Source organism: Christensenella tenuis (assembly GCF_014287795.1).
Taxonomy (GTDB): domain Bacteria; phylum Bacillota; class Clostridia; order Christensenellales; family Christensenellaceae; genus Christensenella; species Christensenella tenuis.
Genome location: NZ_JACOON010000004.1, coordinates 170,389 through 226,799, shown reverse-complemented (window position 1 = coordinate 226,799; position 56,411 = coordinate 170,389). Strand labels below are relative to the sequence as shown.

At 53.5% G+C, this 56,411-nt stretch carries 61 protein-coding genes (1 of these 61 running past the window's edge); 41 read left to right on the top strand and 20 right to left on the bottom strand.

Annotated features, from left to right (window positions below; translation table 11 throughout):
- The 6 genes from gyrB to dnaA form a co-directional block, all read right to left on the bottom strand.
- On the bottom strand, positions 1 to 1,449 hold the 5' portion of the coding sequence (gene gyrB / locus H8S18_RS08795; protein WP_186857939.1) for a DNA topoisomerase (ATP-hydrolyzing) subunit B. 468 nt of this gene lie to the left of the window's left edge; only the first 1,449 of its 1,917 coding nucleotides appear in the window; it begins with the start codon at positions 1,447 to 1,449; its stop codon lies off the left edge, out of view.
- A gap of 29 nt (positions 1,450 to 1,478) precedes the next feature.
- Complete coding sequence (gene remB, locus H8S18_RS08790) at positions 1,479 to 1,748, bottom strand: extracellular matrix regulator RemB (protein WP_186857938.1); 270 nt, start codon at positions 1,746 to 1,748, stop codon at positions 1,479 to 1,481.
- 229 nt (positions 1,749 to 1,977) lie between these two features.
- Positions 1,978 to 3,054, bottom strand: a complete 1,077-nt coding sequence (recF, locus tag H8S18_RS08785) for a DNA replication/repair protein RecF (RefSeq protein WP_186857937.1) — start codon at positions 3,052 to 3,054, stop codon at positions 1,978 to 1,980.
- Between the two features lie 201 nt (positions 3,055 to 3,255).
- Entirely contained in the window at positions 3,256 to 4,500 is a 1,245-nt protein-coding gene (locus H8S18_RS08780; protein WP_186857936.1) for a uroporphyrinogen decarboxylase family protein, read from the bottom strand.
- 295 nt (positions 4,501 to 4,795) lie between these two features.
- The gene (gene dnaN / locus H8S18_RS08775) at positions 4,796 to 5,896 is read right to left on the bottom strand and encodes a DNA polymerase III subunit beta (RefSeq protein ID WP_186857935.1); all 1,101 of its coding nucleotides are present in this window, start codon (positions 5,894 to 5,896) and stop codon (positions 4,796 to 4,798) included.
- Positions 5,897 to 6,118: 222 nt separating this feature from the next.
- Positions 6,119 to 7,519 (bottom strand): chromosomal replication initiator protein DnaA, encoded by a 1,401-nt coding sequence (gene dnaA / locus H8S18_RS08770; RefSeq protein WP_186857934.1) that lies wholly within the window; start codon positions 7,517 to 7,519, stop codon positions 6,119 to 6,121.
- A gap of 186 nt (positions 7,520 to 7,705) precedes the next feature.
- Between dnaA and H8S18_RS08765 the strand changes: the two genes are divergently transcribed.
- From H8S18_RS08765 to H8S18_RS08650, 24 genes are all read left to right on the top strand, one after another.
- Positions 7,706 to 7,882, top strand: coding sequence for a hypothetical protein (locus H8S18_RS08765; RefSeq protein ID WP_186857933.1), 177 nt, complete (start codon positions 7,706 to 7,708; stop codon positions 7,880 to 7,882).
- Positions 7,883 to 8,004: 122 nt separating this feature from the next.
- The gene (rpmH, locus tag H8S18_RS08760; protein WP_046443427.1) at positions 8,005 to 8,139 is read left to right on the top strand and encodes a 50S ribosomal protein L34; all 135 of its coding nucleotides are present in this window, start codon (positions 8,005 to 8,007) and stop codon (positions 8,137 to 8,139) included.
- A 6-nt stretch (positions 8,140 to 8,145) separates the two neighbouring features.
- Positions 8,146 to 8,481: a ribonuclease P protein component gene (gene rnpA, locus H8S18_RS08755; RefSeq protein ID WP_186857932.1), complete on the top strand. Its 336-nt coding sequence runs from the start codon at positions 8,146 to 8,148 to the stop codon at positions 8,479 to 8,481.
- Between the two features lie 46 nt (positions 8,482 to 8,527).
- Complete coding sequence (gene yidD / locus H8S18_RS08750) at positions 8,528 to 8,737, top strand: membrane protein insertion efficiency factor YidD (protein ID WP_186857931.1); 210 nt, start codon at positions 8,528 to 8,530, stop codon at positions 8,735 to 8,737.
- 235 nt (positions 8,738 to 8,972) lie between these two features.
- Positions 8,973 to 9,974, top strand: coding sequence for a YidC/Oxa1 family membrane protein insertase (locus H8S18_RS08745; RefSeq protein ID WP_186857930.1), 1,002 nt, complete (start codon positions 8,973 to 8,975; stop codon positions 9,972 to 9,974).
- 17 nt (positions 9,975 to 9,991) lie between these two features.
- The gene (jag, locus tag H8S18_RS08740) at positions 9,992 to 10,627 is read left to right on the top strand and encodes an RNA-binding cell elongation regulator Jag/EloR (protein ID WP_186857929.1); all 636 of its coding nucleotides are present in this window, start codon (positions 9,992 to 9,994) and stop codon (positions 10,625 to 10,627) included.
- A gap of 179 nt (positions 10,628 to 10,806) precedes the next feature.
- Positions 10,807 to 12,162, top strand: a complete 1,356-nt coding sequence (gene mnmE / locus H8S18_RS08735; RefSeq protein WP_186857928.1) for a tRNA uridine-5-carboxymethylaminomethyl(34) synthesis GTPase MnmE — start codon at positions 10,807 to 10,809, stop codon at positions 12,160 to 12,162.
- 484 nt (positions 12,163 to 12,646) lie between these two features.
- Complete coding sequence (mnmG, locus tag H8S18_RS08730) at positions 12,647 to 14,533, top strand: tRNA uridine-5-carboxymethylaminomethyl(34) synthesis enzyme MnmG (RefSeq protein WP_186857927.1); 1,887 nt, start codon at positions 12,647 to 12,649, stop codon at positions 14,531 to 14,533.
- 87 nt (positions 14,534 to 14,620) lie between these two features.
- A complete protein-coding gene (locus H8S18_RS08725; RefSeq protein ID WP_186857926.1) occupies positions 14,621 to 15,301 on the top strand; it encodes a hypothetical protein in 681 nt (226 codons plus the stop codon).
- Positions 15,302 to 15,892: 591 nt separating this feature from the next.
- Positions 15,893 to 16,429 (top strand): GNAT family N-acetyltransferase, encoded by a 537-nt coding sequence (locus tag H8S18_RS08720; protein ID WP_186857925.1) that lies wholly within the window; start codon positions 15,893 to 15,895, stop codon positions 16,427 to 16,429.
- An 85-nt stretch (positions 16,430 to 16,514) separates the two neighbouring features.
- The gene (locus H8S18_RS08715; RefSeq protein ID WP_186857924.1) at positions 16,515 to 17,105 is read left to right on the top strand and encodes a DUF1349 domain-containing protein; all 591 of its coding nucleotides are present in this window, start codon (positions 16,515 to 16,517) and stop codon (positions 17,103 to 17,105) included.
- An 8-nt stretch (positions 17,106 to 17,113) separates the two neighbouring features.
- Entirely contained in the window at positions 17,114 to 17,812 is a 699-nt protein-coding gene (gene rsmG / locus H8S18_RS08710; protein WP_186857923.1) for a 16S rRNA (guanine(527)-N(7))-methyltransferase RsmG, read from the top strand.
- An 83-nt stretch (positions 17,813 to 17,895) separates the two neighbouring features.
- Positions 17,896 to 18,540 (top strand): MmcQ/YjbR family DNA-binding protein, encoded by a 645-nt coding sequence (locus tag H8S18_RS08705; protein WP_207721719.1) that lies wholly within the window; start codon positions 17,896 to 17,898, stop codon positions 18,538 to 18,540.
- A 131-nt stretch (positions 18,541 to 18,671) separates the two neighbouring features.
- Positions 18,672 to 19,064 carry a hypothetical protein gene (locus H8S18_RS08700; protein WP_186857921.1) on the top strand — a complete coding sequence of 131 codons (393 nt, stop codon included), beginning with the start codon at positions 18,672 to 18,674 and terminating at the stop codon, positions 19,062 to 19,064.
- 318 nt (positions 19,065 to 19,382) lie between these two features.
- Positions 19,383 to 20,150 (top strand): ParA family protein, encoded by a 768-nt coding sequence (locus H8S18_RS08695; RefSeq protein ID WP_186857920.1) that lies wholly within the window; start codon positions 19,383 to 19,385, stop codon positions 20,148 to 20,150.
- 13 nt (positions 20,151 to 20,163) lie between these two features.
- Complete coding sequence (locus H8S18_RS08690) at positions 20,164 to 21,024, top strand: ParB/RepB/Spo0J family partition protein (RefSeq protein WP_186857919.1); 861 nt, start codon at positions 20,164 to 20,166, stop codon at positions 21,022 to 21,024.
- Positions 21,025 to 21,059: 35 nt separating this feature from the next.
- The gene (locus H8S18_RS08685) at positions 21,060 to 21,959 is read left to right on the top strand and encodes a DUF2971 domain-containing protein (protein ID WP_186857918.1); all 900 of its coding nucleotides are present in this window, start codon (positions 21,060 to 21,062) and stop codon (positions 21,957 to 21,959) included.
- 321 nt (positions 21,960 to 22,280) lie between these two features.
- The gene (locus tag H8S18_RS08680) at positions 22,281 to 22,658 is read left to right on the top strand and encodes a BlaI/MecI/CopY family transcriptional regulator (protein WP_186857917.1); all 378 of its coding nucleotides are present in this window, start codon (positions 22,281 to 22,283) and stop codon (positions 22,656 to 22,658) included.
- 1 nt (position 22,659) lies between these two features.
- On the top strand, positions 22,660 to 25,452 hold the full coding sequence (locus H8S18_RS08675; RefSeq protein WP_186857916.1) for a DUF6034 family protein: 2,793 nt from the start codon (positions 22,660 to 22,662) through the stop codon (positions 25,450 to 25,452).
- A 151-nt stretch (positions 25,453 to 25,603) separates the two neighbouring features.
- On the top strand, positions 25,604 to 26,236 hold the full coding sequence (locus H8S18_RS08670; RefSeq protein WP_186857915.1) for a methyltransferase domain-containing protein: 633 nt from the start codon (positions 25,604 to 25,606) through the stop codon (positions 26,234 to 26,236).
- A 237-nt stretch (positions 26,237 to 26,473) separates the two neighbouring features.
- Positions 26,474 to 26,896: an N-acetyltransferase gene (locus H8S18_RS08665; protein ID WP_186857914.1), complete on the top strand. Its 423-nt coding sequence runs from the start codon at positions 26,474 to 26,476 to the stop codon at positions 26,894 to 26,896.
- A gap of 296 nt (positions 26,897 to 27,192) precedes the next feature.
- Positions 27,193 to 27,564, top strand: a complete 372-nt coding sequence (locus H8S18_RS08660) for a GntR family transcriptional regulator (protein ID WP_186857913.1) — start codon at positions 27,193 to 27,195, stop codon at positions 27,562 to 27,564.
- A 32-nt stretch (positions 27,565 to 27,596) separates the two neighbouring features.
- Positions 27,597 to 28,454 (top strand): ABC transporter ATP-binding protein, encoded by an 858-nt coding sequence (locus tag H8S18_RS08655; protein ID WP_186857912.1) that lies wholly within the window; start codon positions 27,597 to 27,599, stop codon positions 28,452 to 28,454.
- A complete protein-coding gene (locus tag H8S18_RS08650; RefSeq protein ID WP_186857911.1) occupies positions 28,451 to 29,092 on the top strand; it encodes an ABC-2 transporter permease in 642 nt (213 codons plus the stop codon). Before H8S18_RS08655 ends, H8S18_RS08650 begins: the two co-directional genes overlap by 4 nt.
- A gap of 71 nt (positions 29,093 to 29,163) precedes the next feature.
- On the opposite strand, the gene H8S18_RS08645 is transcribed toward H8S18_RS08650, so the two are convergent.
- The 5 genes from H8S18_RS08645 to H8S18_RS08625 form a co-directional block, all read right to left on the bottom strand.
- Complete coding sequence (locus H8S18_RS08645) at positions 29,164 to 29,841, bottom strand: DNA alkylation repair protein (RefSeq protein ID WP_186857910.1); 678 nt, start codon at positions 29,839 to 29,841, stop codon at positions 29,164 to 29,166.
- Between the two features lie 10 nt (positions 29,842 to 29,851).
- Positions 29,852 to 31,255 (bottom strand): MATE family efflux transporter, encoded by a 1,404-nt coding sequence (locus H8S18_RS08640; RefSeq protein ID WP_186857909.1) that lies wholly within the window; start codon positions 31,253 to 31,255, stop codon positions 29,852 to 29,854.
- A 10-nt stretch (positions 31,256 to 31,265) separates the two neighbouring features.
- Positions 31,266 to 31,709: a MarR family winged helix-turn-helix transcriptional regulator gene (locus tag H8S18_RS08635; RefSeq protein WP_186857908.1), complete on the bottom strand. Its 444-nt coding sequence runs from the start codon at positions 31,707 to 31,709 to the stop codon at positions 31,266 to 31,268.
- Positions 31,710 to 31,877: 168 nt separating this feature from the next.
- Positions 31,878 to 32,582 (bottom strand): CvpA family protein, encoded by a 705-nt coding sequence (locus tag H8S18_RS08630; RefSeq protein ID WP_186857907.1) that lies wholly within the window; start codon positions 32,580 to 32,582, stop codon positions 31,878 to 31,880.
- Positions 32,583 to 32,594: 12 nt separating this feature from the next.
- Positions 32,595 to 33,707, bottom strand: coding sequence for a hypothetical protein (locus H8S18_RS08625; protein WP_186857906.1), 1,113 nt, complete (start codon positions 33,705 to 33,707; stop codon positions 32,595 to 32,597).
- Between the two features lie 367 nt (positions 33,708 to 34,074).
- Between H8S18_RS08625 and dapF the strand changes: the two genes are divergently transcribed.
- The 6 genes from dapF (at position 34,075) to H8S18_RS08595 (ending at position 40,386) form a co-directional block, all read left to right on the top strand.
- Positions 34,075 to 34,875, top strand: a complete 801-nt coding sequence (dapF, locus tag H8S18_RS08620; RefSeq protein WP_186857905.1) for a diaminopimelate epimerase — start codon at positions 34,075 to 34,077, stop codon at positions 34,873 to 34,875.
- A 77-nt stretch (positions 34,876 to 34,952) separates the two neighbouring features.
- Positions 34,953 to 36,323: a CCA tRNA nucleotidyltransferase gene (locus tag H8S18_RS08615; RefSeq protein WP_186857904.1), complete on the top strand. Its 1,371-nt coding sequence runs from the start codon at positions 34,953 to 34,955 to the stop codon at positions 36,321 to 36,323.
- A gap of 40 nt (positions 36,324 to 36,363) precedes the next feature.
- Entirely contained in the window at positions 36,364 to 37,278 is a 915-nt protein-coding gene (locus H8S18_RS08610; RefSeq protein ID WP_186857903.1) for an alpha/beta fold hydrolase, read from the top strand.
- Between the two features lie 3 nt (positions 37,279 to 37,281).
- Positions 37,282 to 38,721, top strand: coding sequence for a DnaD domain-containing protein (locus H8S18_RS08605; protein WP_186857902.1), 1,440 nt, complete (start codon positions 37,282 to 37,284; stop codon positions 38,719 to 38,721).
- Complete coding sequence (locus tag H8S18_RS08600) at positions 38,711 to 39,625, top strand: ATP-binding protein (RefSeq protein WP_186857901.1); 915 nt, start codon at positions 38,711 to 38,713, stop codon at positions 39,623 to 39,625. Before H8S18_RS08605 ends, H8S18_RS08600 begins: the two co-directional genes overlap by 11 nt.
- 113 nt (positions 39,626 to 39,738) lie before the next feature.
- On the top strand, positions 39,739 to 40,386 hold the full coding sequence (locus tag H8S18_RS08595) for a CDGSH iron-sulfur domain-containing protein (protein ID WP_243165111.1): 648 nt from the start codon (positions 39,739 to 39,741) through the stop codon (positions 40,384 to 40,386).
- 194 nt (positions 40,387 to 40,580) lie between these two features.
- On the opposite strand, the gene H8S18_RS08590 is transcribed toward H8S18_RS08595, so the two are convergent.
- Positions 40,581 to 40,883 (bottom strand): LPS biosynthesis protein, encoded by a 303-nt coding sequence (locus tag H8S18_RS08590; protein ID WP_186857899.1) that lies wholly within the window; start codon positions 40,881 to 40,883, stop codon positions 40,581 to 40,583.
- Between the two features lie 166 nt (positions 40,884 to 41,049).
- Here H8S18_RS08590 and H8S18_RS08585 point away from each other — a divergent pair, with 166 nt between their 5' ends.
- Both H8S18_RS08585 and rbr read left to right on the top strand, forming a co-directional pair.
- Entirely contained in the window at positions 41,050 to 41,442 is a 393-nt protein-coding gene (locus H8S18_RS08585) for a Fur family transcriptional regulator (protein ID WP_186857898.1), read from the top strand.
- 5 nt (positions 41,443 to 41,447) lie between these two features.
- The gene (gene rbr / locus H8S18_RS08580; protein ID WP_186857897.1) at positions 41,448 to 41,990 is read left to right on the top strand and encodes a rubrerythrin; all 543 of its coding nucleotides are present in this window, start codon (positions 41,448 to 41,450) and stop codon (positions 41,988 to 41,990) included.
- Positions 41,991 to 42,351: 361 nt separating this feature from the next.
- Here rbr and H8S18_RS15080 read toward each other — a convergent pair whose 3' ends face one another.
- On the bottom strand, positions 42,352 to 42,486 hold the full coding sequence (locus tag H8S18_RS15080) for a TfoX/Sxy family DNA transformation protein (protein WP_407926963.1): 135 nt from the start codon (positions 42,484 to 42,486) through the stop codon (positions 42,352 to 42,354).
- A gap of 244 nt (positions 42,487 to 42,730) precedes the next feature.
- On the opposite strand from H8S18_RS15080, the gene H8S18_RS08570 reads away from it, so the two are divergent.
- Complete coding sequence (locus H8S18_RS08570; protein ID WP_186857896.1) at positions 42,731 to 43,123, top strand: hypothetical protein; 393 nt, start codon at positions 42,731 to 42,733, stop codon at positions 43,121 to 43,123.
- A 186-nt stretch (positions 43,124 to 43,309) separates the two neighbouring features.
- On the opposite strand, the gene H8S18_RS08565 is transcribed toward H8S18_RS08570, so the two are convergent.
- The 6 genes from H8S18_RS08565 to ychF form a co-directional block, all read right to left on the bottom strand.
- Positions 43,310 to 43,546: a putative signal transducing protein gene (locus H8S18_RS08565; RefSeq protein ID WP_186857895.1), complete on the bottom strand. Its 237-nt coding sequence runs from the start codon at positions 43,544 to 43,546 to the stop codon at positions 43,310 to 43,312.
- Positions 43,547 to 43,569: 23 nt separating this feature from the next.
- Positions 43,570 to 44,034, bottom strand: a complete 465-nt coding sequence (locus H8S18_RS08560; protein ID WP_186857894.1) for a hypothetical protein — start codon at positions 44,032 to 44,034, stop codon at positions 43,570 to 43,572.
- A gap of 21 nt (positions 44,035 to 44,055) precedes the next feature.
- Positions 44,056 to 44,526, bottom strand: coding sequence for a putative signal transducing protein (locus H8S18_RS08555; RefSeq protein ID WP_186857893.1), 471 nt, complete (start codon positions 44,524 to 44,526; stop codon positions 44,056 to 44,058).
- 145 nt (positions 44,527 to 44,671) lie between these two features.
- Positions 44,672 to 46,033, bottom strand: coding sequence for an MATE family efflux transporter (locus H8S18_RS08550; protein WP_186857892.1), 1,362 nt, complete (start codon positions 46,031 to 46,033; stop codon positions 44,672 to 44,674).
- A 145-nt stretch (positions 46,034 to 46,178) separates the two neighbouring features.
- Positions 46,179 to 47,186 (bottom strand): hypothetical protein, encoded by a 1,008-nt coding sequence (locus H8S18_RS08545; protein WP_186857891.1) that lies wholly within the window; start codon positions 47,184 to 47,186, stop codon positions 46,179 to 46,181.
- Between the two features lie 435 nt (positions 47,187 to 47,621).
- A complete protein-coding gene (gene ychF, locus H8S18_RS08540; RefSeq protein ID WP_186857890.1) occupies positions 47,622 to 48,719 on the bottom strand; it encodes a redox-regulated ATPase YchF in 1,098 nt (365 codons plus the stop codon).
- Positions 48,720 to 49,218: 499 nt separating this feature from the next.
- Between ychF and H8S18_RS08535 the strand changes: the two genes are divergently transcribed.
- From H8S18_RS08535 to H8S18_RS08500, 8 genes are all read left to right on the top strand, one after another.
- Complete coding sequence (locus H8S18_RS08535; protein WP_186857889.1) at positions 49,219 to 50,028, top strand: undecaprenyl-diphosphate phosphatase; 810 nt, start codon at positions 49,219 to 49,221, stop codon at positions 50,026 to 50,028.
- Positions 50,029 to 50,444: 416 nt separating this feature from the next.
- The gene (locus H8S18_RS08530; protein ID WP_186857888.1) at positions 50,445 to 51,407 is read left to right on the top strand and encodes a DUF1848 domain-containing protein; all 963 of its coding nucleotides are present in this window, start codon (positions 50,445 to 50,447) and stop codon (positions 51,405 to 51,407) included.
- The gene (locus H8S18_RS08525; protein WP_186857887.1) at positions 51,398 to 52,243 is read left to right on the top strand and encodes a prenyltransferase; all 846 of its coding nucleotides are present in this window, start codon (positions 51,398 to 51,400) and stop codon (positions 52,241 to 52,243) included. Before H8S18_RS08530 ends, H8S18_RS08525 begins: the two co-directional genes overlap by 10 nt.
- A gap of 105 nt (positions 52,244 to 52,348) precedes the next feature.
- Positions 52,349 to 52,720 (top strand): DUF488 domain-containing protein, encoded by a 372-nt coding sequence (locus H8S18_RS08520; RefSeq protein WP_186857886.1) that lies wholly within the window; start codon positions 52,349 to 52,351, stop codon positions 52,718 to 52,720.
- Positions 52,720 to 53,070 (top strand): DsrE family protein, encoded by a 351-nt coding sequence (locus tag H8S18_RS08515; RefSeq protein WP_243165110.1) that lies wholly within the window; start codon positions 52,720 to 52,722, stop codon positions 53,068 to 53,070. Before H8S18_RS08520 ends, H8S18_RS08515 begins: the two co-directional genes overlap by 1 nt.
- A gap of 441 nt (positions 53,071 to 53,511) precedes the next feature.
- Positions 53,512 to 53,892, top strand: coding sequence for a hypothetical protein (locus H8S18_RS08510; RefSeq protein WP_186857884.1), 381 nt, complete (start codon positions 53,512 to 53,514; stop codon positions 53,890 to 53,892).
- Between the two features lie 43 nt (positions 53,893 to 53,935).
- Positions 53,936 to 54,841 (top strand): N-acetylmuramoyl-L-alanine amidase, encoded by a 906-nt coding sequence (locus H8S18_RS08505; RefSeq protein WP_186857883.1) that lies wholly within the window; start codon positions 53,936 to 53,938, stop codon positions 54,839 to 54,841.
- Positions 54,842 to 54,857: 16 nt separating this feature from the next.
- Complete coding sequence (locus H8S18_RS08500) at positions 54,858 to 55,142, top strand: phage holin (protein WP_186857882.1); 285 nt, start codon at positions 54,858 to 54,860, stop codon at positions 55,140 to 55,142.
- Between the two features lie 375 nt (positions 55,143 to 55,517).
- Here H8S18_RS08500 and H8S18_RS08495 read toward each other — a convergent pair whose 3' ends face one another.
- Positions 55,518 to 56,336 carry a hypothetical protein gene (locus H8S18_RS08495; protein ID WP_186857881.1) on the bottom strand — a complete coding sequence of 273 codons (819 nt, stop codon included), beginning with the start codon at positions 56,334 to 56,336 and terminating at the stop codon, positions 55,518 to 55,520.
- Between the last annotated feature and the right edge of the window lie 75 nt (positions 56,337 to 56,411).

The following is a 56,411-nucleotide window of genomic DNA, read 5'->3' as shown; positions in this document are numbered from 1 at the left end:
CATGCCCGCGCCGAAGGCGGTAATCATGGCTTTGATTTCCGCGTTTGCCAGTGCGCGGTCGTGGCGCGCCTTTTCCACATTCAATATTTTCCCGCGCAGCGGCAGGATCGCCTGAAATTTCCTGTCGCGCCCCTGCTTTGCGCTGCCGCCCGCGCTGTCTCCCTCTACGATGAAAATTTCACATTTGCTCGCGTCTTTTTCCGAACAGTCCGCCAGCTTGCCGGGCAGGGAAGCGGATTCAAGCGCCGTTTTCCGGCGGGTCAGCTCCCGCGCCTTTTTCGCCGCTTCGCGCGCGCGTTTCGCCGTCAGGCATTTATCCACAATGACCTTTGCGGTCGACGGGTTCTCCTCGAGGAACGTGTTAAGCCCCTCCGCGACGGTGCTGTCCGTCAGCGCCCGCATTTCGCTGTTCCCAAGCTTGGTTTTGGTTTGCCCTTCAAACTGCGGCTCCGTGAGTTTGACGCTGATAATGGCCGTCAATCCCTCGCGGATATCTTCGCCCGAAAGGGAAGGCTCGTTTTCCTTTACCAGCTTCATCCGCTTTGCATAGTCGTTTACCACGCGGGTCAGCGCGTTTTTAAATCCGTTCAGGTGCGTGCCGCCCTCATGCGTGGAAATGTTGTTTGCAAACGAGAATATATTTTCCGCGTACCCTTCGTTGTACTGCATGGCGACTTCCACGATCGACGTGCCTTTTTCCGCGCAGAAATAGACCGGTTCTTCAAAGATCGGGTTTTTGTTTTTATTGAGGTATTGCACAAACGATTTGATGCCGCCTTCATAGCAATACACGTGCTTTACGGGTTTTTCGCCGCGCAAATCCTCGAGCGTAATGGAAATGCCCTTATTGAGGAACGCCATTTCGCGCAGGCGTATGCGCAGCGTATCATAGACAAAGTTCACATCCTCAAAGATTTCAGGATCCGGCCAGAAACGGATTTCCGTGCCCGTTTCCTCTTCCGGGCAGGAACCCACAACTTCGAGGTCCGACATGCGCTCCCCACGCGAAAATTCCTGGCGGTGCACCTTGCCTTCGCGGCGGACCGTCGCCACCAATTTTTTGGAAAGCGCGTTGACGACGGAAACGCCCACGCCGTGCAGGCCGCCCGAAACCTTATAGCCGTCGCCGCCGAACTTACCGCCCGCGTGCAGCATGGTCAGCGCCACCTCGAGCGTGGAAACGCCCGCCTGCGGATGCAGCCCCACCGGGATGCCGCGTCCGTTGTCGCGCACGTAAACGCTGCCGTCTTCCTCGATGCCCACGTAAATATCCGTACAGAAACCGGCCATCGCTTCGTCGATGGAGTTATCCACAATTTCATACACCAAGTGGTGCAGCCCGCGCAGGTCGGTAGAGCCGATATACATGCCCGGCCGTTTGCGGACAGGCTCAAGCCCTTCTAAAATCTGTATCTGGCTTTCGTCATAATGTTCGTTTTCGTGATTCAAATTTATCCCTCTTTTTTCTGTCTAAACTTTTATTTCTGTGAAATATTTCGCAGAAAAGCGTCCTTATCCCCGCTGCCCCGCCTCATCAGCGTACGCGGAGAAATCGGCGATAAGTATGCTTTGTGTGTTCCCTGTTCTTCCGTGATGACCACGGCCCGGGGCTTTCCGGCAAGCGCCGTGGTTTCCATATCCTTTAAAAAGAGGCTTGTATCTTTATTACACGCAGCCTCTTCATAATCCAGAATCATCAGGATTTCTTTTGTTTTTACAAAGTAATCACTGCCCAAATGCAAAATCATAAAACACCTCATAAAATACATCTTTATTATACCACAAAAGGATGTGTTTTGAAAGGGTTTTTTCGGTTTTTCCGCGATTCTGCGGCAGGGTCAATGGGGGGAATGGAATGCGGACTTAAAAACGGTTTCAGAAGGCGTGAGCACATTAAAAAACGAAATCAATGGTTATACTATGATTTTTAGCCTGAAAACCCAGCCGGAGTTCGTCCTCCCCTTTGTTTCAGGAAAATTATTTTTGCTCCCGTTCCCGCACCGTTCCGTTTTCCACATAATAAAGGTGCGCGCGCGAAAGGAGCTTTGCATCTGCGTCGTCCGCTGTGGTAATAAAGACCTGTATCCCTTTCAGGGTTCTTAGAAGGTTTTTCTTGCGCGTCTGGTCGAGTTCGGAAAAAACGTCGTCTAAAAGCAGCACCGGCGTTTCCCCCGTGCTTTCTTCGAGAATTTTAAGGCAAGCCGTTTTGATGGCGAGCATCAGCGTGCGCAGCTGCCCCTGCGACGCAAAAACGCGGATATCCTTTCCATTGATCAGGATTTCCATATCGTCCCTATGTGGCCCTGCTCCGCACGTTCCCTCAACAAGTTCCTTTTCACGCAGCTTTTTCAGCGTTTGTGCGATTTCTGTTTCCGGAATCGTCTCCTTATAGACGATGGAAATTTCTTCCGTGCCGCCGGAAATAGCGCGGTGCGTCTCCCGCACATATTCGCCCAGTTTATTCACATAGGCTTTCCTGTTTTTGAGGATGATGCGAATATAGCCTGTAAGCTGCGCGTTGTATGCGTCGAGCACCACGCCCGTGTTCTTATTTTCCCGCCGCAGCGCCGCATTTTTCTGGGCGACGATCTTCGTATAATTTTTCAGCGCATCCACGTAAGAAGGCCTGATCTTTGAAATTTCCCCATCCAGAAAACCGCGCCGCAGGGAGGGCGCTTCTTTGGCCATTTTCATATCTTCCGGGGAAAAGACCACCACAAAAAGGTTTCCCAGAAGCTCTTTCAGGTTTTTGGCGGGAATTCCATCTATTTTAAGGCTTTTTTTCCTGTCCTTGCCAATCAGCACTTCGACGGAACGGTCTATATTTTCCGCGTATTCCGCAAAAAGGTATGCTCCCTCCTTGCCTTCCATCACGGCTTTGCTGTCCGCGTTTACGCGAAAAGATTTCCCATTTCCACAGATATGGATAGCTTCGAGTATATTCGTTTTTCCCTGCGCGTTCCTGCCATAAAGCACATTCACCCCAGGATAAAAAGATTGGTTCAGTTGTTCATAATTCCTGAAATGAATCAGCTTCAGCCTCGTCAGATACATGGGAATCCTTTCAAAAAAAGCGCTTGCGTGTTCTTTATTCCCATTATACCACAGCCCTCCACTTTTTTGCAGGAAGCGGCATTTTCCACGCCGCTGTGCTATTCTGGAAAAGTAAACTATTCCAGGAGGCGCTATGATTGTTCTGATTGCGGGATGGCGTCACATTTTGACGGCTTCAGCAGCCGCGTTTCTTTTGTCTTTTTACCGTTTGCCATAGATAAGCGTCGTCTCGAACATCGCTTCGATATTCTCCGGCTTCGCGTCGTCCACCATCGTCCCCGTGTCCATGATATAGCCGCCTCCCGGCGCGCATGTATCGATGAGCCATTTACAGTAATCTTTGACTTCATCCGGCGTGCCGTAGGTCAGCATGACGGCCGGCACGTTTCCCATGATGCACGAGTGTCCGCCCAGCGCCTTTTTTGCCGCTTCCATATCGGTATACTCAAAATTATAAATGACCTTGCCCGGCGGCACCTCTTTCAGATATTCAAGGCGCGTATTATAGGCCCCCTCCACATATACCATCGGCGTGAGCCCGGCCTCCGCCACCTCCGTCAAATACCGCCGCAGGGACGGCCAATAGAACTTTCTGAACTGCTCGTCAGACATAAACTCATCCACGCCCTTATGCAGCCAGTACCACACATAAGGCACTTCCTTGCCCGAGCAGCCTGCGATCGTATCCTTGATTGCAAAATCTGTCATCACATCGATGAGACGCAGCAGTTCCTCCTCATGGTCATACATATCCATCATGATGTCTACCGTGCCGCGCATGCTGTCTCCGATCATATCAAAGGGCGCGTATGCAAAGCCCGCATAGATCGGCGGAATCCCATATTTTTCTTTCATGTGAACCTGATACTCCGCAAGATAACCAAACCAATCCGCCAGCATTTTGCCCGATTCCACGAGCGCCTCCAGCGAGGAAATGACCTCCGGGTCTGAAAACGCGGCGAACGCGCCCATGTGTCCGAACCACATCGTGTTGCGGAAATCTATTTTGGAAAGGCCGGAAAGTTTTGAGAAACTGCGCGGAATCCATTTGTTCATCATAAATTTCGTAATATCAAAGACCGCTTCCCCATATTCGTCTCCCTTCATGTATTCCCCTTCGATGAACTGATACATTGTATTCGGGTCATTGATCTGGTTGCCCGGCCAGCGGAACCAGTTGATCCCCGAGCGCTCCATATAGTTGATAGGATAAAAAAGGATCGGATCCCAGCCGAGATCAGGCTGAAAATGGTCATAGAGATAGTCGTATACATCGGTCGCTTTTGTATAGTCTTCCATGATGTCCTGTATCGTCCATTTGTTCGCATAATAGACCGGAAACGCCTGAAATACAGGAACGAGCGGTATGCGGTCCGGTTCAATAAGTTTGACGGCATCCTCCACTCTTTTTTTTCGTGCGTTGTACAGTCCGTGCATTGTTTCCATAAAATCTCCCCCTTTTATGATTTCTATTTTAAAATAATGAGACTCCCCGTTATATTTAATATAGTCTTTCCTAAAAGCCTGTACAATACCAAAAAAACCCGCTCAAAATACCAGATTTTTTCTGGTATTCCTGGCGAGTTTCTTATTTAACCTATGTTTTGTTTTTTAATTCTCTTTCTTGCGCCTAATGCGGCGCTTGATCCTTTTTCCGGTACAACTGAAAAATTCACAACAACAGCGCTTGCACGGCACGCTGCTTGCCTCCAGCACAGTTCTTTTTATAGCGGGAACACCCTTATTCCTCCCGCAGCTGTACGGGCAGGATCAGGTATTCATACGCATCCGAATTCTCCTGCTTCACGACACACGGGCTGACTCCGGTATTGTACTGCATGAGCACCTCCGGTTCTTCCACGTTTTTCAACACATCCAGCACGTATTTGGCATTGAATGCAATTTTAAGGTCTTTTCCTTCCGTGAGCACTGGAATCTGTTCGTCAATGTTGCCCATTTCCGAATTAGACGTAATTTCCAGGTTTTTCTCTCTGATTTCAAATTTAACGACGTTGTTGTTGCCTTCGCGCGCAAGGATAGACGCGCGTTCAAGGCTTTCTTTGAGCATATTTGTTTCCACTTTCACGCTGGTTGCGCAGTCCGCCGGCAAAAGATTCCGGTAGTTGATATATTCCCCTTCGAGCAGCCTCGTATAAATTTCCGTATTGCCCGCTTCAAAGAGCGCCATATTGCCGCTGATGGAAATTTTTATATTTTCTTCCGAATCGGAGATAATGCGGGAAACCTCCCGCAGCGTACGCGCGGGAATCACGCATTTCTTTTCAATATCCGAAATAGCAGTTTGCTTTCGCACCGCCATACGGTATCCATCCAGCGCCACAACCGTAAGGCTGTCTTTTTCAATATCAAACAGCAATCCCGTAAGGATTGGTTTGTCTTCATTCACTGCGGCGGCAAACAGCGTCTGGTTAATCATAGTGCGCAAAGCACATTGCGGAATTTTAATCTGCTCCTTATCTTCAAGTTCCGGGAAAACCGGAAATTCATCCGCATTCATTTGCTGGAGCACCACCTTCGAATTAAGGCAGCTGATCTCCATTGAAGTTTCCCCTACGCTTTTAAAGGTCACGTCGCTTTCCGGAAAACGGCTGATGATTTCATATAAAAGTTTTGCCGGAATGGCCGCTTCCCCCGTTTGTTCAATTTGCGCGTTCATTTCCGTTTTGATGGAAAGCGCGATATCTGTCGCGCGCAGGGTAATGACCTCTTCCGCGCAGGAAAACAGAATACATTCCAGTATGGTCTTTTGCATCTTAGAAGCCGCACGGTTTACCGTCCCGATGGCTGTGAGCAGGTCTTCTTTCGCACAAGTAAATTGCATGCCTTTTTCCTCCATGTTTTTATTCTATTAGATAGGCAGTAATGGCTGTATTAGGGGGTGTGGATTGTGTGGAAAACATTTTTTTTCCCTAAAGCAAAGCCATTTTATATTTTTTTAAGGGAGGATAACTCTGGTGTAAACCGGAAAAAACGGTTGATGGATTGTGCCCTCTTTGTGCATGAAGCAGTCCGGCCGTTTTCGCCTGTTTTTTTTATCCACAGGTTATCCTTTTATTTTCGCCTCGATATCCTCCACTACTTTTTTCAGTTCAGGATCTTCCTTCATTTGCTTTTTGATTTTTTCTTCCGCGTGCATAATGGTGGAATGGTCCCGTCCGAAAAATTCAGCAATTTTGGAATAGGAGTTATCCGTCAGGTCACGCAGCACAAACATAGAAATCTGCCGGGGAAATACGTATTCGCGGTTCCGTTTCTGGCCGCGGATATCCTCTTCACGGATATCAAAATATTCGCACACCACATCAATAACGCCCTTTGGCGTAATGGCCCGCACGGAAGGGGATGCAAAAAAGTCTTCCAGTGCACGCTGGGCGACGGAAGCGTCAATTTCCCCTGAAGGAAGGGAGTCTTTGTGCAGCTCTGCGTACATAATTACCTTTTGCAGAGCGCCTTCAAGCGTACGGATATTTGAATTTTTTTGCTGTGCTATATAATGTAGGGTATCATCCCGGATGGGAAGCGCGGAGGGATTCACCGACCGCAGCGCCTGCACCTTCTTCAAAAGAATGGCCACCCGCGTTTCATAATCCGGCATTTTGATGTCCGCAATGAGGCCCCATTCAAACCGGCAGCGCATTCGTTCTTCCAGCTTTTCCATTTCCTTGGGAGGCCGGTCGGATGAAATGACGATTTGTTTATTCATATCCCGCAGCGCGTTGAACGTGTGGAAAAATTCGTCCTGCGCTACGTCTTTGCCCGCGATAAACTGGATATCGTCAATCAGCAGCACGTCAATATTGCGGTATTTCCTGCGGAACTGTTCGCGCAGGTCGATATTGGCCCTGTTGTTTGTCAGCTGAATCATGCGGATCAGCTCGTTCATGAACGTTTCGCTTGTGACATAAACGATTTCCGCTTCCGGGTTCTCCTGCAGGATGTGGTTGCCCACCGCGTGCATGAGGTGCGTCTTTCCAAGCCCAACGCCGCCGTATAAAAACAGCGGATTATAGGCGCGCCCCGGGGCCTGCGCCACGGCAAGGGCCGCGGCATTGGCGAATTTATTGGCTTCGCCCACTACAAACGTATCAAACGTATAGTTCGGATTTAAATTTGTTTTTACTTCGCGGGCTGGCTGGGGTTCTTCTTTTTTCCGGCTGATATTCAGTTTGGAAGAATCCTGGGGCGTAATAAATTCCGGGCGGATGTCCGCGCCCGGAACGCCGTAAAGCTCCTCATAGGCGAGCTGCATGGTAAGGCGGATTTTCTCCGCATATTTTTCTTCCATCAGGTTTTTGTGCATCGGGCTCGATACTTCAAAGAAATAAGCGCCGTTTTCTTCATGCACGGGCTTTAGTTCCTTGATCCACACATTAAACTGAAACATTGGAAGGTCTTCTTCCAGGTAATTCAGCGTTTTTTCCCATAAAATATTAAAGACACTCATGTACCGTTTAACTCCAGCTCCATATTTGATCTCTGTGGATAACTTTTTGCACAGGCGGGAAGCCTATGTCAAAACCTTTTTAAAAAATAAGTCCGGAATTATCCACAAAGTTATCCACAATTTGCGCGAAAATGTGCATAAAATAAGGCTTTCCGCGAGGTTTATTATACCACAGGAAGCGCCGGAATGGTAGATGAAAAAAGTATTTTTGTTTTTAGAAAGCGCGGAAAAAAAGGGAAAATACTAGATATAGTTATTAAAATGTGGAAAAAGGGCACAGGAAAGAAGGAGACCCCAATATCTATGGCACGGGGTCAAAGAGAACCGTTTTGGGGACGGGCCTTAAAGCGGCTTTTACCTTGACACTTGACAGCAAAAATTATATAATAATAATCGTCTTTTTATCGGAAAAAACATGGCTGTCCGAGTCTTCCGGCCGGCGCGGCCAACAATATATTATATGTAGAAAATGGAGAGATGTAGCTATGAAAATGACGTATCAACCGAAAAAACAGAAACGCAGCCGCGTTCACGGCTTTATGAAGAGAATGAAAACGAAAGCCGGCAGGAATGTCCTCAAAAGAAGACGTGCAAAAGGCAGGAAAGTTCTGTCTGCGTAAAAAGCGTTGGATGTACGCACGTTAAAAAAGAACAAAGAATTTAACTTTGTTTACAGGCGGGGAAAACCCGCAGGATCCCGCGATATGACCCTTATTTGCGCAAAAAGCAGGTATGGCGGCGTACGCGTCGGTTTTTCCGTCAGCAAAAAGGTGGGAAACAGCGTCGTACGGAACCGCGCGCGGCGGCGCATGAAGGAAGCATACCGCACCGTTTTGCCGGAATTAAGCGGCCATTACAGCCTTGTTTTCGTGGCAAGGGAAAGCATTGCGCGTGCAGAGTTCCAAGAAATCTGCGCGCAAATGCGTAAATTAATGCAGCGTGCGGGGATCCTTTCAAGATGACCCGGAAACCGGGCCTTCCAGAGGAAAACTGTGGGAGGAAGCAGAGATGAAAAAAGTCATTCTGGCGATGATCCGCTTTTACCAAAAAGCGATTTCGCCTTATACGAGACCGTGCTGCAGGTTTACGCCAACCTGTTCGCAATATGCGGTAGAAGCGGTGACAAAATACGGAGCGCTGAAAGGGTCTTTTCTGGCGGTCAAGCGTATTTTGCGGTGTAATCCGCTTTTTAAGGGCGGATACGACCCGGTGCCGTAATAAGCACGGAAAAAGGCGTGTTTTTCCGTTGCCGGGCGCGTGGCTGCGCGCTGGGCGGCAGATGGCTGTATAAAACAGGCGCGCCATATGCAAAAAAATAGATGGAAGCGCAAAGGCAGGCCGAAACAGGCGGCGTGGGCTTTGCGGACAGGCGGAGGAAAGCGGCGCAGGGATATTTGCTTTAAGCCGGAAAGATACGAACCAGCCGTGTTCCGACGACAGGAGGATGTAAAATTTGGATTTTCTATACAATAACTTTTTATCGGATTTCTTTGTAATCTGCATGAAGGGAATGCACAGTATTTTCGCGGATTATGCGCTGGGAATCGTGGTTCTTACCATTTTGATCCGCCTTTGCCTGCTGCCGCTCGACTTGAAACAGCGCGGCAACCAGGCAAAAATGTCGGCGCTCGGGCCGGAAATCCAGTCTTTGCAGAAGCGTTATGCGAATAATCCGGGGCAGCTGCAAAGAAAGCAGCAGGAGCTCTACCGCAAGATGCATATCCATCCGATGCTCGGATGCCTGCCAATGCTGATTCAGCTCCCGATCCTGTTTGCATTCTTTGGCGCAATGCGCGTTATCGCCAGTGAACAGACAATCGCCCTGATGCTCAATGCGGCGCAAAACGGGGCCGAAACAGTGCAGCTTACCCCATTTTTCTGGGTACACAATTTCTGGCAGCCGGATTCTTTTATCGGTGGAAATGCAAGCATCCTGCCGTCGGCGGAAAGCTTCCTTTCCTATGTACAGTCAAACCAAACGTTTATTCAGCCGCAGACGCTTGCGCTTTTGCACAACCAGGGGCTGCTTGATTTTTCATCGGGCGTTATGCAGGTGCCGGCCGATACCTATAACGCGCTGGCCACGGAGATATTGAAAGCGAACGGTTATTGGAACACCGCGACAAATTCCGTGACGAATATGAACGGTTATTTGATTCTTCCGGCGCTTGCGGGTGTGGCGCTGTTCCTGCAGCAAAAATTTAACCCCGCGGCCGCACAAAACGCGATGACCGCGGCGACGGCCCAAACGAAGGAACAGCAGGAAGCACAGGGCTGCACCAACAAAATGATGCTGTGGATGATGCCGATTTTCTCGGTGTTTATCTGCGCGACGTCCAATACGGCATTTGCGCTTTATTGGTTCGTATCGAGCCTGTATGCATTCAGCCAAATGAAGATTGTGGATTTGGTTAAGAAGGCCAAGGCGAAAAAGCAGAACGTTACTGTTTCTTAAAGCAGGAGGAAATAAAAGTGGATTTTGTGGAAGCAAAAGGAAAGACCGTTGACGAGGCGATTTTCAAAGGCCTCGAGCAAATGGGGCTTTCTCTTGACGAAGTAGAGATCGACATTGTACACGAAGGCGGAAAAGGGATTTTTGGCCTTGGGAAAAGTGCTGTCGTCCACCTGACGAAAAAACAGGAGGAGCAGAAAGCAAAAAGCGAACCGGAAGCATTTTTGGAGGGTTTGTTCACGCGTATGGGCGTGGAAGCGGAATGCACGGTGAAGGAAGAAGACGAAAGAGCGCTGAAAATTGAAATTACAGGCAAGGATACCGCAGTGCTGATCGGGCGCCGCGGCGATACGCTGGATGCCCTGCAATACCTTACGGGGCTTGCGGTAAACAAAGGGCGAGAAGATTATAAAAAAATCATGCTGGATGCGGAAAATTACCGCGAAAAGAGGGAGCGAACGCTGGAAAAATTGGCGAAGAGGCTGGCCAATACGGTTGCGAAAACGGGCAAGCCGATTACGCTTGAGCCGATGAACCCGTATGAGCGCAGGATCCTGCACGCGACACTGCAAAATAATCCCCGGGTGGAGACGGTTTCCGAAGGAGAAGAACCGTACCGCCGCGTAGTAATCAGGAGAAAAAGGCGCGAACCATAAGTAAGAAGGAAGAACGAAAATACCCGGTGGGAACCCCGTCGGGTTTTTTTGAACCCCCGCCGCAATGTATTTGCCGGGAGGGAAAAAAGGGCGCTGCCGCAAACCCGCGGCAGCGTATAAGGATTGGCCGGGGTGCATCCCCGGCAGGCTTGCGGGCATATCCCCGGGAAAGCATAGGAATGACGAATGATACGATAGCCGCGATTGCGACGCCGCCGGGAACGGGGGGCGTCGCGGTAATCCGCATCAGCGGGCCGGACGCGGAAGCTGTTTTGAAAAAGGTATTTCCCCGCGACTCGTTTACACATGGGCAACTGGTCTATGGGAGTATCAGGCGGGAAGGAGAACTGCTCGATATGGCGATGGCGGTGCTGTTTTACGCGCCCAAATCCTATACGGGGGAACACACGGCGGAGCTTCACTGCCACGGAAGCGCGGTGGGCGTGAGGCGCGTGCTCGATTATGTGCTGGAGTGCGGCGCCCGTCCGGCGCAGCCGGGAGAGTTTACCCGGCGGGCCTTCCTGAATGGGAAGATGGATCTTTCGCAGGCCGAGGCGGTATGCGATTTTATTTCCGCTTCTTCGCGCGCGGGGGCAAAGGCTTCGCTTGGCCAGCTTGCAGGGACGCTGAAAAAACGTGTGCTCTCTTTCCAGGATATGCTCACGGATGCGCTCGCCCGGGTAGAAGCCGTGGTGGAATATCCGGAAGAAGATTTGGAGGAAGAGACTGCGGAGGAGTTGCTGCCCATTTTGGAAAAAATGCAGGCTGGGCTTCTCGGGCTGGCGGATACTTACCGCGCGGGCCGGATTGCAAAGGAAGGCCTGCGGGTTGTGCTCGCGGGAAAACCGAACGTGGGAAAATCTTCCCTCCTGAATGCGCTCACGGGTATGGACCGGGCGATTGTGACCAACGTTCCGGGCACGACGCGGGACACCATCGAACAGGAATTTGACCTTGGCGGAATTGCGGTATATTTGACGGATACCGCTGGAATCAGGAGTACAGACGATGAAATCGAGGCACAAGGTGTAAAACGGTCTGAAAATGCAATAAATGAGAGTAAATTGGCAATTTTTATGCTCGATGGAAGCGGTGAAATTACCGAAGAAGACCATTTGGCGATGAGAGCGCTTAAAAAAAGCAAAGCTGACCTTCTGGTCGTTTTGAACAAATTAGATGCGTGTGAGCGGCTCTCAGAAGAAGACGTAAAAAGGGAATTTGGCGTATTTCCGCTGCGAATTTCGGCAAAAACCGGAGCGGGGATCGATACATTGAAGCAGAAACTGCTCGAGTATGCAGAGCAGGATAAGACAGCGGCAGAGGTTTTGATTACAAATGAGCGGCACGTATTTGCGCTCCGGCGCGCGGCAGATGAAATAGGAGAGGCAATCGCCGCAATGAAACAGGGAATCGATATGGATTGTGTCACCATTGATCTCAATGCGGCGTGGGCGAGTCTGGGCGAGATTACGGGAAAAACGGTAAGCGAAGAAATTATCGACAGGATTTTTACAAAATTTTGTTTGGGAAAATGACGACGGAATGCGCCATGTGTTCTTTGTGGCAGGATGACGCAAGGCCCCTGTTCCCCGGAAAAGCCGCAGTGCCTGGGGTCCGCATGGCCATAAGGGCTTTGCTGCCTGCTTTCCCGTTTGGCGGCTTCATCCGGCAGCAGAGCGAATGGCTGTATTCCTTGCGCGGTATGTTTTCAGGCGCACACTTGCGAAGCGGGTTGTTTTGAGAGTGTCGGGATATTCCACTGCCCTGCCATTGGCGCCGGGCAGGCATCCTGAAGAGGATCCTTCCGCTTTATCCGGATCCTGCGGATAGCCGGGAATAGCAGGTGTGCGGTATTGTTTTTCCGTGGCATATGCCAGAAGAACGCTGGAATGATGCAGCCGAAGGGGCAGACAATGCGTGGGGAACAGCGGGAATCAAAGAAGCGGGCGAATGGAACGAATCCCCGCTGCGGCAGGAAAAAAGAGAAGAAAAAGCCTCTATAGGAGAAAAAAGAGAAATATGACGGATTATTCTGGCGGAACATATGACATCATTGTCGTGGGCGCAGGCCATGCGGGCGTGGAGGCGGCGCTTGCCTGCGCGCGGCTGGGGAAAAAAACGCTGCTGACGACAATTAACATGGATGGGATCGCCCTGATGGCGTGCAATCCGGCCATCGGCGGCACGGCGAAGGGGCATCTCGTGCGTGAGATCGATGCGCTTGGGGGGCAAATGGGCCTTGCGGCGGACGCTACGTTTATCCAGATCAAGATGTTGAACACAAAAAAGGGCCCGGCGGTTCATTCCCTGCGTGCGCAGCAGGATAAAAAGCTGTACCAGCGGTATATGAAGGAAATCCTGGAAAATACGGACAATTTGCTTCTTGTGCAGGACGAAGTGACAGATCTTTTGACGGACGATAAAGGGGTGGCCGGTGTGCGCGGCGCGATGGGCGCGCGCTATTTCGCCCGGGCGGTAATCCTTGCGACGGGCGTCTACCTCAAAGGCAAGGTAATTGTGGGAGAATACACCAAAAGCGCCGGACCGAGCGGCCTTTTCCCCGCCGACTATTTGAGCGCGAGCCTGCGGGGCCTCGGTTTTTCCCTGCAACGGTTTAAAACGGGAACGCCCGCGCGCGTGGATGCGCGCAGCATCGATTTTTCCAAAACAGAGCCGCAGTATGGGGATAAAAAAATTGTGCCTTTTTCTTTTATAAGCGGAATGATAGAGCGGGAGCAGGTTCCCTGCTTTCTTACCTATACAAATGAAAAGACGCATGAAATCATCCGGGAGAATATCCACCGCAGTCCGCTTTACAGCGGCATGATCGAAGGAATCGGGCCGCGCTATTGCCCGTCCATCGAAGACAAAGTGGTGAAATTTCCAGACAAGGGGCGGCACCAGCTCTTTTTAGAGCCGGAAGGCCTGCATACAAACGAAGTTTATGTTCAGGGTATGTCGTCAAGCCTTCCGGTGGAGGTACAGGTTGCCCTTTACCGCACGGTTCCGGGCCTTGAAAACGTACATTTCGTGCGCCCGGCCTACGCCATCGAATACGACTGCATCGACCCGACCCGCCTTCGGCCCTCCCTCGAGACAAAAGAAGTGGCGGGGCTCTTCACCGCCGGACAGATCAACGGCACTTCCGGTTATGAGGAAGCGGGCGCGCAGGGCCTCATTGCGGGAGTCAACGCCTGCCGGTTCCTGGACGGGGAGCCGCCCATCGTTTTGGGACGGGATCAAGCCTACGCGGGCGTATTGATCGACGACCTCGTGACCAAGGGAACAAAAGAACCCTACCGCATGATGACCTCGCGGGCAGAATACCGCCTGCTGCTGCGGCAGGATAATGCGGATACGCGCTTGACGCAGATCGGGCGGGATGTGGGGCTTGTTTCCGACGAACGGTATGACCGTTATATGTATAAAATGGAACATGTTTCACGTGAAACAAAGAGGCTCGGGACGGTGACGGTGAAAAAAGCCGATGTGGATGCATTTTTTGCAAAACACGGTATGGAACAGCCGGAACGAGGCATGAAACTGGCTGAAATACTTTCGCGGCCGGGGATCGGCTACCGCGACCTTGCAGAGGTAGACGGCGGAATACTGGAGGAGGACGACGACATCACGCTCCAGATCGAGACGAATATCAAATACGCAGGGTACATCGAAAAACAGCAAAAACAGGTGGAAGCCGCTGCCGGGCTGGAAAAGAAACGGATTCCGGAAAATATCGATTACCAGCAGATCAGCGGCCTGCGCCTTGAGGCGCGCGCGAAGCTGAACGATATCCGGCCCCAAACCGTCGGCCAAGCCGGAAGAATATCGGGAGTCTCGCCGGCAGATATTTCCGTGTTGCTGGTGTATCTGGCGGGACAGGGAAAAGCAGGAAATAAGGAATAGAGACGAAGCGGGAAACGGAACAGAGCCAACTTTGCTCCGGCGATAGGAGTGCGGCGCGCAGATCGGTTTGCCAAAAATACGGGAAAGATGCGAGAGGAAAAAAGGACGGGAAGAAAATTTGTACTGTGGGCGGTCATTTTCGCGGTGGCGGCCGCGGCAATCCTCGCCGCCGTTTTAGCGGGGGGAAGCAAACCGCAGGAGGAAGCGCCCACAAGTGCCGAAGCAACGGCAACGGCGTCCGCCGAAGCCCGGCCTTTCACGACGGTAAGCAAGCCGCAGGCAAGCCCCACGCCCACGCAAACAACCGGGCCTGTCCCGCCGGTGCAGAATGGAGAGACGGCAGAAGAAGGGGAGGAAGCGGGCAGAACGGGATCGGTCGGTTCCGGTTCGGGAAGCCCGGACAGCGGAACTGAAAAGACAGTTTCAAATCCGAACACGCTTGCGGGCGGCGGTGGTGGAAGTACCGGAGAGGCGGCGCACACGCACGACTGGGTAGAGCAGACGCAGACCGTACATCATGAGGCGGAATACGAGATGGTGCATCACGACGCGGTGATGGAGAATATTGTGGTTTGTTTAGATTGCGGAGAGGAGAATCCGGGACGCGATCATCTTAAACAACATGTTGCAAATGGGGAAAATGGAGGAACGGCCGTAAAAAGCGCGGTCGTTCGGGCGGCTTACGACGAACAGGTGCTTGTAAAGGACGCGTGGAACGAAACGGTGGTAACAGGCTACCGGTGTTCCGGTTGCGGCGCGGTGAAATGACAGGGGATAAAGAATGGATAATAAGGAATAAGTAATCGTGAATAGAGAAGGAGCGCGGCGAAGCGCGCGAAAAAGACCGCAAAATCACGCAGGGTAAATTTCATCGCGGGCGGAAGAGAAGGCCCCTTGGGAGAATGAGCAAAGCGATGCCTGACGTTCCAGGAGCCGTAGGCGATTGACAAACGGAAGGTATGCAGAGCTATGAGTTTTGTGGGGCAAAGAAGCGGCCGTCCGAAAGGCTATTTTTGCCGCTTGCGGTAAAACGGGCGAAAAGGGTAGAGCGCCGTCCGAAAGATACGCAAGAAGCAGAACAGGACGACGCGGGAAACGGAACAGAGCCGACTTTGCTCATGATAAACTGGGGTCCCTGAACGACTTGAGCGAAGCGAGTCGTTTGGGGTAAAGGAGGAGCCGCCCAAGGAGCAAGCTTTCGCCGCAAGGCGGAAGCGAAGCAAAAGGGCGTGCTCCGACGTGTTTCACGTGAAACACTTCCCTTTTTAATTTGATTTTGCCGCGCGATATGGATATACTGATTTTGACAGATATTGTGCGGCGGCTTCTTATAAAAGCAGATGCGGAAAGGAAGAACAGATGAACGAAGCGATCCTTTTTGAAACGGAGCGGATGGCTTTTCGCCGGTTTACAATGGAAGACAGGGAAACAGTGAATGTATTCCTCCGCGACCCGGAGGTTATGTACGCGTGGGAGCACGGGTTTTCGGAGGACGAAGTAACGGAATGGCTGGAAAAAAACCTTGGGCGCTATGCGCAATACGGATATAGCTGGCTTTGTGCGGACGACAGGAAGACAGGGGAAAACATAGGCGCGATCGGCCTGATTTATAATGAAGACATCAACGGAGAAGCGTGCTGGGAGATCGGCTATATTGTAAATAAAAAATTCTGGGGAATGGGTTACGCGGCGGAGGGCGCCCGCGGGTGTGTACGCCATGCGTTTGACGTAATCGGCACAGGACGGGTAATTTCGCAAATGCGCACAAATAATGCAAGTTCGCGCGCTGTCGCCCAGAAAATCGGTATGAAGTATGTGGCGACATACGACCGGATTCACCACGGGAAAAAGGAGCCGCATGATATTTATGTGATAGAAAAAAGGCAGGGCGGCTGAACCACCCCTGCACATAGGCAAGGAAAACCGCCGCTTCCGCGGAGAAACGGCGCAATAGGCAGAGAAAACAGGAGGAGACATTAACATGCATCTGGCAGGAAGAACAGCAAAGTGGCTTAATATGCCCCATCAGGCAACGGTAACGGACAAGAGGATCGTAATCCACGCGGAACCGGGGACAGACTTCTGGCAAAATACCTATTATAATTTCGCGAGGAATACCGGGCACGCGCTTACGGTGGAAGCGGACGAAGAATGCTCGTTTTCAGTACGGGCGGTACGCGACGGAAGCAGCCTGTACGACCAGTGCGGAATCCTTGTTTACCTGGATGAGAAAAACTGGGCGAAGGTCTGCATGGAATATGAAAACGAGACGGGCCAAAAACTGGGAAGCGTCGTTACTACGGGTGGTTATTCCGATTGGGCGACGATGGATATCCCGGGGGACGTCAACGCGATGCATTACCGCGTAAGCAAGCTGAAAGACAGCTTTTTATTCGAGGCGTCGCGGGATGGGAAGGAATACAGGCAGATGCGTATTTTCCACCTACGCTGCAAAAACGCGGCGGTACGCATCGGCGTATTTGCCTGCTGCCCGACGGGCGACGGAATGAAAGCGGAGTTTGAACAAGCGGCCTTCACGCCCCCGGCATGGAAGCCGTATAAGGGAGAATGAGAGAACATATGTCGGAATTTACGCAGGAACTAACGGCGCTGTTTACAGAAAATGGACTGGAGCCGGCAAAGCGCCGGCTCTCGCAGATGGAAGCGTATTACGAGGAACTTGTAGCCGTAAACCGAATGCATAACCTGACCGCAATCACAGCGCCAAAAGACGCGGCGCTCCGGCATTTTTTCGACAGCGTTGCGCCGCAGGCCGTAATTCCCGAAGGGGCGGCGGTGGCCGATGTTGGAAGCGGCGCGGGCTTTCCCATCGTGCCGCTGAAAATTATGCGTGGGGATATCCGTGCAACGGCGGTGGAATCTGCCGGAAAAAAATGCGCGTTTATCGAGCGCGGCAGCAAAGCCGCGGAAATCGATGTGGAGGTATTGTGCACCCGCGCGGAAGAGCTTGCCCGCGGACCGCGGCGGGAAAGTTTTGACGTGTGCGTTTCCCGCGCCGTTGCACAGTTGCGCGTCCTTGCGGAATTGTGCGCGCCCCTTGTGCGGCAGGGCGGCCTGTTCCTGGCCTACAAAGGCGAATATGAAAGGGAGCTTGCGGAAGCGCAAAATGCGGCGGAAACGCTCAACCTCGAGCTTGCGGATATAATAAAACTGCCGTGCGAAGGGTATGCCCATCATGTGCTGGTGTTCCGGAAAACGGGCATGCTTTCTCCGAAATATCCGCGCCGGTATGCGCAGATTGTAAAAACCCCGCTGTAAGCGTGCCGCACGGCCGGGGAACGCCCAAACTGTTTTTGCCGGACTGCGGCGGAAGGAGAACTATGCAGGAAGCGCCGTTTGCCATGAAAAAACCAAATATTGCGAAGCTGCGGGAATTCGGGTTTGCCGAAAACGGCGGCACATATACCTACGGGGCCCGCATTGCCGAAGGACAGCTGCAAATGACCGTAACCATTACGGGCGGCGGGGATATCCGCGCGCGGGTGATTGACCCGGCGACCGGCGAAGAATACGTGCTGCACCGTACATCCGGGGCAGCCGGGGCGTTTGTGGGCATGGTACGGACGGAGTATGAAGCGCTCCTCACGGAAATCGCGGAAAGGTGCTTTGACCCGGATGTATTCAAAAGCGCCTGCGCGCGGGAAGTGATTTCCTATGTGCGGGCGGCTTACGGCGGCGAGCTGGAATTTCTGTGGAAACGCTTCCCGGGAAACGCCGTGTGGCGCAGGGAAGATACCCGGAAGTGGTACGGCGCCCTGCTCACCGTTCCCGAACGGAAGCTGGGCCTTGCCTCAGGCGAAACGGCGGAGATTATCGACCTGCGGGCGGATCCGGAGGAGCTTGCAGCCCTCGTGGACGGCGAACGGTATTTTCCCGGCTACCATATGAACAAAAAGCATTGGCTCACGATCCGGCTCAACGGCATGGTTCCCGCGGAAGAAATTTTCCGCCGGATCGACGAGAGCTACCGGCTGGCTGCGAAATAGTGCAGGCGGCGTTTCCAAAGGAAAAGAAAATTTATTCAATAAGGGGCGCAAAACAGCCTGTTTTTGGTTACAATGAGTTCATATTACGGTGGTAAACTAGACGAAAATCCAGAAAAAAGAAGGCATATGAAATGAATGGCTTTAGAAAATTTATGATGGGGCGGTATGGGGGCGACCAGTTTGGAATGTTCCTGATTATCCTGTCCATTATTTTATGCGTGGTGTTCCTGTTCGTCCCCGTTCCGTATATCAGCCTGCTGAGCTGGGTGCCGCTGGTCTTTGCGGTCTACCGCATGTTTTCCCGGCAGGTTGAAAAGCGGCAGGCCGAAAACTATGCGTGGCTGCGCAAATGGGGCGCGGTGCGCACATGGTGGTGGAACCTTAAAAACCGCGTGAAGGACAGCAAGACCCACCGCTACTATACATGTACGAAATGCGGGAAGAAGCTGCGCGTTCCCAGGGGAAAAGGAAAAATCAGCATTACCTGCCCGCAATGTGGAAATAAATTTATCAAAAAGACATAAAGCCAAGATTTAGACAGAAAAGAGTCTGGAAACCGCGCAGCGGTACAACATGTTGTACCGCTGTGTTTTCTCATATACAAGCAGGCGCAAACAAAACTTTTCAACCGCGCCTTTTTCCGATATAATATTACGGGGACAGGTAAACCTGCCGCAAGGAGGTTTGCCCGGGCGAACGGCAGCGCGCATCCGCAAGGGTCCGCCCCTTCGCCAAAAGAAAAGAAACGTTGGTAAACGGCGGGAATGCACACGTTCCACAGCCGCCGGAGCAGGCCGGCGCATCCGTAGCTGCGCTGTTTTCCAAACAGGGAGTGAACTATTTTGGGCAAAACCATTGCGATTGCAAATCAAAAGGGCGGCGTCGGCAAGACGACGACGGCCATCAATTTAAGCGCATGTATTGCGAATAAGGGAAAACGCGTGCTGCTCATTGACATTGACCCGCAGGGCAACAGCACAAGCGGCCTTGGCGTGGAACGCACGGGGTTAAAAAAATCGTCGTACGACGTGCTGGTAGGCGGCGTATCGGCGGTGGAGGCGATCCGCCCGACGATGATGCAAACGCTGGACCTGATGCCCGCGAATATCGACCTTGTCGGCGCGGAGGTGGAGCTTGTCTCCATGATGGCGCGCGAAACGATCTTAAAACGCGCGCTCGAGGACATAAAAGGTTTGTACGATTATATTTTTATGGATTGCCCGCCTTCCCTTGGGCTGATTACGCTCAACGCGCTGACGGCGGCGGATAAAATCCTCGTGCCCATCCAGTGCGAATATTACGCGCTGGAAGGGCTTACTCAACTGATGAGCACGGTGAAGCTCGTGCGCCAAAGCCTCAACCCTGCGCTCGAGGTGGAGGGCGTGGTGCTGACGATGTTCGATGGACGCACCAACCTCTCGCTGCAAGTGGTGGAGGAAGTGCGAAAATTCTTTAAAAACAAGGTATATGAAACGGTGATCCCGCGCAATGTGCGCCTGGGGGAAGCGCCGAGCTACGGCCTGCCCATCCTTTTATACGATGGCAAGTGCCTCGGTACGGAGGCGTATAACGAGCTGGCGGTGGAATTTTTAACCAACGATATGAAGTAGGAAAGGCACGGAAATGAAAAGAGGACTCGGAAAAGGCCTAGGGGCGCTGATGGCGGATGCACAAGCCGGGGCGGCGGAAAAAGAAGGGGTCAATGAAATTGATATTTTCCTGCTGGACAATGACACAAACCAGCCGAGGAAAAAGTTTGACGAGGCGAAGCTGAAGGAGCTGGCACAGTCCATTAAGGTGCATGGCATCATGCAGCCGATCATTGTCTATAAAAACGAGGGGCGCTACACCATCATCGCGGGGGAACGGCGGTTCCGCGCGGCCAGGATGGCGGGGCTTTCCAAGGTTCCGGTAATCGTAAAGCAGCTTGAAAAACGCGAGATTCTCGAACTTTCACTGATCGAGAACATCCAGCGCGAAGACCTTAACCCCCTGGAACAGGCCGCCGCGCTTCAACAATTGATGACGGATTACAGCTTAACGCAGGATGAAGTTTCAAAGCGCGTGGGCAAAAGCCGCAGCGCAATCGCCAACCTTTTGCGCCTGCTGGCCCTGCCGGAGCCGGTTAAAAAACTGGTGACGGGGGGGAAACTGTCCGCCGGGCACGCGCGCTGCCTGCTGCCGCTCGAAGATAGCAAGAAGATCGGCGAAGCCGCAAACTATATCGTGGAAGGCGACCTTTCGGTGCGCGAGGCGGAAGCGATGGTGAAGGAATGGCTTAAGCCCGCCGCGCCCGTGAAAAAGGTACAGAAAACGAAAAAAGCCGTGCCGGTGGAGCTTGCCGAAGCGCAGGACGAGCTTTCCCGCGCACTTGCGACCAAAGTGCAAATCAAGGGCTCGCTGGCAAAAGGGCGGATTTCCATCGAATATTATACCGCGCAGCAGCTCGAAGAGCTGTACGAGTTCCTGAAGAAGATGGAATAGAAAACCGGTTTCCGGCTTTGGAAAGAAATCCCGCCATGAACACAAACCGAATTGAAACTGTATACCATTATTGCAGCGTGGAGAGCTTTTACAGCATTCTTTCCAATAAAACGCTGCGCCTTTCGGATATCGGCAAAAGCAACGATTATATGGAACGCCGGTGGCTCCAGCAATTTATCCTCGAAACGGCGATGGAGGAATACGACAAGGAGCCGTTCTCCATTTGGTTTGAATATGGGGGAAAGGAGTACCGGAACCATGAGGCAGTGGAAGAGCTCATGCGCTATGAGCTCAAAACGATGGGGCAGCACTGGTATGACGATTATATCACCTATGCGATCTGTTTTTCCGAACGGGGCGTGTGCATCGGCTTTCGCGCGGACCGTATCAGCGGTATGCTGGGCAAAAACCGCGAATCGAAGGAGCCGGGACACACCTTTGAATTCGCACGCATCCGGTATACTCCGGCGGCGCAAAAGGCGCTGATACGCCCGCATATCCGCAAAATTTTCCGGCACCTGCATACGCTGGTAGATGAAAAACAGCAGCCGTCCGGCGAGATCGTCAAGCTGCTGCGCGCGGTCAACGGGGAAAGCGCGTTTTGTAAAAATCCGGCGTTCAGCGAGGAGCACGAATGGCGGCTGGCCGTCAACTTTCCCATCCCCACAACAGACGCATACGCAAAATTTATGGAACGCCAGGGGCATGTTTCCCAGAACGACCTGTTCAGCAAGCTCAAAACAGCGGTGGTGGGCAAAACCATCAAATCTTATGTGGAGCTGAACCTCAAAACGATCGGTATGGATGCGCTTACGAGCGTGCGCCTCGGCCCCAAATGCCAGCTCAGCAAAAACGATATGAAGCTGTTTCTGTTCAGCGAAGGCGTGGGCCTTGCGGATGAAAATATCCTGTCCTCCTCCGCGACATACCGGTAAAAGAGGATGGCCCGGCGCTGTGTGCATAGGGGCGCTGCCCGGCGGTCTTGGCTGGGCAGCCTTTCGGGAAACGGGCGGGCACAGTACGGGGCCGTAAAACCGCCCTGTACGCAGGCTGGCGGGTTCACCCGCTAAAGGAGCGCTTCCGGGCGTTTTTTCGTTTTTTGAGAGAAGTTGACGCCCACAGGGCGTTTTTTTTATGTCCTGAACACTGTGCAGAAAAAAGCGTTGACAAACGGAACACTTATTACTATAATCATAGTAATAAAACGGTATATATAGTAACGACTCGCATCCAGAAGCAATACAGGAGGAAAAAAGATGAAAACAACGCTTACCAATCCGGAATGGGCGGTGATGTCCGCACTGTGGGGAAAAGAGCCGCAGACGCTTTCCGGGGTCATTCGCTTGATGGGCGATGCGGTTTCGTGGAGCTATACCACCTACGCGACCTATCTTTCCAAACTGTGCAAGAAAGGTTTCGTTGGGTTTGAGCTCAAGGGGCGGGACAAATTTTATTATCCACTGGTGGAAATGGATGAGTGTATCCGCGCGGAAAGCAGGAATATTTTTGATAAAATGAGCGAGGCGGGAGCCAAACAGCTTCTCGTGTGCATGATCCGAGAGGGCAAACTCTCAAAGGAGGATCAAAAGGAACTCCGGGAACTGATCGACGAGCTTTCGGAAGGGAGTGAGTGAGATGGCTGCGGTTCCCGCAACTTTGCTGAGCATTTCACTTTATGCCGCGGTCATCTTCTGCGGCATCATGATTTTCAAAAAATGCACCCAAAACAAACTGTCGCCTGTGCTGCACTTCGCACTTTGGTTTCTCTTGATTGTGCGTCTCGCACTTCCGTTTACTGCGGAAACAGGATTTCACTTCGTAACACTGCCCCGGCAGGGAACGGTTGAAATGGACGCCGCTTCGGCGGAGACGGGCGGGGAACCGCTTGCCGCCCTGTCCGGCGGAACCACCGCGCCGGGAGCGGCCGCACAAGCGGCGGAAAAAGGCGAAGGAGCGGTCCTAAACCAAGCGCCGCCGCAGGCCGCACAGCAAGGGAGCAGGCAAGGGCAGGAGGCGCCGCCCGCCGTTTCTTCAGGCAGCCTGCCGCCCGCCGTCATACTGACGGCGGCCTGGCTTGCGGGAGCGGGCGTGGTGGCGCTCTGTATGGCAGGCTGCTGCCTGCGGATGCGCCGGAGGATACGGCGAAGCACAGTGCTCCCGGACGCACGGATCAACAAAATCTTCGAGGCCTGCAAAAAAGAACTTGGCATACGGGGCGGGATCAGGCTGCGCCTGTGTTCCGCGCTTACCACGCCCGCGCTCACGGTGTCTCCGCGGCCGATGCTCCTTCTTCCCCTCGACTTGTTTTCGAAGGACGAAGAGGTGCTGCGCTACGCGCTGCTGCACGAGCTCACGCACTACCGGCGCGGCGACCATGCGGTACGCCTTACGGTGAACATACTCAAAGCGGTGTGGTGGTTCCATCCCGTCGTTTGGCTGGCGGACAGGCAGATCGTTATGGATATGGAGACCGCATGCGACAACATGGTGGTGCGGCGGATGGAGAAAGAAGAAAAAAGGCGGTATGCGGCTACGGTGCTCGCGATGTTTTCGGAGGACCGGGAAGCCCGGTATGTCCTTGGGATGGCTCTTGGCAACTCGAAACAGGTTGCCGAAAAACGGATCAGGGGGATGTATATGAACAGGAAAACGAAACGCGGCGTAAGGCTCGCGGCGCTTATTTTAACGGGAATGCTGGGGATCGCATGCTTCACGACGGCCTGTGCCCCGGCGCGGGCGGCGGAAACAGGACAGGCGGCGCAACCCGCCGAAGCAGAAACGCCCGCAAACGAACTGACGGCGCAGGAAGCGGAAACCGGGACGAAGCAGGCGGCACAGGACATACCGCGTGTCGGCGGGTACCGGAAAACAGACACATGGCAGGAGACATTTGAAACGGGAAATATTACGGTCGTCGCGGACGCGGATGTGCTGGAATTCGCCTCCGGCGGCATCCCGGACTATGAATCGCACCCCACGCTTTTTACGCAGGAAATGGCAGACCGCGTAATCAAATATTTCATGGGGGATGCGCAGCTCTATGAACATGGGTCGCGCGGCACTTCCGAAGAAGAAGGCGTTCTGGACGATGGAAAGTTCCGGGAAATGCCGCCGCCGGATCCGTCCGTCGCGGACGCGGGCCAATGTGAACAGATCAATGTGGAAGCAACGCTTGCGGACGGGTCGCAAGCCAGCGCGCTTGTCTATAATATTGAACTCACGCACGAAAGCTTTCTCAATTTCACAAAGGAATCGAAGCAGGAAACAGGGCTTTCCATCTCCCGGGAGGAAGCGGCCGCGCTTGCGGTCGAAACGGCAGATGCGCTCGGCATCAGTCCGGCCTATGTATTTGGGATCACGGCGTCCGACGAACAGTCCGGCGAGGCCCCGCGCTATGATGTGGTTCTCTCGCGCTGCCCGCAGCCTGCGGTATGGTATTCGCACACCAACGGTTCGGACACTGCGTATCAGGCGCAAAACGGCGGTGTGACGGAATTTGAGGGCATTTCGCCCATGTATGGCCCGGAGGTAATCCTGGTGAGCGTGGACGACAGCGGCGTCGTCGGTTTCCAGTGGAGCGCGCCGGACGCACCGGATATAACGGCAGGCGGGAATGCACAGACAGCGCCCTTTGAAGACATATTGCAGGCCTTCCGCGACAATATCGGCAGTAAAACATGGGCCGAACCGGAACTTTCCGCAACCCTGTATGTCGATCAGGTCGTACTGACGATGCAGCGGGTGCTGAAAAAGGACGGAAGCTACCGTACCCAGCCCGTATGGGAATTTGTGGGCGGATGGAACTTTGGGGAATACGGCTCCCCGGAGGAAAAACAGATGCGGAAAAGCCGGGAAAACGCGCCCGATTATGGAATAACGAGCTTGCTTACGGTCAACGCAACAGACGGCACAGTCGTCGACACGGTGACCCACTTCATGAGTCCCGGGCTGGTTCCGCAGAATTTCGGCGGATGGGACGCTGCCGGAGAAGCGGAAGTGCAGGCGGAGACAGGCATAACGGAACCGGAGGTGCAGGTAGAACCGGCAAAGGGCACGGCCGAAGTTGGAAGCGCGCGCGCAGCAGCGCAGGCGGAACCTGCGGAAAGCGAAACGAATGTGCGCATAACCGCGGCGGCGGAAACAGTGCAGGCCGAAACGGGCGAACGGGCCAAATTTACTTTTCGCATTCAAAACAATATGGACGCCACGCTCGAAAACGGCGTCCTGAAAGTACCGCCTTTGAACGGCGGGGAGCAACTGGGCAAAACGTTCAGCCTTGAACCGGGTGAAACGAGAATCATGACATGGGAGACTCCCCTTACAGAAAACATGACCGTTCATGCTGCCGTCTATTTTATGGCAGACGGCCGGGAAACCTATGCGGAGGCTCCGCCGGTTGGGGTGGACTTCCCGGCGGAGGACGCATAAAAGGCACTGCGGCAGGCACATAAAAAGCGTAAGCGGGCGCCATGCGGGGGAAGATTCCCCCGCCAGCCATTCGAAAACAAAGAGAAAGCGTCCCGGGGAAAATGCCTTTTTCGCGGCTGTGGTTCCCGTACGCTTTTGGAAAGGAAGCGTCATGAAACGAGTGTGGGCGTACCGCATGGCAGGCAGGCTATGGCAGTGGTGCGCAGCCCGTATAGAAAGGCTGCGCGGGGTGGATTTTTCCGGATGGGAAACCATGGAATCGCTCGGGTTCGACGCACAGCGGGGTAACCAATACCAGCCGTCCGCAAGGGGAATTGAGGCGCTGCTGAAAAAACTGCCCATTACGCCCGGAGATGCAGTGATCGATATCGGCTGCGGCAAAGGAAAGGCAATGTACCTGCTCGGCAGGCTGCCTTTCAGAACCGTCGCGGGGATCGAGATCTCGCCCGTGCTGTGCAAAACTGCGCGCAAAAACTTAAAGCGCCTGGGGATGGAAAACAGCTATGTGTTCTGCGGAGACGCGGCAGAGTTTGAGGGATACGATGAATATAACTATTTCTATATGTTCAATGCGCTGCCCGCTCCGGTTTTTGCACGGGCGTTGGGGAAAATCGAAAAAAGCCTTTCGCGTCGTCCGCGAAAGGCGTGGTTTATCTACCTGAACCCGGAATGCCACGACCTGTTGGCGCGCGGCGGAGGATTCCGCCTGATAAAGACGCGGCGGCACCCCATCCGGTGGTTTCGGTGCAATTGTTACGTACACGAGCCGGAAAAAAATGTTTAAGCAGGCGGACGGAGGGTGCCGGCAGGATAACAGCAACTCATCTGAATCTATAGTACCGGAAAAAGGGAGCCATGGCTCCCTTTTTCCGTCTGCGGCGTGTTTGCCGCCGTCCGGGAGGGCGGAAAGCAAGTGTGCCCCAGCCCGGGGGCAGGCCGAACGGCTGATAGCAGCCCCTTGCTATGACTGCGCCTTTACGCCATAATTTGGGCAGTTCGATAAACCGCGGGAGGGTCGCTCATGGTACGCCGGATTTCTGTTTCCGAACTTGAGATTGTTATGGATATATGGCTGAAAGCAAATCTTTCCGCCCATAGTTTTATAGAGGCGGACTATTGGGAACACAAGTATGGCGTTGTGAAAAATGCCATTCAAAACGCGGAAGTGTATGCCTACGATGAGAACGGCACAATAAAAGGCTTCATTGGCATGATAGACAACTATATTGCGGGGCTGTTTGTCGCGCCGGGATTCCAGCATGCAGGTACCGGCTCGGCATTATTGTCTTATGTCAAGGAACGAAAACCAGTATTGACGCTCCATGTGTACGCGGAAAACCGTAAAGCCGTTAGGTTTTATCAAAAACATGGATTTAAGATATGCGCGGAACAAACAGATGAAAACACAAAACACATTGAATATGAGATGAAATGGGCGCAATAAAATTCCTGCCCCAGGCTGCTTTTTCCTGCCGCAAATCGCCGGCCCGTATGCTTTCGGATAATGGAAACACCCCTTATACAGCACATCCTAGATCAACCCAGCAACGGAACCCGTTTATGGTAACGCGAAGAGAAATGACGCCCGGTCAAACCTGAAAAGCGTTTGATTTTTTTTGCCTGTTGATTTGGAAAAAGCCGGACACATGCAAAAAATTATTCATGGGTTGACAAAAAGAAAGCACAATGTTATATTGTGCATAGTGTATATATACAATTTTAAACCGGGAGGGTTGATGAGTGGATATCATCATCAGCAATTCCAGCGGAAAGCCGATTTATGAACAGATCACCTCGCAGGTCAAGAACATGATTATCAGCGGGGAGCTCAAAGAAGGGGACGCCCTTCCGTCCATGCGGCTGCTGGCAAAGGAATTACGAATCAGCGTCATCACGACAAAACGCGCGTACGACGACCTCGAGCGCGACGGATTTATCGAGAGCTTCACGGGGCGGGGGAGCTTTGTGGCGCAGAAGAATGTGGAGTTCATTCGGGAAGAACAGCTCAGGATCGCCGAGGAACACCTGAAAAACGCGGTTTCCGTGGCAAAGAGCAGCGATATTTCCCTTGAAGAACTGGAGGGAATTTTGCGCGTCCTGTATGAAGAATAGCTCCTGCGGGCTTCCACGTGAAAGGATAAGACATGGACAGCATCATTTTTAAGAACATAAGCAAGGAATACGGGGACTTCGCCCTCCGGGACGTGAGCTTTTCCGTGCCGCGGGGCAGCATCATGGGCCTGATCGGCGAAAATGGCGCGGGCAAGACCACCGCTATCAGGCTGCTTTTGAACATGATCCGCGCAGACAGCGGAACCATCGAGGTTTTTGGCCTCGACCATGCGGAAAACGAGCGGGAAATCAAAGAACAGATTGGCGTGGTGATGGAGGAAGACTGCTTTTATGAATCGCTGAAATGCAAAGACGTGGCGGCCATCCTGCGTCATATATTCAAAACATGGGACGATGCGCTGTTTCGCTCATTCGTGAAAAATTTCGGCCTGCCGGAAAACAAAAGGCTCAAAGAGTTTTCCCGCGGGATGAAGATGAAGCTTTCAATCGCGGCGGCACTCTCCCACCGGCCGAGGCTTTTGGTCCTTGACGAAGCCACGAGCGGGCTTGACCCCATTGTGCGCAGCGAAATCCTGGACGTCTTTCTCGATTTCATACAGGATGAGGAGCACTCTATCCTCATTTCCTCGCATATCACCAGCGACCTTGAGAAGGTAGCGGATTATATCACCTTTCTTCACGGGGGGCGGGTTGTCCTTTCCGAAAATAAGGACAAGATGCTGTATGAATACGGCATCCTGAAGTGCGGGGCAGGGGATTTTGCCAAAATCGATGCGGCGGATATCGTTCGTTACCGTAAATCCGCCTTTGGTTATGAAGCGCTGACCGCGGACAAAAACGCCGCGGCGCGCAAATATCCGGATATCACGCTGGACAGTGCCGGCCTCGAGGACGTCATGCTGCTTATGATCAAGGGGGAAACGAAATGAGGGGGCTTTTATTAAAAGAATTCCTGGGAATCAGGAGCTTTTTCAAGATGTATGCGTTTATTATCGCCATTTGCATCATTCCGGTCGCGGTGGCGCAGGACGGCACTTTTTCGGCAGGCTTCGCCGTCGGGATCTGTACGTTCGTCGGTATCATGATGTGCTTTATCTCATTCAATTATGATACGGGCAGCAAATGGGACAAATTTGTCCTCACCCTGCCGTTCACACGGGAGCAGATCGTCCGCTCGAAATACCTGTTTTCCCTTATCATGGTGGGCGTTGGCATGGGGCTTGGCCTTGCGCTTTCCGCCGTGCTCGCGGCGGCGGGACAGACGGAGCTGGATGCGGGGATGCTGCTTACCGCAGGGTTCCTGGCGGCGTGCGCCCTGCTGTCCGTCAGCCTCATTATCCCTCTGGTCTTTAGGTTCGGCGTAGAGAAGAGCCGCATCATTGTGATTGTGATTTTCCTTGTGCCGTTCATGACGTTTATTGCGCTGGCCGGAAACGGGGCTGTGGACGGCGCGGCGGTGGAAGGGGCCCTTCCCGCCCTTGCGCGGGTTCTGCCCGTGTGCGGCGCCGCGGCGCTGGTGGTTTCCTACCTCATTTCCGTGCATATTTACCGGAAAAAAGAGGTATAAGAAAAACAAGAAAAGAGGCAAAAGGCCGCGGGCACAGGCAAATGCGCCGCGGCCTTTTTACGGCCTGCTTTTTATGGCTCCGTTTTCAGATATTTGCTTGCCTCCCGAATGCTCAGCGGAGACATTTTGCTTTGATATTTTCTCAAAAACTCCCGCACCCAGCCGGGATCGCTTTTGGAATAATCCCGCAGGCTCCAGCCGATGGCCTTGTTGATAAAGAATTCAGAGCTTCCGAAGTTGCGTATTAATATGCTTTCCAGCAGCGCCGTATTGGTTTTCTCTTTTCTGCAAAGCTGATGGTCGATGGCGAGCCTGCGCACCCAAAGGTCCCCGTCGGCTGCCCATTCCAGCATCAAATCATCGATCCTGCCGTCAGTAAAGGCGATATTGCCGATGATCCTGTCGAGACCGTCGATCGTATCCCACCACTGTTTTGTTTTTACGTAGGTAAAGAGGCGGGACGATACGTCCTCATAGGTGAGGCAGCCCTGCATCGCCGCAAGATAGTCGATGACGAGGTATTGAAATTCCCGGTGCGCGTCGGCCCAGCATTGGTCCAGAAAAGCCCAGTCCACCGCGGCCTTTTTCTTTTCGGCCCTTAAAAGCTCCCGATAGACGGCTTTCCGTTTCGGGGCCGGCAAACCGTAAAAGGGGAACAGGCCTTTCATATATGCCGCCATTTTCGCGGCGTTTTTCTCATCCCTGCCTGCCTCAAACTGTTTTTTGACCGAAAGATAACGGTTCTCCATCCGGATACCCTCAGCTTTCTGCCGCAAGCGCGGCCGCTTCTTCGTCGAGCTGCTTCATAGAGCGGCGGAACTGGACGGCGAACACGGTGGCAGTCGTTGCGACGGCAATGGCATCCGCCACGGGCTCCGCGAGATAGACTGCGAACACCTTGTCGGGAATCAGCGCGGGCAGGAGGTAGATGAGCGGGATGAGCAGCAAAATTTTACGGAAAACGGCGAGGAACAGGGACGTTTTTGCGTTGCCGAGGGCAATGAACGTCTGCTGGCAGGCGATCTGTACGCCGAACACCACCGTTGAGGCCATATAGATGCGCAGCGCGTAGACGGTCATATCCATCAGGGCGGGGTCTTTGGTAAAAATGGAAGCCAAGACCTGCGGCGCGAACATGGCGAGCGCCCACAGGGCCGCCGAATAGAGAACGCTTGCGGTGAGCAAAAGGCGGAACGCCTGCTTCACCCGTCCGGAATTGCGCGCGCCGTAGTTGAAGCTCACGATGGGCTGCGCGCCCTGTGAAAGCCCCATGAGGGGCAGGAGGGAGAACTGCATCACCGTGGTAAGGATGGTCATCGCGCCCACGGCGATATCGCCGCCGTATTGCTGGAGAGAGGCGTTGAAGCATACCGCGATCACGCTTTCGGTGAACTGCATGATGAACGGCGAAAGCCCGAGCGCCACGCACGGCAGCAGCACGGAGGCCTCGGGCCGGAGGTTTACCGGGCGCAGGCGCACGATGGCGCGTTTCCCGGCGAGAAAACAAAACACCCAAATACAGGATACGGCCTGCGAGAGGATGGTCGCAAGAGCCGCGCCCGCAACGCCAAGATCAAAGGTGAAGATGAAGATGGGGTCTAAAACGATGTTGAGGGCCGCGCCGATGAGCACGGTCAGCATGCCCGTTTTGGCAAAGCCCTGCGCCGTGATGAACGGATTGAGGCCGAGGGCGATCTGCACGAACACCGTTCCTGCGGCATAGATGGGCATATACTGCATGGCATAGCCGATGGTGTCCGCGCTCGCGCCGAACAGCATCAGCATGGGCCGCCCGAATACGAGGAACACAGCGGTGAGCACGCCGGCGAGAATCAGGAGCAGAGTGGTGCAGTTGCCGAGTATCTTTTCCGCGGCGGGATAGTCGCCCCGCCCCATCATGATGGACGCGCGGGGCGCGCCGCCCATGCCCGCGAGCGCCGCGAACGCGGAGATGATCATGATGAGCGGCATACACACGCCCACCCCGGTAAGCGCCTGCGCGCCGATCACGTCGATATGGCCGATATACATACGGTCCACCATATTATAAAGCACGTTGACAACCTGTGCGGCCACGGTGGGTATGGCGAGACGGAACAAAAGCCTGCCTACCTTGCCCGTGCCGAGGTCTGTTTTTGTGTTCTGATTTGCAGTAGTATCCATTTGCTTCACCTTATACCGTTTCCAGTTTTTCGCACAGCCGCTCGAACACAGCCGAGATCACGGCGCGTTCCTCCGGCGTTGTTTCGCTTTTCAGCAGATCTACAAATGCCGCCTGCGCGCCCAGCACGGCGCGCAGGGCGGGGGCTGCCGCCTCCGTCAAAACAAGATGCGTATACCGGCGGTCCCTCCGGTCGGTGTGCAGCGTAAGATAACCGCGTGCGGAAAGAGACTCCACCGCCTTGGAAACGAGCGCCTTGGAGACGGAGCGGTATTTCACGACGTCCATCGCCGTATCGAACCCCGGATTGTTGGAAAGGAACAAAAGCACGTCCGCCTCCCCCTGCGACAGGCCGAACGGCGCCGCAGCCTTCGCGCATTCCCTTTCATACAGCTTTTTCAGCTTGCGGCTTAAATAAAGCAGCGGCCGCAGATGCTTTTCATCATACCCGGTCATAGCTCCTCCAAATAGTTTCAATAGAAACGGTTCACTGATGAACTATTTTAGTAAAAAAGGATACGCCTGTCAAGTCCTTCGCGGGGCAGGCCCCGCGCGGCATGGAAAATGCGGTAAAAAAAGGCTCCGCAAGGCCTGCGGAGCCAGGAAAAAGGCATAAAAACCAGCCTAAATAATCCCGGAAATTCCCTTCAACAGGAAATTTGATTCATAGAAAAACGTTGCCATCGAGGAATCGTTCAGGATGGGGGTGACAAAATCCGCAGGCAGGGAAATCATGATTACGGGTACGATCATAAACAACGCGAACATGCCGAGAAACCCGCGCAGCACACCGACCGCGCCGCCCGCAAGGGAATCGCACCTGCGCAACACGGGAAGCGGGGAGGCGTAATTCACCGCGTTGACCAGCAGGGAAATGACGATCCGCGCGATCAGGTAAATCACCAAAAACGAAAAAATATTGACCACCACGTTGGTAATGGTATAGCCGAAATATTCCGAGACGGTATGGAAGCCCTGTGCCTCGAACACCTGGTTCGTCATGTTTTCCGTCACCAGTTGGTCAAACGGGAACGGAAGCCCCGCGTTCGTTACGATTTCGCCGATTTGCGGCTGAGTAAGGGTTGTGACGGCAAGATTGCCCGACGCTTGCAACTGATCGACCCCGTTGGTGAAATAAAACAGGAAGTTATAGAAAGACCCTTTTGCAATCGCCTGCGACATGAGGGGGGAAAACAGAAATCCCGCGAGCCATGAAACCGCCATGCCGATGGTGTTGGCGACGGAAATCAGGAACCCCTTGTGAAGCCCCTGCAAAATATAAATTGCGATCAAAAATAAGATGATCCAGTTGAGGTTGATGATATCCATGCGTCCTCCGGTTTAATTTAGCTGCATCAAATAGCTTTTGCCTTCCTTGTCCCAACAAACGGCAAGGGTATCGGAAAGCTGCTTTGCAGCAGTTAAAGTATAATCCAATTTTGTCGTTTTCACAAGCCCGCCCGAAAGGTCGTACGTCATGACAGCGTTTGGCGTGTACACGTAAAACTGGTTCTGTGTGACAGCGATTGCAAAGGCGTTCTGCGGCAGGTAGAGGATCCTTTCCGCAAGGTCGCCGGAAAACAGTTTGGCCGCCGCGAGCGAAGCCTCCGAACCGCGCGGCACATAGGCAAGCTCCAGCGTGGTGCCGCCGATGCTCCATACCTCGGGCTTCCAGCCGTAGACCAGGGCCTCGCCCTGCTTTTCCCCAAAATAGTTGTAGGAAAAGAGATTGTTCGTCCCGGAAGCAAAAATTGTGTCCGACGTGACGTATACGTGCTCGATTACCTGCGTATTGTTTTCAATACTGCTGGTGGGCGAACCGTCGGATTTATAAGTTGAAATATAGGAAACGGGGACAACGTTCGACGTGTCGAGCGAAAGCGACCACAGCATGTCGCTGTCTCCGGAAAAACCGAAATCGATGACCTGCCGCGTTTTGAACTCAACCTGCCCCGCCTGCTCGCCTTTGCTGTTGAAGAGGGTAAGGTAATAGAGCGTCTGGCCCGATTCATCCGCAGCGCCCGTTAAAACGGCTATCGTCTCTTTCCCGCAGCGCACATCCATGATCTCGGAGGCGACTGCCGCCGTAAACAGCTGCTCCTTTGTGTAGGAAAGCGCCTGTAAATTGGCCTGCGCCCATGTGCAGATCAGGGTGGGGGACTGGGTATATTTGGAGCCGGCAGGCTCGAGCTTTAAGTCCCACAGGGCGGCGCCCTTTTGATCCTTTAAGTAAAGCGTGCCGTCTTCCTCATAGAGGATGCCGTTTTCATTTGCCTGCACGTTTTCGGGCATAACGGTTTCCGTCTCTTTCAAAAGAGGGCTAAACAGCTCGATATCCGTAAAATTTGCGAGCAGGAAAAACACGCCTGCAGCCGCAGCCGCGATGACCGCAATTAAAATAATGAGGTTTGTGAGTCTGCGCCGCTTTTTCCGGCGTGAAGGTCTCATGTACATGGCGTCTACCCCGTAAAACAGAATCTTCCGATTTTAATCTATTGTACCATAAAATGCGGAAGGAATGTGATATAATATGAGAAGTTAAAGAAGAATTCACATTCGGCGGAGCACGGTTCCGTTGTTCGTTTCCCCGCTGCGCAGGAAAACGCCTTGCGGCCGGCACCGCCTCATCCCCAAAGGGCCGCGGGCGCAGGGGGCCGAAGGGCGGAAAACACGGCCTGTGGGGCGGGGCAGCCCGCATGGAGCCGGACGGGGCATAGGGGAAACGCCGGGCGGCGGCAAGAGAACCCGCGGGGCTTGGCTGCGGAGGAATTCTTGTTTGGAAGGAACGCGGAATCAGGTCAAAATCAGTGAGGTGTAAAGCATGCATATCACGAAAATGCACGGACTGGGAAATGATTTTATCGTAATCGAGGAACGGGTGGCGGATCCTGCCGGATTGGCGCGCGGCCTATGCAGGCGGCGTCTTTCGGTGGGCGCAGACGGGCTGCTTCTGGTAGAACCGTCCGGCTGCGCGGACGTAAAGATGCGCATCATCAACGCCGACGGATCGGAAGCGGAAATGTGCGGCAACGGCGTGCGCTGTTTTGCCCGCTATGTATACGATAGAGGGATCGTTAAAACGCCGGATATGGCGATTGAGACGCTTGCGGGCGTTGTGCGGCCGCGGCTCGTCGTGGAAAACGGCGAGGTGGCGGCGGTGCGTGTGGATATGGGCGTGCCTTCGTTCGCGGCGGGGGACATTCCTGTGCTGGCGGACGATCCGCTCGACTTTGAAGTGTGCGGGCAGCGCGCGGCGAGCGTGCTCTGCGGCGTACCGCATACGCTGGTGCCGGCAGGCGACCTTGAAACTGCGGATGTGGACGGCTTAGGTCCGCGCATCGAAAAGGATCCGCTGTTCCCGCGCGGAACCAACGTGAATTTTGTACGGCTCATTGACCGGCACACCGCGCATATGCGCACATGGGAACGCGGCGCGGGCAGGACGCTTGCCTGCGGAACGGGCGCGACGGGATGCGCGGCCATCCTGCACAAAAAGGGCCTTGCCGCAAACGAGGTCGATATGCACGTTGAGGCGGGCATATTGCACATAGAGCTTGCCCAGGACGGGCGCGCCTTCATGACGGGCGCGGCGGCGTACGTGTTCGAGGGGGAAACGGTTTAAGCCCCGAACGGTCGGCTGCGTGGCGGAGCGAAACAGGATTTCGCCCGGATTGAAGCGCGCAGGAAGAATAGAGTACAATGATGGAAGCACATATTGAACGTTTTTTTACAATCTGGAATGAAGCGGGCCTGCCCCCCTGTTATCTGGTAGGCGGCTATCCCCGCAACAGCCTGCTCGGGCTTGCAGGAACGGACCTTGACGTTGCCTCTCCTGCGCCGCCGCAGGCGCTTTGCGCCCTGCCTGCGCCCGAGATCGTCCTTGAGGAACGGGCGTATGGCCTGGGGACGGTGGTTGTGAAGCAGCGTTTTGGGGATGCGCTTTATGTGTATGAATATACGGCGTTCCGCTGCGACAACTACGGCCGCGGAGGTGCGCATACGCCAAAAAAGGTGCGTTTTACGGATGACATCCGGGAAGACGCGCTGCGCCGTGATTTTACGGTGAACGCACTTTACATGGGGGCGGACGGAACGGTCGCGGACCCGACAGGGCGCGGCCTTGCCGCACTGGCGGAAAAGACCATCGGGCAGGTGACGCCGGAGACGCTCACGCAGGACGCGCTGCGCATCCTGCGCATGGTGCGGTTCGCGGCGGAGCTTGGCTTTACGGTAGAGCAGGACACGTGGGAGTGCGCAAAAGCGCATATAGGAGGCCTTGCGGATATTTCAAGGGAGCGGATCCGTGACGAATTCGTGAAGATCCTCATGGCGGATACGAAACACGGAATACCGGGCGGCGTACTTTGCGGCCTGCATATGCTGAAGGACCTGGGCGCGTTTTCCTACATTGTCCCCGCGCTTACGGAGGGGGACGGTATGGAACAAAACACGGAATACCACGCGTACGACGTGCTGGAGCATTCACTGCAAGCATGCGCGTGCGCGCCCGCGGATCTTGTAACCCGGCTTGCGGCCCTGCTGCACGACATCGGAAAACCGGCGGTATTCCGCGAGACGGGAAAGATGGTCGGACACGATAAAAGAGGGGCAGCGCTTGCGCTGGCGGCCCTTAATGGCCTGCGCTTTGATAAGGAGACGGCAGGCGAGGTGGGCGCGCTGGTGGGCGCGCATATGTTCGACCTCGATAACCGCGCCGGGCGCAAGGCGGTAGCGCGCATGATCGTGAAGCTCGGGGAGCGGCAGTTCCTGCGCCTGGCAGATGTGCGCGAAGCGGACTTCTGCGGGTCGGGAAAAGGGAATCCGGCGCTTTCCGCCGGCAAGTGGCGGGAGACGCTGCGGGAGCTTAAGGAAAAAGACGCGCCCATCTCGCTGGAGCAGCTTGCGGTGAACGGGGACGATGTGATGCGCGAGCTTCATATCCCGCCCGGGAAGCGCGTGGGAAAAATTCTTTTGGCCCTGCAAGCGTACGCGCTAAAAAAACCATCGCAAAATAGCTACAAAAATCTGGTCAGATATGCTAAAATAATAAATACTCGTGAAAACGAATAATCGACAGGAATGCCTGCATCAATATTGGGAGGAAGCAGCAGTGTTTGAACCGATCAGCATCACAAAATTTTTGAATAGGGAGCACGTGGGCCAATACGCGGACGTTGAGTTTGATACCTATATTGACGACCACGGGAAAGAGGAAGTGGAGGATATCCGCCTGCCTTTGCATTATTTCGAAGCGGGCGAAGGCGAACCGCTGATTCTTGTGCACGGAATCGGCCAATCCCTGTACGCATGGCGCAATAATTTTGAAGAGCTTGCGAAATCCTTCCACGTTTACGCGATCGACCTTCCGGGGCATGGGTTCTCCGGCAAACCGCAGATGAGCTACAGCATCGAAGAATTCGCGCTTGCCATTGAATCCTTTATGAATGTGCAGGAGCTTCCGGCGGCGCATTTCTGCGCTTTTGGCGAAGCGGCGGCCTATGTGCTGGACTTCGTGATGCACAACGTAAACCGCGCGGGCCGGCTGGTGTTTATTTCGCCCATGCTCACGTCAAACGGCGGCGGAGTCACCAAAACAAAGGGCCTCCCTTCCATCCTTGGCATGACGGCGGGGAAAATGATGCTTTCGGAAAATGCGGTACACGGCGTGCTCGAGGATTGCTATTTCGACAGGACCCTCGTTACGGACGAGGTGGCGAAGGAATATGCAATGGGCCTTTTGGACCGCGACTATAAGGTGATTGCAAAAATGTGCGTAGGTAATTTTATCGACGACGATATCAAGCAAAATATCCACAGTGTGAAAAACCCGATGCTTGTGATCCTCGGGGCGGAAGATAAGATCACCGGGGGACAGAAAAGCGAATTCCTCCAGCTCCCGCTGGCGGCGGCAAGCTCGCTTACCGTACGGAATTGCGGCTTCTTTGTAAACGAAGAAAAGCCGGACAAGGTAAACGCGGCAATCGTGGAATTCTGTGAGCCCAAAAAGCAGGGCAGGGAAGCGTAGCCAATGATCAAATTCACGCTGGACGAACAGGCGACGACGCCCGTTCCGACCGTATTTCTGAAAAAATACATGTGCGACGCGCCGGCGGATTACGTAAAGGTCTACCTGTATGGGCTGTGTCTTGCGAACGCGGGCACGCAGCTTTCGGATGTGGAGCTCGAGGCGGAGCTGCACATGACAGCCTCGCAGATCGAAGCGGCGCTTAACTATTGGTGCCTCAAGGGCCAGATGACAAAGAGCGGTGCAAAATATGCGTTTGTGATGCCGGACAGCACCACAAAAGAGGATGAGCCGAAAAAACGGCGCGCGCCTCTTTATGAGATGCAGAATTTCAACAACATGCTGCGCACGGTCCTCGCACGCGACCTTTCGCCCGCGGAGTTGAATAAAATTTACGATTATACCGACGTGTTCGGCCTGCCGCAGGAAGTGGTGCTCGCGCTGGTGGAATATTGCGTGGCGGAACGCGGTAACCGCATCAGCGTGGCGTACCTCGACAAGGTAGCCGAGGGCTGGAGCGAGGAAGGCGTCAACACCCTCGAAAAGGCGCAGCAGAAGATCGAAAGCTATAAGGCGGTATCGGGCGGGGCGAACCGGTTGATGCGGCTGATGGGCCTGCATGGGAAATACCCGGGCAAGACAGAGATGGACCTTTACAACAAGTGGACGGAAAAGTGGGGATTCACGCACGAGGCGATTGAATTTGTGATGAAGGGCAAGGAGTTTTCCAAGGACCAACCCTTTAAATACCTCGACGCGATCCTGCGTTCCCTCTATGACAGGGGCATCACGTCCTCCCGTAAGATAAACGAATTTTATACCGCGCAAAAGGAGCGGCGGGCCAACATCAAGGAAATATTGACCGCGCTCAAATATTCGCGCATTGTGGTCGCCCCCAAGCACGAGCAGTTTTACGACGAATGGCGGTCGGCGGGCTTTCCGCAGCAAATCATACTGCTTGCATGCGCGCAGTCTGTGAAGATCGGCAGCCGCCGGTTCGAATCCGTGGACAGCTTCCTGAAGGACTGGAAGCAGCAGGGCCTTGGGACGGAAGAAGAGATCAAGAAATACCTGCGCAAGCAAAATACCATCGACCGCAAGATCGCGCAGGTATACGAAAGCGCGGGCGTGGAGCGCGCCGTGGGCGAGGCAGACCGCCGGACCTATTTGCGGCTGACGCAGGAAAAGGGGCTCTCGCACGACGTGCTTTTATACGCGGCGGAATACAGTTCTTTAAAAGACCGGCCGTTTGAATACATGATGAAGGTTTTAAACCGCTGGGCGGAGGAAGGCGTGGATACGCTGGAAAAGGCGCAGAAACAGAATTTGAGCAACCTGTTCGCCAAAGCGCCGGGCGCGCTGGAGCGCGAATATTCCGACGAGGAAAAAAAGAAGCGCGAACAGGATGCATACGCGGATATGGAGCGGCTGTATGGCGAATAAGACCGTGATCGACCTGCTGGAGGATTTTTCCTTCCGGCATGCGAAGATCGACCAGGAAAACGAGCGCCGGATGAAAAACGACGCAGACATCATGGAGCTTGAGGAACAAAAGCGCGCGCTGCTTGCGGAAAAGCTGAAGCGCGCTTTTTTGGCGGAGGATACCACCGGGCTTGACGCGGACATCATGGAGCTTGAACGCAGGCAGGAGGAAATCGCCCGCAAAAAGGGACTTGTAGTTCCGTATGCATGCGCGGCATGCCGGGATACGGGCCTTGTGGGCAGGAAATACTGCGTCTGCTTTTTGCGTGAGGTTTATCAAACCATCTATGGCGCAGCCGATGTGAATACGCTTGCGGAACGTTTTGACAGGGCGGATTTCTCCGTGTTCGACGGAGAAAAAGAGCTTGCCATGGGCAGGACGCAGCGCGCTCTTGCGGAACTTGCCTACGGCATCTGCAAAAAATATGTGGATGCGTTTCCAAACACCCCGCGCCTGAACCTTCTTTTGCGCGGTAAGGCGGGGCTGGGCAAATCCTATTTGCTGCGGTGTATTGCCACGGCGGCGCGGGAAAAGGGCGTGGATGTATGCCTCATACGCGCGGGCGAGCTGTTCAGCGCGTTTTTCAAGCACCGCATGGGCGAAGAAATGCCGCTTTCCTTCCTGCAGGATGCACAGTTGCTGTTGATTGACGACCTTGGCACCGAGCCGATGACGCAGAACGTGACCACAGAATATTTGTTTGATCTTTTAAACCGCCGGCTCGAGGCGGGCAGGCATACGGCGGTGGCAACCAACGTAGACGATTTGCAGGCGCGGTATGGCGAACGTATTTCGTCGCGGCTTGAATCACGCGAGTGCGCCGTTTTGCTTTTGGACGGCATGGACCTGCGCTTGCGGCGGTAGCGGTACGGTGTGTAAAAAGGAAAGGCCTCTTTCCTTTTTTTTGTGCGTTTTAATCCCCCGCGTCGCGGTTATTAAGGAATGGTAAAACAATAACTATGGGGAGCAGGAAGCATATGCGTATCAAAGTATTGAAGGACGGGCCGTATGAGGTCACGGGAAACGTGCCGCTGCGGGAAATGAAGATCGGCGCGAATAAGGCGGGGGAATCTACCCATTGGCTGGATGGGGAGGCGTTTGAAACCGGGGAAACCTATCATTTGTGCCGCTGCGGGAAATCCAAAAACAAGCCTTTTTGCGACGGCAGCCACATGCATGGCTTTGACGGTACGGAAACGGCGGACCATGTGGCGTATGACGAGGCGGCAATCGTTTACCGTGGCGACGGAATGGAACTGATGGACGATGAAAGCCTGTGCGCGGTCGCGCGTTTTTGCGACGCGGCGGGAAGCACATGGAGGCTGATTAACGATGCGGAAAACGAAGAGCTTGCCATCCGGCAGGCATGCGACTGCCCCTCAGGACGGCTTACGGTTGTGAAGGACGGCAAAAAGATCGAGCCGGAACTGCCCAGGGAAATCGCGGTAGTTGAAGACGAGCCGGAAGGAAAACACGGCCCGCTCTGGGTGCGCGGCGGCATCGAAATCGAAGCGGAAGACGGAACGGTATACGAGGCCAGGAACCGCGTGACGCTGTGCCGGTGCGGAAGTTCGGGCAATAAGCCGTTCTGCGACGCGATGCACATGGACGGCAAAGAAGAATAATACCATAGCGCATTTGCGCGGGCTGCCCGGCCGGGTAAGGCTGGGCGGCTCTTTTTATTTGCCCACACCGGGACGCGCGGCGCCATATGCCAGGCCGAACGGCGTGGGAAACGCCCAAAGGCTATGTTTAGAAGTCCCGGCAAAAAAAGAAGAGGCTGTGCGCCCCTTCCCAATTCAAAGAAAATCAAAATATGTTATTTCAACCGTTCGGCTATCGAATGCTCCGTGAGGGAAGAAAGGCCGAGCAGCCGTTCGTTTACCATATCATGAAAGCAAGCCGGAAGATGGTTCCTGTGGGCGCGGTGCATCGCAACGCAGGATACGCAGTCGCCGTGATGCCTGCAAGGAGCCTTGCAAGAGCAATGATCCCCGCCGGACGCCTTCAGCTCTTTCAGTTCATCGAGAAATTCCTGCTCGAGCTTGCGGGCCAGGGCCTTGTCTCCGGCGTTAAAGGCAAGCACCGCCTGTGTTTCTTTTTCATTCCCATCGATTATCATACGAAATACCCCCTGATAAAACTATTGGTATTATTATAGCATCCTTATGGAAAAAGGAACAGGGATAGCTGCTTTTGTAAAAAATACGGCTTGCGGCGTTGACAAATGAAAAATAATGATATATAGTATCAATTGATAATAAATATCAATAAGGAGCCGGACAGATATGAAACCGCGCAATACGCTGCAAAAAAATATTATCCTCGAGCAGTTAAAGGAACTGCACCACCCTACTGCGGACGAGGTATACGGTATGGTTACAAAAAAGCATCCGGCCATCAGCAAGGCGACGGTATACCGAAACCTGAACAAGCTGGCGGACGAGGGGGCCGTCACCCATGTAAAGATACCGGATGGCGCGGACTGCTTTGACTCTATGACACACAGGCATTACCACATCCGCTGCAGGGAATGCGGCAGGGTGTTCGACGTGGATATGCCGTACCTGTCCGGGCTTGAAGAGCGGATTGCGGATACACATGGATTTGATGTGGACGGGCATGAAATTGTATTTTCCGGGCTTTGCCCGGACTGCAAAATAAAGAATGAGAAGGGGTAAAAGAAATGGAAAATTTAAAGGGAACCAAAACGGAAGCAAACCTGCAGGCGGCATTTGCGGGGGAATCACAGGCAAGGAACAAATATACGTATTACGCGTCTAAAGCAAAAAAGGAAGGCTATAACCAGATTGCCGCAATTTTTGAAGAGACCGCAGGAAATGAGAAAGAGCATGCAAAAATCTGGTTCAAGCTTCTGCACGAGGGCGATGTGCCGGATACGGCCACAAACCTGAAAGACGCCGCGGACGGTGAAAATTACGAATGGACGGATATGTACGCAACCTTTGCCAAAGAAGCACGGGAAGAAGGATTCGACCGCATCGCCCGCCTGTTTGAAATGGTCGGAGAGATTGAAAAAGAGCATGAGGAACGCTATCGCACATTGGCGAAAAACCTCGAAAACGGGTTGGTATTCTCACGTGACGGCGACAGGATTTGGCAGTGCACAAACTGCGGCCATATCGTAATCGGCCCGAAAGCGCCGCAAATGTGCCCGGTATGCGCGCATCCGCAGGCATATTTCCAGATCAAAGCGGAAAATTATTAAGAGGCACCAGCCGGAAAAAAGGAACCGGGCCCGGAAGAAACAAATGGCTATGCATTTTATTGCATAGCCATTTGTTCATACTGCTATATTGCTATATACCGGAATTCATTTTAACTGCTCTGGCGGGCTGCGCGGGTATGGACTTTTTGCACGAAAAGAATTTAGGCCCCGCATGATTATGCGGCTTCCAAATAAAAGAAACCGTCCGGGCAAACACCGGCTTTATTCCTCCGAAGCGCCCCTGCCATACTTTTTTATGGCGTGCTGCTGTCAGCCTGCAAAGGTGCTCCAATCAATTGCCCAGGCTTCTTGTCTGCGGTTTTTCAAATGTATTTTCTTCCCTATGGAATGGGAAGGGCGCTCATTTCATGGCCTGGTAAAAATTTTTAAGCTCCGCTTTTGCTTCTGCCGGAAGATTATGCCAGCGTACGCCGCGGGTTGCGCCCTCGAGCGCGCACAGGCGGCTCTGGCAGGAGGAAGGAACGGCGGCCTTGATGCGCAGTCATGCGTCCCGGCTCCCGCCCCGCGCCAGCTCCTCCGGCGTATGGATTCCCGCCTGCCCGGGCTGCCCTTGCAGCACTTTTCCGATGGTAACGCGTTTAGAAAGGCACTTCATTGCCGTATCCCTCTTTTGCCGGGCATAGCACGTTTTCCGGAAATGCGCAAAACTGTTTTGCCCGGTTTTGGCGCGCTCCGTTTTTTAGGAGGACTCTTTTGGAAAAATGTGTTAAAATAAATACATGGACCAGAAAACTTTTTGGCGGGAGCAAACCCCGCAGAAAACAAAATCATATGTGATGTGGGGCGTGCTCGGCGGGGCGTTCCTTTGCCTTAACGCGCTTATTTCCATGTCTTTTTACGGGGTGTTGGCTTTGATCGACGTGGCGCTTGTGGGCGGACTGACGCTCGGCATATATTTGAAACAAAGCCGGGCTTGCGCCCTGGCCCTGCTCTTCCTGTTTGTGCTTTCCCAAGGCGTAACCGCCTATTTTATCACATTCGGCGTGGTGGAATGGATTTTAATCGTGGTATTTGGCTATGCGCTCGTGTGCGGCATGCTCGGAACGTTTGCATTCCAAAAGGAATGGCGGGCGTATAAAAACAAAAATGCGCTGCCGCCCAAGCAGAACTAAAGAAAAAACAGGCGTCCGGCGCGGCAACGCGCCGGATTTTTCAGCGAAAAAAGCCAAACCCTCCCCATGCGGAAAGAGTTACGGTAAGATTGCCCGGAAAAACATTTTTGCATACCAAAAAACGGCGCGCCGCGCATCCTGCGGACGGCAGCCCAAAGAAATAACAGCCAAATAACTACGCGTTCTTTAGTCTTCGCCGGAAATCATGCCTTCCACCGCATCCTGCGCGGCGGCAAAATCGGCCTCGGATACAAAAATATCATCGCCGTAAGAGGACGAACCCGTATATGCGCTCATGGCTTCGCCAAAGAATTTTGACCGGGGCTGTGTGACGGCGGGAATATTGTTCTGGCTGAGAACATCTGTAATCATTGAAGTTTCAACTGCGCTCGCGGTCGAGGCGAGCAAAATACGTTTTTCCATCAGGGACCATCCTTTCAAATTTATCAGTGGGAAAAAACAACCGCGCAGGCAATGAGCACTGCGACAACGGCCGCCGCAACCCAGATCCGTATATGCCGTGCCGGATCGGGGGATGCTTCTTCGTCTTCCGCGCCGCTTTTTTCCGCAGCGATGCAGCCGTCCCCCAAAATGGAAGCGGCGATCTCCACCGCGGACTCGTAATCCATACGGTCTACAAAAATATCGCTGCCTTCTTCCGGACCGCAAGAACCTTCCTTTGGCTGGGCGAACGCGGGAATGGCGCTGTCGTTCAGCATATCGATGAGCATGGCGCTCGATTCTCGGCTGCACGCGGACACAAGGAACACACGGTTTGCCTCGTCGCCATAGGCCGGGGCAGGTTTGCTATCCGGCGCTTTGGGAAGCGAATCCACAAGGTGCGCGCCGCAGTCGGCGCATACGGTATAACCTTCATCGTATTCAGTTCTGCAATTAGGACAAAAGGGCACGTTTGCCACCTCCCCGAACGATTATTGGAACAGGCGGACGAGTGCAAAAATAAGGAACGCCAGCCAGATAACGGCGAACGCGCCCAGCATGATCCGTGAACGCCGCCGCCCAGGATTTTTTTTCGGATGTTCCACGGATGTTTCCGGCTGGGAAAGAAATTCCCGTGCCAACGCGCTTGCAGCTTCATAGTCTACCGCGTCCACATAAAGATCCTCGCCGTAAATGGAAAAACCGGAATAGGCATTCAGGTAGTTTCCGGCTTCTTTTTGCTGCGCAAACGCACGGATGCCGTGCTGGCCAAGGATATCCACGATCATGGCGCTTTCAATAGAACCGGATGTTGAAAGGAGAAACATGCGCTTCATGGAAACATACCGAAGGGGCTCTTCCTCCGGTTCCGCGGGGAGCGAATCCACAAGGTGCGCGCCGCAGCCGGCGCATACGGTATAGCCTTTGTCATATTCCGTCCTGCAATGCGGGCAAAACGGCATAACACTCACCACCCTTTTTCCAATAGTAACACAGGAACACCCTGCGAACAAGAAAAATGTTTTTATGCGCAAAAAATGTTACTTTCATGGCGTGCGGCGCGCGCTTTGGAAAGCGCATTGGCCGGAAGCGGGCGAAACGGATGCGTTAAGCTTCGCAGCGGACTGTGCCCGGCCGTTTGGCCTTTTTTGCCAGCCAAAAGAAATAGGCTGCGCACAGGCCAATCTGCACCACCGAAGAAGCAGGCGTTGCAAGGCCGATCATAAAAAGGGATACACCCGGAATCCGGCTCATAAAATAGGAGATGGGGATGCGCACGGCAAACGCGCCGACGATCCCCTGCGCCATTACGAAAAGCGTCTTGCCGCAGCCGTTGAAATACCCCATGAAGCAAAAGAGGAACGAGGTCAGCAGGCAATCGATGGCGTAAGCGCGCAAATAGTCCGCCGCAGCCGAGACCACCGCGGCGTCCCGTGCGAAGACGGAGGCCAGCGCGCTTCCGTGAAAAAAGGAAACGTACGCGATCAGTACGCCCACGGCAAGGGAGGAAAGAATGCCATACAAAAGCGCTTTTTTTGCCCTGTCCGGCTTGTTCGCGCCGATGTTCTGCGCCACAAATGCGGCCATGGACTGCATATAGGCCGAGGGCACGAGCATGATAAAGGCGCACAGCTTTTCCGCCACGCCGATGCCCGCCGAAGCGGTGAGGCCGAGGGCATTCACGATTGCAAGGATCACGAGGAAAGAAATACTCACAAGAAGGTCCTGCAGGGCAATGGGCGACCCAAGCTTCACGATCTTGCCGATCAGCCTGCGGTCAAAGCGAATATCTTTTTTGGAGAAAGAAAAAGGCAGCGCGCGTTTGCGGATAATGAGCAGGGAAAGCAGGACGCTTACGGCCTGCGCGGCTACCGTCGCAACCGCCGCGCCCGCGACGTCCATGCGAAACACACCCACCAGCAAAAGGTCACCGCCGATGTTTACCGTACACGCGATGGCCACGGTGATGAGGGGCATTTTGGAATCGCCGATCCCACGGAAAACGCTGCCGATTACGTTGAAAGCCACGATGAAAATACTGCCTGCCGAACAAATTTGCACATAAGAGACAGTGCCCCGCGCGGCCTCAGGCGGAGCGTGCATCAAGACGGCAAGGGATTCCGCGGCGAGAATCATAACGACGGTAAGCCCCGCGGCGACAGCCGCAAACAGGGCGATACCGCTTCCAATGGCGCGGCCCGCGTCACGGAAGCGCTTTTCGCCGATCCTCTGCCCGACAAGTATGGTGATACCCATGGAGAGGCCGACGATCACGATTGTCAGCGTCTGCATGATTTGGCTTCCCGTGGAAACGGCGGATACGCCTGCCGCGGTGCCAAACTGGCCGACCACAAGCAGGTCTACCGCGCCATACATGGCCTGTAAAAACAGCGCCAGCAGCACGGGAAGCGCGAAACGAATCAGCGGCGAAAAGATTTTTCCCTGGGTAAAAGTTTGGGATACAGGCATAAATTCCTCCTTAAAACAATAAAAAGCCGGATAACATACCGGGCGCACCCGACATCTTATCCGGCTTTGCAACTGCGATTACAAGCCCTCCGATGAACAAAAAAATTATAATATAAGCAATGTAAATTTGTCAATAAATGCCAGGTTATTTGAGATCGATGGTTTCTTCGGGCAGATAGCGGTAAAAGGAGAACAGCTCCAGCTCCACCTGCCCCGCAAGCGTTTCGGGTACCGGCCCGAGGCAGCAGCATTGCTCCCTGTGCCCGTGCGGGCCTTTTTCACCGTTGGAAACCAGGACGGCGATGGACGCCGCGCCGCTTTTCCATTCGGGGGCGGCGTTAAGGTACGCTTTTGTGTAAAAAGAAAGCTGGACGTCCCCCTCCGCTTCGTACGCGAGCACAAGGAGCTTATGCCCTTTGGGACAGGCGTCCCGCCTGCTTTTTTGTATGTTTGCGATCTGCGCGTCCGAAAGGCCCTGCGCGCGCATCTGCCCAGCCGATTCGCGCTCCTGCTCCGGCGTGGGTGCAGAAAACTCGTGCAGGAAAAGTCCGTTCAAATAATACCCGCACTCCGTTCCGTCCGGCTTTTTGAAGGTAAACCGTTCATCTGCCGGCCCCGTGCCCAGCATCACGGTATGCTCCTGATGAATGGGCAGCTCCACACTCTCCGGCCCAACGGCAAGGGAAAGGCCGAGGGGCCGGGCTGGATCGAACGCGGAAAAAATACCGCTGTCCTCAAACGCGCAATGCATAACGGAAATATCCCGCTGCGGGATATCCGCAAGCCGCCCCAGGCCGACGCCCTTTTCCACGAAATACCGGAACGGCACATCTTCCTGCGAACCGTTGCCGGACAGGGGAACCGCACCGGCGGATGTAAACGAAAGAAGATGGCCTTGAATGCAAAGGGACTGCGGCCAGAAGCGGTTGAGTTCCGCATCGAGCAGGGCATATTCCCGTTCCTCCCGGTGCGTGGACGCCTCGGGCTCCCCGTCTAAAAACCGTTTGGGAATTGGGCGGTGGTAAAAGAGCCACAGGCAGTTTTCGCCGCCGTGTGAGGCCAGTGCCGCGAGTACAGCCTCCCGCCCGCGTATGCGCAGCGGCTCATTTAAAAGGATCTCCTGTTCGGGCATAAAATTTCTGAATCCAGCCATGCACTTTCTCCTTTTGTATCGTAGGGTGAAAGGCCTGCCGGGCCTCTGCGCAAAAGAAGAGACAGGCCCAAAAGCGACGGTGAGCGTTAAGTAAACCGCTGGTTGCTGAAAGAAGAATGAAATAAGAGTTCTGATCTTGCAGGGAACAGGTATAACAGGCAAACGCGCCCCAGGCCGCGCATTGAATGGCCGCGCCCGTCCCAAGCCCCGCGAGGATCGCAGGGAAAACGCCCGCATCTATCCAGAACGCGGAAAAGGAACCTTCGCCCCGTTTAGGCAGCAGAAAAAAGAAGCGAAGCAAAAAGGCGTGCAAAAAACAAGGCCCCCGCACGAAACCCAGCGCCAGCGGTTCGTGTGGGGAAGAGGAGGAGCCGCCTAAGGAGCAAGCTTTCGTCGTAAGACGGAAGCGAAGCAAAAAGGCGTGCTCCGACGCCGTTATACGTTAAACCGGAACAACACCACATCGCCGTCCTGTATGACATATTCCTTGCCTTCCTGGCGTACGAGGCCCTTTTCCTTGGCGGCCTGCATATCTCCGCCGCATTCGTTTTTCAGTGTGTCGAAGGCGATGACTTCCGCCTTGATGAACCCGCGCTCAAAGTCGCTGTGGATTTTACCCGCGGCCTGAGGCGCTTTGGTTCCCCTGGTAATGGTCCACGCGCGCACTTCCTTTTCTCCGGCGGTCAGGTAGCTGATGAGGCCGAGGAGGGAATAGGATTTCTTAATCAGTTTGGAAAGACCGGACTCCCCGATGCCAAGCTCCTCGACAAACAGGGATTTCTCCTCTTCATCCATTTCCGAGAGGTCTTCTTCTATTTTTGCGGAAATGGTCACAACTTCGCTCTTGTGCTCTCCTGCATACGCTTGCAGCGGCTTTAAAATGGGCAGGCCGTCTTTGCCGACCTGGTCTTCCGCAATATTGCCTACATAGATGATAGGCTTATCCGTAAGCAGGAACATGGAGCGCATGATCTCCCCTTGTTCTTCGTCAAATTCGATGTTGCGCGCAAAGTTGCCCTTTTCAAGCTCCGCAAGGACCGTCTCGCACACCGCGGCTTCGAGCTTCCATCTTTTGTCGCCTGTCTTTTGCATCTTTACAGCTTTGTCGAGCCGCTTTTGCACGGTTTCCATGTCCGCGAAAATCAGTTCATAATTGATGGTGGTCACGTCGCGCAGCGGGTCGATGCTGCCATCCACGTGGGTAATGTTGTCGTCCTCAAAACAGCGCACCACCTCGATGATCGCATCCACCTCGCGGATATGCGACAAAAATTTATTGCCGAGGCCCTCGCCCTTGCTTGCGCCTTTCACGAGCCCCGCGATATCCACAAACTCAATTTGCGCAGGCGTAAACTTCTGCGGATGGTAAATCTCCGCCAGATAATCCATGCGCGCGTCCGGCACGGAAACGATGCCGTAATTCGGCTCGATGGTGCAGAACGGATAATTCGCGCTCTGCGCGCCCGCCTGCGTAAGCGCGTTAAAAAGCGTGCTTTTGCCGACATTCGGCAACCCGACGACTCCTAATTTCATTTATCCCGATTCTCCTTTATATTCCACTGTTTTCAAGACCAGTTTGCAATTTTTGCGCTATTTCTACGCCAATTTACACTGCTTTCAACTGCCAGGACTGTTTTACCGCATGAACCAAAGATTTATTAGATACGCGGACATATCTATCCATAGTAACCTGCAATGAAGCGCGTCCGGGAAGCGTTTACAATGCTTTAGGCTGCATGCCCCGCTCAATGGCTCCAGCGGCATAAATATGGCGTAAGGCCATACTCTCCAAAATAAAAAATAAAGGGCAAGCGCCCGGCAACAATCCCTAAACCGGAGGTATGCCGCACCGCCGCGCCCCTCCCCGGGGGTTGCTACGCGCGGGCTGTTCCCCGCTTTGCAACCATTTTATTATAATCTGTAATGTAATCTTTCGCAAGCGCGGTTGTGAAAACTGCACGGGCCTGTTATAATAAAAAAGTTAGAGGAACTCATTATCGTCTGAAAAGGCTACTAGGTAAGGAGCAGAACTATGAGTTTTTTAGATACGATCATTTTAGGGGCGGTTCAGGGTTTCACCGAATTTCTGCCCGTTTCAAGTTCAGGACATCTTAATTTAATGCAGGCCTTGCTCGGCGTAGGCGAGGTGCCGATTTTTTATGATGTGATGCTGCACGTGGGTACGCTGGTGGCGGTGTTCATCGTGCTGTGGCCGGAAATTGTGGCGATCCTCACGCATCCCGTTAAAAACAAGCTGGGGATGTTGATTTTGGCGACGATCCCGGCGGTTGTGGTGACGCTGATTGCGGAAAAAGTGGCTCCCGAAACGTTTGCGAACGTGCTCGACGGGAAATACCTTGCCTTCGGGTTTTACGCGACGACGGGCGTGCTCGTCGCGTGCGAACTGGTTGCGCAGCGCATAGAGCGTAAGCGCGGAGTGGAGCTCCCGCAGGCGATGGCAATGGGCCTGATGCAGGCGGCGGCGATCCTGCCCGGCCTTTCGCGTTCCGGGTCGACCATTGCGGGCGGCCTTTTCTCGGGCGTAGGCCGCGAACGGGCGGCGAAGTTTGCGTTTTTGATGTCTATCCCGGCGATCCTCGGCGGCGTGGTGTTCGGCGCGAAGGATCTTGCGGAAACCGGCATGGGCGACGTTTCCGTTCCGGCTGTCATCGTAGGCACTATCGTTGCAGCGGTGTGCGGTTTTGTGGCCATCAAATTCATGCTCAAACTCATCAGCAAATACAAGCTTTACGGCTTTGCGATCTATACGGCGGCTATCGGTACCATCGTGCTGGTGGAATCCCTCACTGCGGGGCAGATGTTCGCAAATCCCTTTGTTTAAAATGCGGTATGGACTGAAGCGGTCTTCCACTTTTGCGGAAGGCCGCTTTTTATTTGCGGGGGATGGAAGATTCCTCCGGCTATCCGCTTTCCGCCCCTAGACTACAAAATTGATGGGCAGAACGGGGAAAAACAGCTTTGCCGCTTTAACGGCAGCGCAGCAGACAACCGGCGGGGGAGAATACGGCGCGCAAAGGACTGGCCATTGCGGATGTCTTCACCATTCCATACCGTGTGGACGGCAATACGCCGGCGGTCTGCCTGATTGGCCATACAATCGTCAAATACCTGCTTGACGGGACATAAGAAAAATAGAAACAGCCGGAAAGTCCCCTTTTCCGGGCTGCCTTTTGGTATAATATAAATATAAGGAGCGTAATGCAGGCCAGAGGTTTGCTCCGCAAAAAGGGGAAAGCAATGATTATCAGTGCAAGCAGGCGCACGGATATTCCGCGTTTTTATTTCGATTGGTTTCTGAACCGCCTTAAAAGCGGTTTTGTTTTGGTGCGCAACCCGATGAATTTCCATCAGGTGAGCCGCATACCCCTTTCGCCGGAAGTGGTGGACTGCATCGTTTTTTGGACCAAAAATCCGGAACCGATGCTCGGAAAACTTGATCATTTAAAAAACTATCCCTATTATGTACAATTTACCGTTAACCCATACGGGCCTGAAATGGAATGCGCCCTGCCCCCGAAAGAAAGACTCGTGGAAACATTCCGGCGGCTCGCGGACCGGACGGGTGCGCGGCAGGCGGTATGGCGCTACAGCCCCGTGCTGTTGAGCCGCACTTATCCGCCGGAGGCACACCTCGAATTTTTTACCAAAACAGCGGAGGCACTCCGGGGCTATACGGAGCAGTGTAAACTGAGTTTTCTCGACCTATATCCCAAGATCAGGACGCGCATGGCTGCGCACGGTATTTTCACCCTTGCAGAGGAGGCGCAGACGGATCTCGCGCGGAAGCTTGCGGAGATTGGACGGAAAAACGGCATCGAGGTATCGGCATGCGGAACACCGGGCCTTGCCGCGGCGGGCATCCCGCAGGCAAAATGCATTGACGGTGCCCTGGTCTCGAGGATCACGGGCCGCCGGATGAACCTGAAAAAGGATCCCGGACAGCGAAGCGAATGCCGCTGCGTCAAAAGCGTGGACGTCGGCGCATACGATACGTGCGGCAACGGCTGCCGGTATTGCTACGCCAATGTATCGGACAAAGCCGTGCAAAAGAACCGGGCAGGCTACGACCCGGCCGCGCCCATGCTGTGCGGTACGCTCCTGCCGGGAGACAAAGTGACCGAGCGGGCGGTAAAACCAGACCGTACCGGGCAGGTGAGCCTGTTTGACATGGATGCGGGAAGGGAGGAAAAATGGCAATAGAAAAACAATATTTACCGGATGCGGAGGTTATCCTGTCGCACCGGCATGATAACGGGGCCGATCTTTGGACCACGCCGGACAAGCGGCTTTTGAAAGGCGCGCCATGGTCTGCGCTCGAAAGCGCCATGTTCCTGACGGAGCTTGGAATGGACAGCACGGACCCACTGATGCGGAAAATGGCAGAATTATTTTTCGGTGCGTGGCGGGAGGACGGACGCTTCAAGGTGGCTCCCTCAGGCGGGATTTATCCCTGCCAGACCATCCACATGGCGGAGGCGCTGTGCCGCATGGGTTACGCCGCGGATCCGCGGCTGCGGCGGACATTTTGCCACCTCCTTGAAACGCAGCGGGAGGACGGCGGCTGGAAATGCAATAAATACAGCTTTGGGCGCGGCCCGGAAACGGAGCATTCCAATCCCTTTCCCACGCTCACCGCGCTTTCGGCGTTTCGTTTCAGCGAATACCTGAACCGGGAACCCGCGCTCGACCGCGCAGTGGAATTCCTGCTGTGGCACTGGACGGTGCGCAAGCCCGTCGGCCCGTGCCACTATGGGATGGGCACGCTGTTCATGCAGGTGGAATATCCGTTCCATAATTATAATCTGTTTGTGTATGTGTACGTCCTTTCGTTTTACGACCGCGCAAAAAAAGACGAACGTTTTTTGGCGGCGCTGTCCGCACTGGAAGGAAAACTCGCAAACGGGCAGGTGGTGGTGGAGCGCGTCCGGCCCAAGCTCGCAAGGCTTTCCTTCTGCGCGAAGGGAAAGCCGAGCGCCCTCGCAACGAAGCGTTACCGCGAAATACTTGCCAACATGGGGCGAAAGGGGGGCATTTGAATGCCGCCGCTGCGAAATCAGCCTTTTTGCGTCATCAATTAAATTTCGGCAGATTTGGTTAGAAAATCCGCAGAATGCTTATCAATAAAAACGAGGTGAAAAAAGATGCTGAAGCTGAAACGCGTATATGAAGGCGCAGGAGAAGAAGACGGCTTCCGGATCCTGGCAGACCGCCTGTGGCCGCGCGGGGAATCAAAGGAAAAGGCCGCAATCGACCTGTGGGAGAAGGAAATCGCGCCTACGCCGGGGCTGCGTAAATGGTTTGGGCACACACCGGAGAAATTTCCGGAGTTCCGAAAAAAATACATTGCGGAGCTTGAACGGAACCCCGCGTTGGAACCGTTTCTTACCACCGTCCGAAACCGGGCTGCCGGGGGAAACGTAACGCTGGTTTATGCGGCGAAGGATTCAAAAAACAATGACGCCGTAGTGCTGAAAGAATATTTGGAGGAGCGATTGAAGGAAGGAGGAGCATGATGAAAGCAGTAATACACGTAGACGAATCAAAAAAGTGGGACCTTGCCCTTACGAACGCCGAAAATATTATGAGATACGGCGAACAGACGGGTACGGATTTTAACATTGAGATCGTGGCGAACAGCGAGGCCGTAAAAGATTTGCGCGAAGACGAGGCAAGGGAAGCCGGGCGCTACGATACCGTGCGCGACCTCGCGCTCGATACCGTGAAGTTTACGGCGTGCAGGAACGCGCTGGCAAGTGCGGGAATACGCGAAAGCACGCTGATCCCGTTTGTGGAGGTTGTCCCGTCAGGGGCGGTGGAACTGATTAAAAAACAGCACGAAGGGTTTGCCTATATCAAACCGTAGTATGACGTAAGATCTAATTCAGAGAGATCAAAAAAGCACACGGCTGCCGCGTGCTTTTTTGATATGCTTTATGGCCAAACTATCCGCCTGTTTCATTGGGGGCCAAGGCGTTCGTGCTTGTATCGGCGGAGCGTTATGATGGGCATACTGGCTTGGTTATGGCTCCTAATGCAAAATCGCGGTAAAAAGCGCTGCAAACTACGGTTGGGTTTCAAAAAAGAACGTTACCGGTTTGCGGTTATACGAGGGAAATAGCTGTATGGAAGGCTTTTATGGTTTGCGGCATGCCTGTTCCATGACGAAACAAGGAAGAACTGGGACGCCGAATTTGTTGCCGCCGGAACATGTCGGGCAGATGTCGTGTAATTGGCTGCGTTTTTTTGATATAATGTTATTGTAGAAAAATAGACGGGCTCCATAAAAACGGGGCTGGAAAAGGAAGTGCGTTTACGTACTTCCTTTTTTGTTCCCCGGATTCCAATTAACAATGGAAAGAAAGCAAAAGAGGACAGGAGGTGGGAATGCGGAAGATACAGGGGATTATGCCATGCCGTTACTACAATGGTAATTGGGTTCCTGGGCGGGCGGCGGCGCGCAAAGGTAAAACAGGACAGAACGGAAGAGGAGGCCATCCGGGGCGGTGTACGCTGTCTTTTGCGGGAGGAGTTGATCCGTATTTGCGACAGGTGTCTCGAGCGTGGGAGCGTGCGCATCCACAGTTTGGAATCTTTGGATGATCTCCTGAAGCAGTATACGGCACTCGGCGGGAATGGAGCGGTGCGGAAGCTTGTGGAGGACGTGAAGAAGTTAGAGGTCAAATGAGGCGCGGAAGCGTCTTTTTTATTTCAAAGAAGGAGGAAAGAGTATGAAAATTTATATCAATCCGGGACACGGCGGGAGCGACAGCGGGGCCGTGGGCATCGGAGACAGGCAGGAAAAGGACGACGCGCTGCGGTATGCGTCCGCAGTCGCGGAAAAGCTGGAAGAAGCCGGGCATTCCGTAAATCTCGAACGGGACGGGGATTACCTGATTCCGGTAAAAGAGATCGCGGCAAAGGCAAACGCGTGGGGCGCGGACCTGTTTATTGCGTTTCACCGCAATTCGGGAGGCGGCGAGGGCGCGGAATGCCTGATCGTATCAGCGGCAAGCGCGACGTCAAGGAAATTGGCACAGGCTATACAGGATAGGCTCGTAGGCGTAGGATTTAAAAATCGCGGCGTGAAGGTGCAGGACAAAAACACATACGTCCTGTCGCATACCACAATGCCGGCGACGACCATCGAGGCGGGATTTATGGACAGCGCGGCGGATAACGCTTTGTTTGACAGCAAATTTGACGAGATCGTGAATGAGATTGCGCGGGGCATCCTGTCTATCGCGGGAGGAAGCCTGCCGGAAGAAAAGGAGGAAGCAATGCCAAACAGGACGGAAGTGGAAACATATGTGGACAGGCTGTACCGGAAGGTGCTGGACCGGGAGCCGGACGCAGCAGGTAGAACGTACCACATAAACGAGCTGATGAACAGACGGATTACGCCCGCGCAGACGGGATATAGTTTTTATTTCGGAACGGAAGAACTGAAAACCCGGGAGGCGAACGGGGAATTTATTTGCGAGTTGTACCGGGGGCTTCTTGGGCGGGAGCCGGACACGTCCGGGAAGGAAAACTGGATGAAGCGGATTTACAAGGATATGAGCCGGGAAGCGCTGTTTCATGCATTTGCAGCGTCGGCGGAATTTAGGGCTGTGGAAAAACAGATGGGATTTTGAAGGAGGAGGAAAGAATATGAAGAAGATTAACTGGAAGGTACGGGCGAAAAGCCCGCAGTTTTGGATTGGACTGCTTGGCGTGATCGCGTCGCCCGTGCTGGCGTATTATGGGCTTAGTTACGCGGACATGACCACATGGGAAAGCGTGGGCAATGTGCTTGCGCGGTTCTTCACCAATCCGTTCCTGATCGGCACGGTGGGGGTGGCGGTATTGTCATTCATCGGCGTACTGACTGACCCGACGACGAAGGGCGTTGGAGACAGCGAGCAGGCGCGGGAGTATACGAAGCCGAAGGGCTGACGAAGGGCGGGGGCGAAAGCTCCCGCTTTTTTGTTGCCGTTATTTGTCGGATAGATGTCATGTGAATGGCTGCGTTTTTCTGTTATAATGCTAGTGTGAGAAAAGTGTAAGCAGGGAATGATCCAGACATATATTAAACGGGAGATTTAGGTATAATTTTAACAAAATGTTTATAATAATTTGGTTACCTTATGCAATAATTAGTGTATAATTAAATTGACATAAGGAAGTACATCGTGTATTATAAATATACTGATTTTTACGGAACAAATAGGTAAAAAGGAGGTTTTACTTATGTGGGCTCCATATTCAGGTTGGTTTAAAGATAGGCCAGAAGATGTTAATGACGAAGACACAGAAGAATAAATATTAGTGCTACAAAACAGAATGATCTTTCCCGCGATAGGGAAGATCATTTTTTATTTCCTGCCTTTTCTTTTCCAACAATGCTTTTCTCTCCTCATTCCGATCTCTCCAGTTTACAAAAATATCAATTATATTTGTATAATATTTTTCACAGGGATCGGTATTTTTAGAAGAAATAGTAAAGTAAAGTAAAGAAATTGTATCTAAGAAGACTTGATGCAAAGATTGATAAACAATCTCTTCATCGGCTAGCCCATATTTAAAATACATACAAAATGATTCCAATTTATTTAAAGTATCATCCTGCAGCTTAGAGAGGGTTTCGGAAGCCAATGAGTGTGACAGCAGAGGGTGATTGTCGTTCAAAAATGATGATACGTTTTTATCTAAGTTTTCGTAAATATTTGATTGTAGAGTTATGATATCATTATGAGTGAACAAAGATTTCATTTCTTCAGCATCAAAATCATTCATCTGCGTACGATATATTTTTCGAATTATTTCTGCTATCTTGCTCTCTTTGTAAATTAACGAAATAAAAGCCGAGCGATACAATATTTCTTCTTCAAAAAAGCGCGCCATTTCAATTGCCTTTTCTTTGGATTTCCTTGAATCGTCTACCAGTAGGGAGTCTAAGGCTAACCTGTTTTGCTCTGCTAATAGAACAACTTGCAGGATTAATGCAAAAAGAGTAATAGATTCAATTATACTAGCAATTGTGGTTAACAAAATCTGATCTGATAAAGCAGCCCATATTGATAAAATCAAAAAAGCGACTAGGGCGCAAATGGTGGCAATGAGTAAAGGCTTCCTAATTTTTTTATACATAACAACACCCTGAGAATTATTTTATATACATTCTACACCTCCAGCATTGAGCAAGTCAACTAATCTCATCTCTCC

Coding starts and splice junctions, on each gene's coding strand:
- H8S18_RS08600 (WP_186857901.1), top strand. CDS start 38,711: ATGGCGAATAAGACCGTGATCGACCTGCTGGAGGATTTTTCCTTCCGG.
- H8S18_RS08705 (WP_207721719.1), top strand. CDS start 17,896: ATGAAAAAACCAAATATTGCGAAGCTGCGGGAATTCGGGTTTGCCGAA.
- H8S18_RS08495 (WP_186857881.1), bottom strand. CDS start 56,336: ATGTATAAAAAAATTAGGAAGCCTTTACTCATTGCCACCATTTGCGCC.
- H8S18_RS08615 (WP_186857904.1), top strand. CDS start 34,953: ATGATGGAAGCACATATTGAACGTTTTTTTACAATCTGGAATGAAGCG.
- H8S18_RS08680 (WP_186857917.1), top strand. CDS start 22,281: ATGAAAACAACGCTTACCAATCCGGAATGGGCGGTGATGTCCGCACTG.
- H8S18_RS08765 (WP_186857933.1), top strand. CDS start 7,706: ATGGTAGATGAAAAAAGTATTTTTGTTTTTAGAAAGCGCGGAAAAAAA.
- H8S18_RS08595 (WP_243165111.1), top strand. CDS start 39,739: ATGCGTATCAAAGTATTGAAGGACGGGCCGTATGAGGTCACGGGAAAC.
- H8S18_RS08570 (WP_186857896.1), top strand. CDS start 42,731: ATGGACCAGAAAACTTTTTGGCGGGAGCAAACCCCGCAGAAAACAAAA.
- H8S18_RS08640 (WP_186857909.1), bottom strand. CDS start 31,255: ATGGATACTACTGCAAATCAGAACACAAAAACAGACCTCGGCACGGGC.
- H8S18_RS08545 (WP_186857891.1), bottom strand. CDS start 47,186: ATGGCTGGATTCAGAAATTTTATGCCCGAACAGGAGATCCTTTTAAAT.
- H8S18_RS08515 (WP_243165110.1), top strand. CDS start 52,720: ATGAAAGCAGTAATACACGTAGACGAATCAAAAAAGTGGGACCTTGCC.
- rsmG (WP_186857923.1), top strand. CDS start 17,114: ATGTCGGAATTTACGCAGGAACTAACGGCGCTGTTTACAGAAAATGGA.
- H8S18_RS08505 (WP_186857883.1), top strand. CDS start 53,936: ATGAAAATTTATATCAATCCGGGACACGGCGGGAGCGACAGCGGGGCC.
- H8S18_RS08715 (WP_186857924.1), top strand. CDS start 16,515: ATGCATCTGGCAGGAAGAACAGCAAAGTGGCTTAATATGCCCCATCAG.
- dnaN (WP_186857935.1), bottom strand. CDS start 5,896: ATGCAATTTACTTGTGCGAAAGAAGACCTGCTCACAGCCATCGGGACG.
- H8S18_RS08530 (WP_186857888.1), top strand. CDS start 50,445: ATGATTATCAGTGCAAGCAGGCGCACGGATATTCCGCGTTTTTATTTC.
- dnaA (WP_186857934.1), bottom strand. CDS start 7,519: ATGAGTGTCTTTAATATTTTATGGGAAAAAACGCTGAATTACCTGGAA.
- H8S18_RS08555 (WP_186857893.1), bottom strand. CDS start 44,526: ATGCCGTTTTGCCCGCATTGCAGGACGGAATATGACAAAGGCTATACC.
- H8S18_RS08590 (WP_186857899.1), bottom strand. CDS start 40,883: ATGATAATCGATGGGAATGAAAAAGAAACACAGGCGGTGCTTGCCTTT.
- mnmG (WP_186857927.1), top strand. CDS start 12,647: ATGACGGATTATTCTGGCGGAACATATGACATCATTGTCGTGGGCGCA.
- H8S18_RS08780 (WP_186857936.1), bottom strand. CDS start 4,500: ATGGAAACAATGCACGGACTGTACAACGCACGAAAAAAAAGAGTGGAG.
- rbr (WP_186857897.1), top strand. CDS start 41,448: ATGGAAAATTTAAAGGGAACCAAAACGGAAGCAAACCTGCAGGCGGCA.
- dapF (WP_186857905.1), top strand. CDS start 34,075: ATGCATATCACGAAAATGCACGGACTGGGAAATGATTTTATCGTAATC.
- H8S18_RS08625 (WP_186857906.1), bottom strand. CDS start 33,707: ATGTACATGAGACCTTCACGCCGGAAAAAGCGGCGCAGACTCACAAAC.
- remB (WP_186857938.1), bottom strand. CDS start 1,748: ATGATTTTGCATTTGGGCAGTGATTACTTTGTAAAAACAAAAGAAATC.
- H8S18_RS08525 (WP_186857887.1), top strand. CDS start 51,398: ATGGCAATAGAAAAACAATATTTACCGGATGCGGAGGTTATCCTGTCG.
- recF (WP_186857937.1), bottom strand. CDS start 3,054: ATGTATCTGACGAGGCTGAAGCTGATTCATTTCAGGAATTATGAACAA.
- H8S18_RS08605 (WP_186857902.1), top strand. CDS start 37,282: ATGATCAAATTCACGCTGGACGAACAGGCGACGACGCCCGTTCCGACC.
- H8S18_RS08500 (WP_186857882.1), top strand. CDS start 54,858: ATGAAGAAGATTAACTGGAAGGTACGGGCGAAAAGCCCGCAGTTTTGG.
- H8S18_RS08585 (WP_186857898.1), top strand. CDS start 41,050: ATGAAACCGCGCAATACGCTGCAAAAAAATATTATCCTCGAGCAGTTA.
- rpmH (WP_046443427.1), top strand. CDS start 8,005: ATGAAAATGACGTATCAACCGAAAAAACAGAAACGCAGCCGCGTTCAC.
- H8S18_RS08650 (WP_186857911.1), top strand. CDS start 28,451: ATGAGGGGGCTTTTATTAAAAGAATTCCTGGGAATCAGGAGCTTTTTC.
- H8S18_RS08685 (WP_186857918.1), top strand. CDS start 21,060: ATGAACACAAACCGAATTGAAACTGTATACCATTATTGCAGCGTGGAG.
- H8S18_RS08690 (WP_186857919.1), top strand. CDS start 20,164: ATGAAAAGAGGACTCGGAAAAGGCCTAGGGGCGCTGATGGCGGATGCA.
- H8S18_RS08565 (WP_186857895.1), bottom strand. CDS start 43,546: ATGGAAAAACGTATTTTGCTCGCCTCGACCGCGAGCGCAGTTGAAACT.
- yidD (WP_186857931.1), top strand. CDS start 8,528: ATGAAAAAAGTCATTCTGGCGATGATCCGCTTTTACCAAAAAGCGATT.
- H8S18_RS08675 (WP_186857916.1), top strand. CDS start 22,660: ATGGCTGCGGTTCCCGCAACTTTGCTGAGCATTTCACTTTATGCCGCG.
- H8S18_RS08725 (WP_186857926.1), top strand. CDS start 14,621: ATGCGAGAGGAAAAAAGGACGGGAAGAAAATTTGTACTGTGGGCGGTC.
- mnmE (WP_186857928.1), top strand. CDS start 10,807: ATGACGAATGATACGATAGCCGCGATTGCGACGCCGCCGGGAACGGGG.
- H8S18_RS08720 (WP_186857925.1), top strand. CDS start 15,893: ATGAACGAAGCGATCCTTTTTGAAACGGAGCGGATGGCTTTTCGCCGG.
- H8S18_RS08630 (WP_186857907.1), bottom strand. CDS start 32,582: ATGGATATCATCAACCTCAACTGGATCATCTTATTTTTGATCGCAATT.
- ychF (WP_186857890.1), bottom strand. CDS start 48,719: ATGAAATTAGGAGTCGTCGGGTTGCCGAATGTCGGCAAAAGCACGCTT.
- H8S18_RS08645 (WP_186857910.1), bottom strand. CDS start 29,841: ATGGAGAACCGTTATCTTTCGGTCAAAAAACAGTTTGAGGCAGGCAGG.
- H8S18_RS08655 (WP_186857912.1), top strand. CDS start 27,597: ATGGACAGCATCATTTTTAAGAACATAAGCAAGGAATACGGGGACTTC.
- H8S18_RS08670 (WP_186857915.1), top strand. CDS start 25,604: ATGAAACGAGTGTGGGCGTACCGCATGGCAGGCAGGCTATGGCAGTGG.
- H8S18_RS08700 (WP_186857921.1), top strand. CDS start 18,672: ATGAATGGCTTTAGAAAATTTATGATGGGGCGGTATGGGGGCGACCAG.
- H8S18_RS08550 (WP_186857892.1), bottom strand. CDS start 46,033: ATGCCTGTATCCCAAACTTTTACCCAGGGAAAAATCTTTTCGCCGCTG.
- H8S18_RS08535 (WP_186857889.1), top strand. CDS start 49,219: ATGAGTTTTTTAGATACGATCATTTTAGGGGCGGTTCAGGGTTTCACC.
- H8S18_RS08635 (WP_186857908.1), bottom strand. CDS start 31,709: ATGACCGGGTATGATGAAAAGCATCTGCGGCCGCTGCTTTATTTAAGC.
- H8S18_RS08520 (WP_186857886.1), top strand. CDS start 52,349: ATGCTGAAGCTGAAACGCGTATATGAAGGCGCAGGAGAAGAAGACGGC.
- H8S18_RS08665 (WP_186857914.1), top strand. CDS start 26,474: ATGGTACGCCGGATTTCTGTTTCCGAACTTGAGATTGTTATGGATATA.